49 protein-coding genes, 3 pseudogenes and 1 riboswitch (2 of these 53 running past the window's edge) are annotated in these 57,671 nt (G+C 39.5%); of the genes and pseudogenes, 35 read left to right on the top strand and 17 right to left on the bottom strand.

All coding sequences use genetic code 11. The features are described from left to right. The 9 genes and pseudogenes from ACIQ0C_RS07815 to ACIQ0C_RS07775 form a co-directional block, all read left to right on the top strand. Positions 1 to 885, top strand: the 3' portion of a protein-coding gene (locus ACIQ0C_RS07815) for a ring-cleaving dioxygenase (RefSeq protein WP_403058772.1). Its footprint begins 63 nt before the window's first position; the window shows 885 of its 948 coding nt (coding positions 64-948); its start codon lies off the left edge, out of view; it ends in the stop codon at positions 883 to 885. Then, positions 882 to 1,492, top strand: a pseudogene (locus ACIQ0C_RS07810) (alpha/beta hydrolase). Before ACIQ0C_RS07815 ends, ACIQ0C_RS07810 begins: the two are co-directional and overlap by 4 nt. Before the next feature lie 297 nt (positions 1,493 to 1,789). Then, positions 1,790 to 2,626, top strand: coding sequence for an alpha/beta fold hydrolase (locus tag ACIQ0C_RS07805; protein ID WP_403058770.1), 837 nt, complete (start codon positions 1,790 to 1,792; stop codon positions 2,624 to 2,626). Positions 2,627 to 3,072: 446 nt separating this feature from the next. Further along, positions 3,073 to 3,540, top strand: a complete 468-nt coding sequence (locus ACIQ0C_RS07800) for an NUDIX domain-containing protein (protein ID WP_403058768.1) — start codon at positions 3,073 to 3,075, stop codon at positions 3,538 to 3,540. A 295-nt stretch (positions 3,541 to 3,835) separates the two neighbouring features. Next, positions 3,836 to 4,537, top strand: coding sequence for a response regulator transcription factor (locus tag ACIQ0C_RS07795; protein WP_403058766.1), 702 nt, complete (start codon positions 3,836 to 3,838; stop codon positions 4,535 to 4,537). Beyond that, positions 4,534 to 5,877, top strand: a complete 1,344-nt coding sequence (locus ACIQ0C_RS07790) for a sensor histidine kinase (protein ID WP_403058764.1) — start codon at positions 4,534 to 4,536, stop codon at positions 5,875 to 5,877. The genes ACIQ0C_RS07795 and ACIQ0C_RS07790 overlap by 4 nt, the downstream gene beginning before the upstream one ends. Before the next feature lie 28 nt (positions 5,878 to 5,905). Further along, complete coding sequence (locus ACIQ0C_RS07785; protein ID WP_403058762.1) at positions 5,906 to 6,640, top strand: PepSY domain-containing protein; 735 nt, start codon at positions 5,906 to 5,908, stop codon at positions 6,638 to 6,640. 301 nt (positions 6,641 to 6,941) lie between these two features. Then, positions 6,942 to 7,556, top strand: a complete 615-nt coding sequence (locus ACIQ0C_RS07780; RefSeq protein WP_403058760.1) for a beta-class carbonic anhydrase — start codon at positions 6,942 to 6,944, stop codon at positions 7,554 to 7,556. Further along, on the top strand, positions 7,553 to 9,310 hold the full coding sequence (locus tag ACIQ0C_RS07775; RefSeq protein WP_403058758.1) for a SulP family inorganic anion transporter: 1,758 nt from the start codon (positions 7,553 to 7,555) through the stop codon (positions 9,308 to 9,310). The genes ACIQ0C_RS07780 and ACIQ0C_RS07775 overlap by 4 nt, the downstream gene beginning before the upstream one ends. Before the next feature lie 422 nt (positions 9,311 to 9,732). Here ACIQ0C_RS07775 and ACIQ0C_RS07770 read toward each other — a convergent pair whose 3' ends face one another. The 6 genes from ACIQ0C_RS07770 to blaOXA form a co-directional block, all read right to left on the bottom strand. Further along, a complete protein-coding gene (locus tag ACIQ0C_RS07770; RefSeq protein ID WP_403059019.1) occupies positions 9,733 to 11,277 on the bottom strand; it encodes a glycoside hydrolase family 32 protein in 1,545 nt (514 codons plus the stop codon). A gap of 138 nt (positions 11,278 to 11,415) precedes the next feature. After that, positions 11,416 to 12,882, bottom strand: a complete 1,467-nt coding sequence (locus tag ACIQ0C_RS07765) for a glycoside hydrolase family 68 protein (protein ID WP_403058756.1) — start codon at positions 12,880 to 12,882, stop codon at positions 11,416 to 11,418. 233 nt (positions 12,883 to 13,115) lie between these two features. After that, the gene (locus ACIQ0C_RS07760) at positions 13,116 to 14,396 is read right to left on the bottom strand and encodes an ABC transporter substrate-binding protein (RefSeq protein ID WP_403058754.1); all 1,281 of its coding nucleotides are present in this window, start codon (positions 14,394 to 14,396) and stop codon (positions 13,116 to 13,118) included. Positions 14,397 to 14,434: 38 nt separating this feature from the next. Then, the gene (locus ACIQ0C_RS07755) at positions 14,435 to 15,607 is read right to left on the bottom strand and encodes a response regulator transcription factor (protein WP_403058752.1); all 1,173 of its coding nucleotides are present in this window, start codon (positions 15,605 to 15,607) and stop codon (positions 14,435 to 14,437) included. Positions 15,608 to 15,656: 49 nt separating this feature from the next. Next, the gene (locus ACIQ0C_RS07750) at positions 15,657 to 17,417 is read right to left on the bottom strand and encodes a cache domain-containing sensor histidine kinase (RefSeq protein WP_403058750.1); all 1,761 of its coding nucleotides are present in this window, start codon (positions 17,415 to 17,417) and stop codon (positions 15,657 to 15,659) included. A gap of 551 nt (positions 17,418 to 17,968) precedes the next feature. After that, positions 17,969 to 18,760, bottom strand: coding sequence for a class D beta-lactamase (gene blaOXA / locus ACIQ0C_RS07745; protein WP_403058748.1), 792 nt, complete (start codon positions 18,758 to 18,760; stop codon positions 17,969 to 17,971). Positions 18,761 to 18,960: 200 nt separating this feature from the next. Here blaOXA and ACIQ0C_RS07740 point away from each other — a divergent pair, with 200 nt between their 5' ends. From ACIQ0C_RS07740 to ACIQ0C_RS07725, 4 genes are all read left to right on the top strand, one after another. Further along, on the top strand, positions 18,961 to 19,605 hold the full coding sequence (locus ACIQ0C_RS07740; RefSeq protein ID WP_403058746.1) for an alpha/beta hydrolase: 645 nt from the start codon (positions 18,961 to 18,963) through the stop codon (positions 19,603 to 19,605). Positions 19,606 to 19,716: 111 nt separating this feature from the next. After that, positions 19,717 to 20,076: an iron chaperone gene (locus tag ACIQ0C_RS07735; protein ID WP_403059017.1), complete on the top strand. Its 360-nt coding sequence runs from the start codon at positions 19,717 to 19,719 to the stop codon at positions 20,074 to 20,076. Between the two features lie 90 nt (positions 20,077 to 20,166). Then, a complete protein-coding gene (locus ACIQ0C_RS07730) occupies positions 20,167 to 20,658 on the top strand; it encodes a PTS sugar transporter subunit IIA (RefSeq protein ID WP_403058744.1) in 492 nt (163 codons plus the stop codon). A gap of 106 nt (positions 20,659 to 20,764) precedes the next feature. Then, the gene (locus ACIQ0C_RS07725; protein WP_402838267.1) at positions 20,765 to 21,181 is read left to right on the top strand and encodes a VOC family protein; all 417 of its coding nucleotides are present in this window, start codon (positions 20,765 to 20,767) and stop codon (positions 21,179 to 21,181) included. Positions 21,182 to 21,258: 77 nt separating this feature from the next. Here the strand turns inward: ACIQ0C_RS07725 and ACIQ0C_RS07720 are convergent, their stop codons facing one another. After that, the gene (locus ACIQ0C_RS07720) at positions 21,259 to 21,774 is read right to left on the bottom strand and encodes a GNAT family N-acetyltransferase (protein ID WP_403058742.1); all 516 of its coding nucleotides are present in this window, start codon (positions 21,772 to 21,774) and stop codon (positions 21,259 to 21,261) included. Positions 21,775 to 21,924: 150 nt separating this feature from the next. Here ACIQ0C_RS07720 and ACIQ0C_RS07715 point away from each other — a divergent pair, with 150 nt between their 5' ends. Beyond that, positions 21,925 to 22,350, top strand: a complete 426-nt coding sequence (locus tag ACIQ0C_RS07715; RefSeq protein WP_403058740.1) for an ATP-dependent metallopeptidase FtsH/Yme1/Tma family protein — start codon at positions 21,925 to 21,927, stop codon at positions 22,348 to 22,350. 189 nt (positions 22,351 to 22,539) lie between these two features. After that, a riboswitch (ZMP/ZTP riboswitch) is annotated at positions 22,540 to 22,618 on the top strand. A gap of 137 nt (positions 22,619 to 22,755) precedes the next feature. After that, on the top strand, positions 22,756 to 23,955 hold the full coding sequence (locus ACIQ0C_RS07710) for a phosphoglycerate dehydrogenase (RefSeq protein ID WP_403058738.1): 1,200 nt from the start codon (positions 22,756 to 22,758) through the stop codon (positions 23,953 to 23,955). A 259-nt stretch (positions 23,956 to 24,214) separates the two neighbouring features. On the opposite strand, the gene ACIQ0C_RS07705 is transcribed toward ACIQ0C_RS07710, so the two are convergent. From ACIQ0C_RS07705 to ACIQ0C_RS07690, 4 genes are all read right to left on the bottom strand, one after another. Continuing rightward, positions 24,215 to 24,382, bottom strand: a complete 168-nt coding sequence (locus ACIQ0C_RS07705; RefSeq protein WP_402838259.1) for a hypothetical protein — start codon at positions 24,380 to 24,382, stop codon at positions 24,215 to 24,217. Between the two features lie 733 nt (positions 24,383 to 25,115). Continuing rightward, positions 25,116 to 25,259, bottom strand: coding sequence for a hypothetical protein (locus ACIQ0C_RS07700; protein WP_403058736.1), 144 nt, complete (start codon positions 25,257 to 25,259; stop codon positions 25,116 to 25,118). A gap of 187 nt (positions 25,260 to 25,446) precedes the next feature. Continuing rightward, a complete protein-coding gene (locus ACIQ0C_RS07695) occupies positions 25,447 to 25,917 on the bottom strand; it encodes a FixH family protein (RefSeq protein ID WP_403058734.1) in 471 nt (156 codons plus the stop codon). Between the two features lie 27 nt (positions 25,918 to 25,944). Further along, positions 25,945 to 27,288, bottom strand: a complete 1,344-nt coding sequence (locus ACIQ0C_RS07690; RefSeq protein ID WP_403058732.1) for a PepSY-associated TM helix domain-containing protein — start codon at positions 27,286 to 27,288, stop codon at positions 25,945 to 25,947. 387 nt (positions 27,289 to 27,675) lie between these two features. Between ACIQ0C_RS07690 and ACIQ0C_RS07685 the strand changes: the two genes are divergently transcribed. From ACIQ0C_RS07685 to ACIQ0C_RS07660, 6 genes are all read left to right on the top strand, one after another. After that, on the top strand, positions 27,676 to 28,737 hold the full coding sequence (locus tag ACIQ0C_RS07685; RefSeq protein ID WP_402838253.1) for a M4 family metallopeptidase: 1,062 nt from the start codon (positions 27,676 to 27,678) through the stop codon (positions 28,735 to 28,737). 32 nt (positions 28,738 to 28,769) lie between these two features. Further along, positions 28,770 to 29,081: a protealysin inhibitor emfourin gene (locus tag ACIQ0C_RS07680; protein WP_403058730.1), complete on the top strand. Its 312-nt coding sequence runs from the start codon at positions 28,770 to 28,772 to the stop codon at positions 29,079 to 29,081. A gap of 325 nt (positions 29,082 to 29,406) precedes the next feature. After that, positions 29,407 to 30,513 (top strand): DNA sulfur modification protein DndB, encoded by a 1,107-nt coding sequence (locus ACIQ0C_RS07675; protein ID WP_402838249.1) that lies wholly within the window; start codon positions 29,407 to 29,409, stop codon positions 30,511 to 30,513. Further along, the gene (locus ACIQ0C_RS07670) at positions 30,500 to 31,531 is read left to right on the top strand and encodes a DNA sulfur modification protein DndB (protein WP_403058728.1); all 1,032 of its coding nucleotides are present in this window, start codon (positions 30,500 to 30,502) and stop codon (positions 31,529 to 31,531) included. The genes ACIQ0C_RS07675 and ACIQ0C_RS07670 overlap by 14 nt, the downstream gene beginning before the upstream one ends. Before the next feature lie 155 nt (positions 31,532 to 31,686). Continuing rightward, entirely contained in the window at positions 31,687 to 32,247 is a 561-nt protein-coding gene (locus tag ACIQ0C_RS07665) for a competence protein ComK (RefSeq protein WP_403058726.1), read from the top strand. 151 nt (positions 32,248 to 32,398) lie between these two features. After that, positions 32,399 to 32,668, top strand: coding sequence for an excalibur calcium-binding domain-containing protein (locus ACIQ0C_RS07660; RefSeq protein ID WP_034304099.1), 270 nt, complete (start codon positions 32,399 to 32,401; stop codon positions 32,666 to 32,668). Between the two features lie 207 nt (positions 32,669 to 32,875). On the opposite strand, the gene ACIQ0C_RS07655 is transcribed toward ACIQ0C_RS07660, so the two are convergent. Then, on the bottom strand, positions 32,876 to 33,139 hold the full coding sequence (locus ACIQ0C_RS07655) for a hypothetical protein (protein WP_403058724.1): 264 nt from the start codon (positions 33,137 to 33,139) through the stop codon (positions 32,876 to 32,878). A gap of 409 nt (positions 33,140 to 33,548) precedes the next feature. On the opposite strand from ACIQ0C_RS07655, the gene ACIQ0C_RS07650 reads away from it, so the two are divergent. After that, positions 33,549 to 34,862 carry an Nramp family divalent metal transporter gene (locus ACIQ0C_RS07650; RefSeq protein ID WP_403058722.1) on the top strand — a complete coding sequence of 438 codons (1,314 nt, stop codon included), beginning with the start codon at positions 33,549 to 33,551 and terminating at the stop codon, positions 34,860 to 34,862. A gap of 324 nt (positions 34,863 to 35,186) precedes the next feature. Beyond that, positions 35,187 to 36,164: a 2-hydroxyacid dehydrogenase gene (locus tag ACIQ0C_RS07645; protein WP_403059015.1), complete on the top strand. Its 978-nt coding sequence runs from the start codon at positions 35,187 to 35,189 to the stop codon at positions 36,162 to 36,164. Positions 36,165 to 36,531: 367 nt separating this feature from the next. Here the strand turns inward: ACIQ0C_RS07645 and aspA are convergent, their stop codons facing one another. Continuing rightward, on the bottom strand, positions 36,532 to 37,968 hold the full coding sequence (gene aspA, locus ACIQ0C_RS07640) for an aspartate ammonia-lyase (protein ID WP_403058720.1): 1,437 nt from the start codon (positions 37,966 to 37,968) through the stop codon (positions 36,532 to 36,534). A gap of 21 nt (positions 37,969 to 37,989) precedes the next feature. After that, positions 37,990 to 39,261, bottom strand: a pseudogene (locus ACIQ0C_RS07635) (cation:dicarboxylate symporter family transporter). Positions 39,262 to 39,468: 207 nt separating this feature from the next. Between ACIQ0C_RS07635 and ACIQ0C_RS07630 the strand changes: the two are divergent. From ACIQ0C_RS07630 to ACIQ0C_RS07605, 6 genes are all read left to right on the top strand, one after another. Next, positions 39,469 to 40,743: an ATP-binding protein gene (locus ACIQ0C_RS07630; protein ID WP_403058718.1), complete on the top strand. Its 1,275-nt coding sequence runs from the start codon at positions 39,469 to 39,471 to the stop codon at positions 40,741 to 40,743. Next, complete coding sequence (locus tag ACIQ0C_RS07625; RefSeq protein ID WP_403058716.1) at positions 40,740 to 41,654, top strand: response regulator; 915 nt, start codon at positions 40,740 to 40,742, stop codon at positions 41,652 to 41,654. Before ACIQ0C_RS07630 ends, ACIQ0C_RS07625 begins: the two co-directional genes overlap by 4 nt. A 442-nt stretch (positions 41,655 to 42,096) precedes the next feature. After that, positions 42,097 to 44,436, top strand: a complete 2,340-nt coding sequence (gene helD / locus ACIQ0C_RS07620) for an RNA polymerase recycling motor HelD (protein WP_403058714.1) — start codon at positions 42,097 to 42,099, stop codon at positions 44,434 to 44,436. Positions 44,437 to 44,539: 103 nt separating this feature from the next. Then, positions 44,540 to 44,755 (top strand): hypothetical protein, encoded by a 216-nt coding sequence (locus ACIQ0C_RS07615; protein WP_403058712.1) that lies wholly within the window; start codon positions 44,540 to 44,542, stop codon positions 44,753 to 44,755. Between the two features lie 35 nt (positions 44,756 to 44,790). Then, on the top strand, positions 44,791 to 44,922 hold the full coding sequence (gene sspL, locus ACIQ0C_RS07610) for a small, acid-soluble spore protein L (protein ID WP_034304091.1): 132 nt from the start codon (positions 44,791 to 44,793) through the stop codon (positions 44,920 to 44,922). Between the two features lie 274 nt (positions 44,923 to 45,196). Next, a complete protein-coding gene (locus ACIQ0C_RS07605; protein WP_403058710.1) occupies positions 45,197 to 48,367 on the top strand; it encodes an ATP-binding cassette domain-containing protein in 3,171 nt (1,056 codons plus the stop codon). A gap of 394 nt (positions 48,368 to 48,761) precedes the next feature. Here ACIQ0C_RS07605 and ACIQ0C_RS07600 read toward each other — a convergent pair whose 3' ends face one another. Beyond that, positions 48,762 to 50,021: an ATP-binding protein gene (locus ACIQ0C_RS07600; protein WP_403058708.1), complete on the bottom strand. Its 1,260-nt coding sequence runs from the start codon at positions 50,019 to 50,021 to the stop codon at positions 48,762 to 48,764. A 216-nt stretch (positions 50,022 to 50,237) separates the two neighbouring features. On the opposite strand from ACIQ0C_RS07600, the gene ACIQ0C_RS07595 reads away from it, so the two are divergent. After that, complete coding sequence (locus tag ACIQ0C_RS07595; protein ID WP_403058706.1) at positions 50,238 to 50,693, top strand: SRPBCC family protein; 456 nt, start codon at positions 50,238 to 50,240, stop codon at positions 50,691 to 50,693. 148 nt (positions 50,694 to 50,841) lie between these two features. On the opposite strand, the gene ACIQ0C_RS07590 is transcribed toward ACIQ0C_RS07595, so the two are convergent. Then, positions 50,842 to 51,825 (bottom strand): ornithine cyclodeaminase family protein, encoded by a 984-nt coding sequence (locus ACIQ0C_RS07590; protein ID WP_403058704.1) that lies wholly within the window; start codon positions 51,823 to 51,825, stop codon positions 50,842 to 50,844. 34 nt (positions 51,826 to 51,859) lie between these two features. Further along, a pseudogene (locus tag ACIQ0C_RS07585) lies at positions 51,860 to 53,157 on the bottom strand (MFS transporter). Positions 53,158 to 53,319: 162 nt separating this feature from the next. On the opposite strand from ACIQ0C_RS07585, the gene ACIQ0C_RS07580 reads away from it, so the two are divergent. The 5 genes from ACIQ0C_RS07580 to ACIQ0C_RS07560 form a co-directional block, all read left to right on the top strand. Continuing rightward, on the top strand, positions 53,320 to 53,832 hold the full coding sequence (locus tag ACIQ0C_RS07580) for a helix-turn-helix domain-containing protein (protein WP_096340110.1): 513 nt from the start codon (positions 53,320 to 53,322) through the stop codon (positions 53,830 to 53,832). A 230-nt stretch (positions 53,833 to 54,062) separates the two neighbouring features. Continuing rightward, positions 54,063 to 54,812, top strand: a complete 750-nt coding sequence (locus ACIQ0C_RS07575) for a methionine ABC transporter ATP-binding protein (RefSeq protein ID WP_403058701.1) — start codon at positions 54,063 to 54,065, stop codon at positions 54,810 to 54,812. Then, the gene (locus ACIQ0C_RS07570; protein ID WP_403058699.1) at positions 54,805 to 55,467 is read left to right on the top strand and encodes a methionine ABC transporter permease; all 663 of its coding nucleotides are present in this window, start codon (positions 54,805 to 54,807) and stop codon (positions 55,465 to 55,467) included. Before ACIQ0C_RS07575 ends, ACIQ0C_RS07570 begins: the two co-directional genes overlap by 8 nt. An 18-nt stretch (positions 55,468 to 55,485) precedes the next feature. Further along, complete coding sequence (locus ACIQ0C_RS07565; RefSeq protein ID WP_403058697.1) at positions 55,486 to 56,313, top strand: MetQ/NlpA family ABC transporter substrate-binding protein; 828 nt, start codon at positions 55,486 to 55,488, stop codon at positions 56,311 to 56,313. A gap of 241 nt (positions 56,314 to 56,554) precedes the next feature. After that, on the top strand, positions 56,555 to 57,671 hold the 5' portion of the coding sequence (locus ACIQ0C_RS07560; RefSeq protein ID WP_403058695.1) for a ribonuclease YeeF family protein. It continues 758 nt past the right edge of the window; the window shows 1,117 of its 1,875 coding nt (coding positions 1-1,117); it begins with the start codon at positions 56,555 to 56,557; its stop codon lies off the right edge, out of view.

Below are 57,671 nucleotides of genomic sequence, written 5' to 3'. Positions count from 1 at the left end.
GATTTTTATGCTGGCATACTGGGGTTAAGACTTGTAAAAAAGACGATAAACTTTGATCGTCCAGAAGTCTATCATCTTTATTTTGGAAATGAAACTGGTCAACCTGGGTCTGTTATAACTTTTTTTCCGTGGCCAAAGCAGTTAAAAGGTCGAATTGGAACAGGACAGGTTGGAGTAACCAGTTTTATCATCCCGAATCAATCAATTAAATTTTGGGAAAATCGTTTGAAAAAATTTAGAATTAGGTTTATTCAATCAGTACGTTTTGGAGAAAAATATTTACAATTTCAAGATCCGGATGGTCTCGAAATTGAATTAGTGGAACGAAATGAAGGACCAAAAAATAATTGGAGTTTTGGAGAAGTCGATTCAGAGGTTGCAATTAAAGGGTTTGGTGGAGCTATTTTAATTTCAACTCAGCCTAATAAAACTGCGAATGTGCTTGAAAACGTATTAGGGCTCGAATGTCTTGGGCAAGAAGAGAGCTTCCTTAGGTTTAAATCGGATGGTCAGTTTGGAAATACAATTGATATTAAGCTAACTCCTTCGGTACGCGGGTTAAAAGGGGCTGGAACTGTTCACCATATCGCATGGAGGGCAAAGGATGACCAAGATCTTTTGAGATGGAGAACACTTCTTCAAGATAAGGAGTATTATCCGACTGAGATTCATGATCGAAACTACTTCAAAGCTGTGTATTTCCATGAACAAGGCGGTATCCTTTTTGAAATAGCGACCGATCCGCCAGGCTTTTCTGTTGATGAAGCTGTCGCTGAGCTTGGTAATAAACTGATGTTACCATCTTGGCTGGAGCCAAAACGTGAAGAATTAGAAGAAGCCTTACCTACTGTGGAAGTTCGCGTTCTGGAGGGAGATCAGACATGAAACATATATATAATAAGGGTAAAGATTCATCGAAACCAACGTTATTATTACTACATGGTACTGGCGGAAATGAATTAGATTTATTACCTATAGCGTGAAGAATTGATAACGAGGCTTCAGTGCTGAGTGTCCGCGGAAATGTATTGGAAAATGGAATGCCTCGATTCTTTCGGAGATTAGCTGAAGGTGTATTCGATGAGGAAGATCTGATTTTCCGTACAAAAGAATTAAATGAGTTTCTTGATGATTCTGCTGCAAAGTATAATTTTGATCGAGAAAACATGATTGCTATTGGTTACTCAAATGGAGCTAATATAGCTGCTAGTTTATTATTCCACTATCAAAATGCATTAAAGGGAGCAATTCTCCATCACCCGATGGTACCGAGAAAAGGAATTGTTCTTCCTGATTTGTCAGGAAAGTCAGTATTTATTGCTGCTGGTAAAAATGACCCATATGTTCGCCGATGGAATCTACTGAACTTCAATCCTTATTTGAAAAGGCTAATGTAAAAGTTGAAATTCATTGGGAAAATAGGGGGCATCAATTGACTGTTGATGAAGTTGAAGCTGCGGCTCACTGGTATCGTAGGGTTTTTAAACTTTAGGGATACAAATTGAATTTTTTGTAATAACTTAAAATTTGCAGAATGAATTGACAAATAAGCCTTGATGTTTTAGGCAGGGGTGTGATTCCTGATTCCAACTATTTGGAGTTGCTTTGAAATCTAATATATTAATTGATTTAATATACTTACATTATTTCACAATTTTAATAGTGGGGAATATAATAACCCTATAAACATTTTGGCAAAAAATATTTTAAATGTTTTGGAGTAAAAAGTTTTTTTGATCAGAAAAGCAAGAATATAGGTTTAATAATGAAAATATGGGAGGAAATTTATATGGCAAAATTTACTGTAGGTAATGAAAATCATGCTCCAATTGAACTTTATTATGAGGACCATGGTTCAGGGAAACCAGTTGTCTTAATACATGGTTGGCCTTTAAGTGGGCGATCTTGGGAATATCAGGTGCCAGCTCTTATTGAAGCAGGTTACAGAGTCATAACATATGATCGTCGAGGCTTTGGAAAATCATCTCAGCCGTGGGAAGGATATGAATATGATACATTTACTTCTGACTTACATAAACTGTTAGAACATTTAGATCTTCAAAATGTCACACTTGTTGGTTTTTCTATGGGTGGGGGTGAGGTTGCTCGATACATTAGTACGTATGGAACAGATCGTATTGAAAAGGCTGTTTTTGCTGGAGCAGTTCCTCCTTATTTATACAAATCAGAGGATCATCCTGAAGGAGCATTAGATGATGCAACAATTGAAGAATTCAAAAGTGGTGTGATAACTGACCGCCTTGCATTTCTTGACAAATTTACGAAGGGATTTTTCGCGGCTGGTAATCAAACAGATTTAGTTAGTGAGCCATTCCGTTTATATAATTGGGATATTGCAGCTAGTGCCTCACCTAAGGGAACGCTCGATTGTATAACGGCCTTTAGTAAGACAGATTTTAGAAAGGACTTGGAAAAGTTCAATATTCCTACTCTTATTATTCACGGTGACTCTGATGCAACTGTACCATTTGAGTTAAGTGGAAAACGTACATATGATTCCATTCCTGGTAGTAAGCTCGCTCTAATAAAGGGTGGTCCGCATGGATTACACGCAACTCATCCAAAAGAATTTAATGAAGCGTTACTAACATTTTTAAAAGACTAATAAGTAATGACAGTTTTAATTAAATGAGAAAGAGCTTCCTTTGTTAATAATATCGTATGAATCCGGTGTGGAAGAACTCTTTATCCGTATGCATTTAGTTGAAAAAACAGCACAAAAGGATCTTCGTTTAGGGCTGTTGACAAATACCCCTTTAAACAAAAAAAGATGAACATCTACTGAATGTAGTGTTTATCTTCTTTTTTGTTTACTATATTTTGTGTCCGGTTTTGAGATTCTTTAGTTTATCAACAGTCCCGTTTGAAGATCCTTTTTCAGTACCGATAATAATACTACTTCAATAAGGGAGTTGCTTCGGCAGCTCCTTTTCTAATGGATGTAATGCCAGGGTAGTTCAACAGTGCTGTTTGATCTTTGGTCAACGAATGGGCTAGATAATTGAATAGGATTTAGGTGAAATGAAGGAGATGTTTTGGAGGGGGATGCTCATGAGATTTAGGAACTCAGCAAAAGCTATTATAATTAGTGGAGATAAGATTTTATTAACAAAAAATCAAGATCAAGATGATGAGGGGTATTTTTACCTTTTCCCTGGCGGTGGTCAAGAACACGGCGAAACCATTCATAACGCATTATTAAGAGAGTGTATTGAAGAGGTTGGAAAAGAAATGGAAATTGGAGAGCTGCTTCATATTCGTGAGTATATAGGAAAAAACCACGAGCATTCTTCATTCAATTTTAATGTTCACCAAGTTGAATACTATTTTGTTTGCAACCTGGTAATTGAGAAGAATTATAAATCGCCTACCAATCCAGATAGTCACCAAGTAGGGGTAGAATGGATACATATTAATGATTTACTTCAGTATAGGATATATCCTAAAGAACTAAGGAAATATATCATACAGCATGTTAATAATCTAAAGTCTCCAGTTTATTTAGGGGATATTAATTGAAATCTTCTTCAACAAACCGGCGCGATGCTTTAATAAGATCATTGCTTAATCAACCTACATATTGAATAAATAAAGCCATATTCTTTCGTAAAAGAATATGGCTATTTAAATTGATTCCGTAGTTTAGAAAGATCGCTTTGCAGGATTACCTTTAGCGAGACTCATCGCCGTAAGCAAATCATTCACCTATTAAACTCGTCATAATACACTATTTTCATCGTATTCCATCTGTAGTATCTTTGTTTGACAGAATACATAAATGGGGACAGTCCCACACAAAAGGAGGTCTTCCAAAATGAATAAAGAATCAGTACTGATCGTGGAAGACGAAGAAAAGATCTTAAGACTGCTTGAATTGGAGCTTGAAATCGAAGGCTACCAAGTCGGAAAGGCAATGGACGGCAAGGAAGCCCTTGAAGCGTATCGATCAAAAAAGTGGGATTTGATCTTATTGGATGTGATGCTTCCGGGCATAAGCGGGATCGAGCTGCTTCGGAAAATTCGAACGAAAAATAGTTTCACTCCTGTCATCCTGTTAACGGCAAAAGGCTCGGTTGAAGATAAAGTTTCCGGTCTTGATCTCGGCGCGAATGACTATATAACTAAACCTTTCCAAATTGAGGAATTGCTTGCCCGAATTCGCGCGGTTTTAAGAATGCGGCCTGCTGCACCTTCGATGGAAACTAAAATCGATGGATGGCTAAATACTGCTGATTTAAAAGTGAATGTCAAAACACGCGAAGTCATCAGGGGTGAAAGTCAAATTGAACTGACGCCAAAGGAGTATGATCTACTTCTTTATTTGCTGAAGAATAAGCGTCAAGTGCTAAGCCGTGATCAAATTCTGGAAGCGGTTTGGGGGTATGATTTCCATGGAGAAACAAACGTGGTGGATGTATATATCCGATATGTTCGCAAAAAGCTCGAACATGGATTTGAAACGCCGCTTATTCATACTGTAAGGGGCGTTGGCTACGTCATGAAGGATGCAAAATGAGACTTCGCAAGAAAATAAATTTATATACAGCGGTGTTATTCATTTTCCTGCTCCTATTGATGAATGTTTCCATTTATTTTGTTTTCAGTAACCTGATGATGGTGAATGAACTTAATCGTGCGAAAGCGGAGACAGGGAAAATTGCCTTTGATGTTAGTAAAAATGTTAATAATATATCTCCAAATGGTTTACTTCGAGCCTATCGGCCTATAGATGGCATGATTGGTATTGTAAATGAAGGTCAACGAAAAGGAACAGCTGTTACATCCAATTCTGAAAAACAATTAAGCGATCGAAATAGCAGCTTTTACCCCGGTGAGAAGAGCGAGATCATCACTTATCATCAGAAAAAATATGTATTCGTTTCAAACCCGATCGTTTGGGGGGATGGAAGTGTAGTTAATCTCCAAATCACCAAAAGCATTTCAGCAACCGAAGAAATGCTCGCTGTTCTGCGCATCGTATTAATCGCTGTAACCATCATTGCCATGATACCTGTTCTGGTATCAAGCACTATTCTTAGTAACTTCATCGCCCGTCCGATTCGATCGATGATTGATACGATGAAGGAGATTCAAACAAGCGGCCAATTTAAGCGACTTAGCCTAGAAGAAAAATCAAAAGATGAACTTGTGGAAATGGGAAAAACCTTTAATCACATGATCGATTTGCTGCAAGCCAACTTCGAAAAACAGGAGCAATTCGTATCGAATGCTTCACATGAATTAAAAACACCGCTAACTGTCATCGAAAGCTATGCAAGCCTTTTGAAAAGAAAAGGGATGGAGCGACCTGATTTGTTTGATGAATCAATAGAGGCCATTCATTCTGAAGCCATTAGAATGAGAGAGATGACAGAGCAAATGCTCCTGCTTGCAAAGCATCAGGAAAAATGGAATATAGAGAAGGAAAACGTCAATCTGACCGATATCATGGCAGAGTTAGCGAAAGTATATAAAAATGCGTACAATCGGACAGTCGAGATTTATAGTGGAGATGCAATTGAAGCAGTGACGGACGTTCAAAAGTTAAAACAGCTTTTGTTTATTTTTTTAGACAATGCAAGAAAGTATAGTGATGAGCTAATCTCCGTCTACATAGGACAAACAAGTAATGAAGCATATATCCGCATCGAAGACAGAGGGGATGGAATTCCAAAGGCTGAATTGCCAAAAGTGTTCGATCGCTTTTATCGTGTAGATGAAGCAAGAAACAGAAAGCAAGGCGGATCAGGATTGGGGCTTTCCATGGCAAAGGAAATTGCTGATGCAATAGATGTACGGATTGAAATGGATAGTCTCGAAGGCAGGGGAACAATCGTTACTCTTTTATTTAATTAAGCCAGAATGACGTTGGATGGGGGATACGATGAAGATTAGAAAAGTGCTGATAACTGCCGGATCGACTCTCGTTTTTGGTCTGCTATCATTCGTCGGATTTCAATGGTGGGCTCCATCATTATCCGCGGAAAGTTTGACGAAAGAAGAAGTGAACCAGACAGCAAAGGATAAATTTCCTGGAACCATTATAAAGACAACGAAAAGTGAAGGCGAAGAATATCAGATTGAAATGCAGCTTGAAACCGGGGTATATCAAATTAGGATGGATGCGAAAAGCGGGGAAGTTCGTTCTATAAAAAAAGAAACCATAGGTCATGCTGCTGAAGAAACGGCGGAAAAAATAGCCCAAAAGCAACTGACCCAAAATGAAATAAAGGAACGTATTTCCTCACAAGGTGACCTGGAACAAATCGATTTTGTGCAGGAGAAAGACAACTCCTTTTATAAAGCAGTGGTAAATAAGAATAACGAAAAAATCACCTTAATACTCGACCCATATACAGGAGCTATAATTGACTCGACAATGGTGGCAGATAGTATCATTACAGAAAAAGAAGCAATTGCGATTGCCGAAAAACATGTAAAAGGAACAGGTGACGATACAGAATTTTATCAACCTTCAGATCAGACACCTTATTATTTGGTCGAAGTTGAATTAGAGAACGATCGAGACGCAGTCGTTCAAGTGGACGGTTACACAAAAGAAGTAAAAACAATCACATGGGAAGATGATGAAGAGAACGATAATGATGGGCCTGAATAAAATAGTGGCTCAATTAAATATATCCAAAAAAGGGTGATGCATACTAGCTGTCTAATATGCATCACCCTTTTTGGCTTCAGTGGGTAAGAAAAATGCAAAAGAAAAGAGAAGGAACTGTAATAATTCTCACCAATTTCTAATCCTTCTATCATTTAACTCTAATTTAATATCTCTAACATGGAATAAAGCACCAATGATAAAACAGGGCCAAATAAGTTGGGTGGATGAAAGGCATCTGGATTATTGTACATACATATTTCAACACCTTAATAAAGATTTGCAAGAGAAAGGGGAATAAGTAATGTCAGTTATTTCTAGCATTCTGGATTACAACAAGACGTTTGTCGATCAAAACAAATATGAAAGGTTTCAAACGACAAAGTATCCAGATAAAAAGCTCGTCATCATAACGTGCATGGATACCCGTCTGTTGGAATTGCTTCCAAAGGCGATGGGGTTAAGAAATGGAGATGCGAAAATCATTAAAAACGCTGGAGCTATTGTTTCCCATCCCTTTGGCAGCATTATGCGCAGTATCCTTGTCGCCATTTATGAGCTAAAAGTGGAGGAAGTGTGTGTGATCGGACATCACGGTTGCGGTATGGTGGGGCTTCAATCCTCTTCACTGCTTGATGCCGCAAAGCAGAAGAAAGTCAGTCAGGAGCAAATTGATATTCTTACAAACTCTGGTATTGATTTATCAAAGTGGCTGACAGGTTTTCAATGCGTTGAGGAGAGTGTAAGGAATAGTGTCAGTTTGATCAAAAACCACCCATTATTACCGGATTCCATTGCCGTTCACGGTATGGTCATCCATCCCGAAACGGGTAAACTGGATCGAATCATAGATGGATATAGCAACATTGTCAGCAAGGACGAAATGCATACTTCAATAAAAGAAGGAGCGATAAAATGATGAGTTCTAACAGGCTTGAAGGATATAACTTAGGCCATTTTCAGAAAGACCTGGTTGCCGGGGTGGTAGTTGGGATAGTGGCAATACCTTTAGCAATGGCTTTTGCCATTGCATCTGGAGTAAGACCGGAATACGGACTGTACACATCGATCATTGCAGGAATCATGGTCTCCCTTTTTGGCGGTTCGAAATATCAAATTGCAGGCCCGACTGGAGCCTTTGTCCCGGTCTTGTTAGGGGTGGTCATGCAGTACGGGTATGAAAAACTGTTAATCGCCGGTTTCCTGGCAGGTATCATGATTTTTCTTTTAGGCGTCTTCAAACTGGGAAGATTCATCAAGTTTATTCCGCGTCCAGTTACCATCGGCTTTACAGCTGGAATTGCTGTGATTATCTTCTCTGGGCAGATTGCCAATTTCTTTGGACTCAGTAACTTAAAAAAAGAAGAAACCTTTCTATTAAATATGAAAGAAATCTTATTGAACTTCAATACAGTGAATATCTATAGTGTACTGGTAGCTATCATAAGTTTAACTCTCGTCATATTAACTCCAAAATATTTACCGAAAATCCCTGGAGCATTGCTGGGATTGATTGTATCAACTCTAGTCGCCAGCTTATTCTTTCCAGGTCAGGTAGCGACAATAGGATCGGCTTATGGCGCCATTCCTAATGCATTGCCCCATTTTCAGTTTCCCCATATCACTGGCGGTCTGGTGATTGAACTCCTTCCGGCTGCTTTGGTCATTGCCATGCTTGGAGGAATTGAATCACTCTTATCCGCTGTAGTGGCAGACGGCATGACCAACAGTAAACATAACAGCAATAAAGAGCTGATGGGACAAGGATTGACCAATATGATTACGCCTTTATTTGGAGGCATTCCGGCTACAGGTGCCATCGCCCGTACCGCAACGAATATTAAAAACGGTGCAGTCTCCCCGATATCAGGCGTGATTCATGGGTTGGTGGTATTGCTGGTGTTAGTCAGTTTGGCTCCTTATGCTTCGGCGATTCCTTTGGCCAGCATGGCACCCATTCTTATGTTCGTTGCATGGAACATGAGCGAACGAAAAGAATTTTCGCATATCTTAAAAGCCAAAACCATGGACTCGGCCGTATTGATCGTTACCTTCGTGTTAACCGTATTGATTGACCTGACAACAGGCGTCGGGATCGGATTACTATTAGCCATTCTATCGTTCGTTAAACTGATGAGCGGTACATTGAAATTATCAAAGGTATTACCAGATCCAGCTGATAAACTAGTTAAACCAGAAATGGTGCAACAAGGTTCAAGCTGCCCGCAGATTAACATTTATACGATAGAAGGACCTTTATTCTTTGGCACAATCGAAAGGCTGCAAGAAGAAATCGAGGAAATAATGCGATCAAAACCAAAAGTCCTCTTATTAAGAATGAGCAATGTGTCATTTATCGATACATCGGGAGAAGCACTGCTAACCGACATCGTGAAGCAATTCAAGGTTCATAACTTACAAGTGTTGATTTCCGGAATTCAACAGGAACCTAAAGAAATGCTGAGAAAAACCGGATTTATTAAACTGGTTGGTGAGGAACAGTTCTTTACCAATACGGGTGATGCCATCAATAAAGCTTTATCCAAACTGGATGAGAATCGTTGTAAAGGGTGTAAACAGTTTTCATTTGCTGAATGTACCGCACTCTCACAGCAAGTTCAAAAGCCTGCGTTATTAAAACAGAAACGAAAACGGGAGATAGGGTTAACATGACTCCTAAAGAAGAGAAAGGCATCCGCTTTTGACAGATGCCCTAATTCTTAATCAACTACCTTCTTAATTCGCCATGCTATAAATGAATATGTAGTAGTCAGGAAGGTTACAAGTTGAATTAACTCAAATACAAATAGATTCATAAAGACACAATGGAGAGGGAGGGACAGCTTCCATTTACATATTGTGGTCAGTAGCTTCTACAAGTACCTTTGTATTTCACGGGTTAATTTACTGAATTTAACTATCGTTAAACATCATAAACCCATACTATTGACCAACAAACCGGTGGGATAGTAATTGATTCAACAGCTTTCTCCTTGTAAGAAGCCTCTCAGCCATAGCGAAAAGCCGGATTTCAATACTTGTTGAATCCGGCTTTTCGTTATTACTCCTATTTGAAGAGTTTTCATAAATGATATTCAATTAATAGAACCGATGTGTTTGATCTTAATATTATTAAAGACCGCTTTGCCTCCCTCTGAGAAGAGGGATATTCCTTTATCATCAAATTCAGGGAATATTAAATTTGAATGTGCAATCTTTCCATCATCCACAAATACCTCAATACTTGTTTTATCAATGAGGATCTTTAAGTGAACATGTTTCTTGCTAGAATCATATGGAGCAATACTTTTAATATATTGATTACTTTCGTCAGGGTGTTCGGTAAAAGTTCGATTGACATAAGAGTAGTTTTCTTCTACAAAAATTCCTACGTCAATGTGGCGTGTTTGATCTGCTGATTCCCGAAGCCTTAAGCCTACATTGTTTATGTCTGACCAATTGATATCGGTCTCCAATTGATATACATCACCTTTTACATCTAGTGTTTTGGAACCATTCACTTCAATTTTTTCATAAGAATCCGTTGCACTCGTCAATTCTTTCAATGCTTCGATAGGTTGTGAAGATAAATAATATAGGTTGTTGCCTGCATGTTTTAGCCCGATTTGGCGAACGATGGAATCCATTCCATTAAAGCCTTCTTTTAGGGTCGGAGTATTATCGGCATAGGCCCAATTATTCATCCAAGCTAGAGCATACCGTTTGTTATATTTATCGCTTTCTGTCCCATCTTCAAATGTAACTCCACCATACCAATCGAAGCCATAATCTAACCATTGCGGTTCATTATAATCTGGGAAGAATTCCATTCCATCAAAGCTTCCAGTCCAATAGGCGTATGTGTTTGGTTTACCATTCGATTGCCCATTAGCACTGACACCAAGAACCCATTTTAAAGTCCCATCATCCGCCCGTAACAAATAAAGGTCCGGGCACTCGACAATACCTATGTTTTTCGTGACAAAACTGCTCATATACTGCCAATCTTTTAGATTGTGAGATTTATAAAAACCTATTTTTTTTCCTTCAGCCATGACCATTATCCATTTATGATCATTGTCATCCCAGATGATTTTTGGATCTCTAAAATCTTTCGTTCCTGGATTTGAAATGATAGGATCATCACTGTAGGAGGTAAATGTTTTACCGTTGTCCGTACTATACCATAGAAATTGTTCCTGTTTACCGCCATCCTTGGAGGGCTGCGTAACCATTGCCACAAGAGCATCTTTTCCAAAGCCTGCCGTATTTTCCTTGTCCACAACGACTGATCCCGACCAAGGATCTCCATTATCATTGGTATATTTCGGAATGGCTATTCCTTGATCACTCCAATGCACCAAGTCCTTTGAGGTTGAATGACGCCATTCTGTTCCATTTCCATCCGGATAATCCCCATTATAGAGGTAAAAGTAATGATACTCTCCATCAATAAAAATCGGCCTCTGAGGATCGTTTTTCCATTTGTCAGGTACAGTGAAATGGTAGTTAGCTCGATACGATTCCTCTTCATGCTTAACTGGTAAAGTTGATTTGACTAAATAGACTAATAATCCGGCAATAAACAATCCAAGTATGAATACAGCCAACGACTTAAAACCTTTCTTATTAAAAACCATTTTGACCAAGTAAATCACCACGCTTTTATTTTTCCTATTTTGTTCCTAAGATAATGTAAAACTTATTTAAATTAAAAAAAGAAAATGTCAATTTTACAGACATTTTCTTTTTTTTGTTAATTTTATAAAACTTCGGGGTTATTGGTTATTCGTTAGTTGACCCTGTTCCTGAATACTATCTTCTATCACAGCTGTATTTGGCCCTTCAATGTTAAGTGAAAAACTTGGGGCAAAGGTGGATTTATGGTCTTTAAAATAACCTCTATTTGTCATGTAACTTGTGATAACTACATTATCGCTTTCCGGTTGTGGGATAGCATAGTGAGCGTATGTCCAAGTAATATCATAAGGATTAAGATCTTGGTGTAAGACAATTCCTGTTTTATTTAATGGTTTGTATGGGCCAGTTAAAGAATTTGCCACGTAGCCTAACATGTAAATATCTTTATCATCAATTCCATCAATGGTCATTTTTGATCCTCTTGTACTTGTGAATAAATACCATTTGCCGTCTTTTTTAAATATGTTAGGACGTTCAATTTCATCTGTTACTGTATTCGAAACAATCAAGGGTTTCATTTCGTTTTTTAATGTATAATCATCGTTTATTTCAATGATGCCAATTGCACCATTTGCTAATTCAGCTAACCCTTTTTTAGAGCTTTGCAGAAGTTTATCCTTTTCAGCTTGGAAGAATTTATTGCTGTTGCCATAGTAAGCTCTGTTGTAAAGTGATTCTTCTCCTTGGTAACCATATTCAGTCCCAGTATTCGCTTCAAAAACAAGGTATTTACGACCCTTATCTTCAATATAGTGAGGATCTCTCAATGTATGATTATCACTAAAATTTCCATCACCGAAAGCTTTATCATGTGATTGATAAAACTTGCTGTCTCCACCTTCATAGATGGATTTGTAATCTTCTACGCCATCCACTTGCAATGTATTAGCACCTGACTCAGATAAGTTTACTTGAGCTGTTGTTAATGTTTGTTTACCGTATTGCTTAGAATCTGGTGAAAACTGTCCGCGGTTTGTATAGAATAAGCGAACTTCTCCATCAGATGTGAAGGTTGCAGAACCGGACCACTCTTCTGCTTGATTTTTTAAATAAGGATCATTTGGAACATTCTTATCATTATCATCAAATACTCTACCAGCATTTTTCCAAGCATCAATGGATGTTTCTCCAACTTTTTTGTAGAACAAGTAAATGAACGTGTCACTACCATTTTTAGGGTCTCCAGCTAATCCAAATACGATATGATAGCCCTTATATTCTGCCACTGTACCATCAGCGTTTTGTAATGGCCAAGTATCCCATACATCCATATCGATTAAATTACCTGATTTGTCATACTTTTTTGCAGAGGGAATGTTTTTTATTGTTGATTCGTCAAACTTGGGAACTGTAAACTTCTCATCGCCTTGCTGATTAATCATTTTTTGCATGTCGTAACGAGTGATTTGTGAAGTGCCATACTTTTCATTGTGATCTAATGGGTCCTTTGCTGCCGCGAAAGTCTCTGAGCGACTTCCTCCTAATAAGATAACTGTACTAAGTGTTAATACTGTTGCTTGTTTGGCAAGCCTGTTAAGGTTCATGTGCCTTCCTCCTAGAATGTTTATTAGTATATAAAAATAAAGACTAGTGGAACGATTACTTTTTGGGAGTAACAGTCCCGCCTGTTTGAAGTACTAATAAAATTATAGGTTAGTCTTAATTCTATGGATATGTCATATATTGATTAGAATTTAGTCTTATATTGATATCGTATTTTTCGACGTACAAAAAAAAGCCCCAACAAAGGAGGCAAGAAGTGTACAGAAGTCCGATTTTATTCGCTTGAAGCCCTATCCCATGACTTCTGAAACTCATGCAGTAATTGATCGCGATTAAGCTTGTTTCCTACATATAGTTGCATGGCAGCTGCAAACTCTTCTCTTATTCCGACAGGGAAATTAAACCAGTTGGGGTTTAACGTTTTTCCTTCTTTATAATACTGAATTGTTTCATCAGCAAGAGGTCCTAAATTGTCAGCTTCAATGTTAGTAAAAGCAGGAATGAATTTAAAGCGTTTTGTCAAAAACATTTTGCCTTGTTCAGAAGAAACCATCCAATTTAAAAATCTCTTCGCTTCTTTCTTCTTTTCTGGTGTGGTTTGTTTGTTTACAACCCAATAATTCGGTACGCCGACCATCAAGGCTTCCTTCTTAGGTTGATCATTTATTGGTATTGGCATAAATCCGATGTTCATATTCGGTGATTGTTGATCGATCATCGGCTGTATCCAGTTTCCTTGTTGAATAATCGCTGCATTTTTTGAAGTAAATAGATTCACTTCCATGTTGTAATCTGTTGATAGCGGGTTATTGTTTCCATACTTTAATGTTACATCCAACAAATTGATTAGATCATTGAATTTTTGATTATTATATATTTTTTCAGTTCCATCATTTAGGCCTTTTATAAAAGCCGGTGGATCTTCTTGCTCTGTAAAACCGACATTCATTAAGTGGTCACCCAATTTCCACTCTTCATAATATCCAGTTGCAAAAGGAGTAACCCCTGCTTTTTGCAATTTTTCAGCCACTGCTATTAATTCAGTCAGCGTTTTGGGTAATTCATCGATTCCTTCCTTATTAAATATATCCTTATTATAGATGAATCCGTACCCTTCCAGATTAACCGGCATCCCATGAATTTTCCCATCGAATTTCATAGGGGTTAACGCATCTTCATATGCATGTTCGACCCAGGGTTGGTCAGAAAGATCCTCCAAATATTTACTCCACTGTTTGGCACTTTCGTATCCGCTGTTTGTGAAAATATCAGGACCATTGCCAGTGGCCATTTTTGCTTTCAAATCAGCAAGGTCATCCATAGCCCCGCCTACCGTGTGAACCTTTATATCTACATTTGGATTTTCTTTTTCATAAGCAATCACCATTTGTTCGAACTGCGTAGAAATTTCTACTTTCGGATTCCTTACACTCAAAGTGATTTTTCGCTCCGAAATTTCGGGTTTTTTTGTTCCGCTCTCGGTCTTTGTTTGACATGCACAAAGTGATAGGCTTAATATTCCGATTAAAAATATGTTTAGTATCTCTTTTTTCATCATGTCACCCCTGTAATTTTCTAATTAAGGTGAATTATTTACTTCTGATCTGCATTCTTTTCACCGTTTCGGTATTCGAATGGTGTCATGCCAACCACTTTTTTGAATAGTTTTGAAAAGTATTTCTCATCCTGATAGCCGAGCATTAAAGAGATGGAGTAAATACTTTTTTCGGTTTCTCTTAACCAACGTTTTGCTTGGTCAGTTCTTAGTTTAGTGATGTATTTGGACAGGAGCATTCCGGTTTTTTGTTTGAACTTTCTTGAGATATGTTCGCGACTTAAGAAGAATACATTCGATAGCTTTTCTAAACTCAATTCTTCCATGTAATATTTTTCAACATATGAAACTATGTCCTCTATGCGACGTGCAACATCCAAGTCATCCAAACGGTGGATGGATCTGAAATTTTGATTTTTCATTGCTTTTTGTAATGACTTAAAGGAATTGTGGATATCCCCTAATGATTCCAAGGGCTCGCCACAAACAAGGCGAACAGGAATATCAAATTGTTGACTGATCCATTCTTCAACGGATAACCAATGGTCAGGTATGGTGATCACTAGACAAAGATTAGGATCATTCTGAAGCGCAAATACATTTCCGATTTTCCGCTCGACAAGTTCGTCAGCAAGTAACTGAATGTAGGGGGCAGGATGGTGCATTTGATAAAAGGAAATTAGTGTAAGATTATATCCATCTGCTTTTGGAACATATGACTCAATATCGTTTTTGTCGAAGTGTTCCCCCATACAAGCGGCAGTAACTAATTGATTGCCCCGAAACCTTTTAACATCTTCATATACACCGGTATCTTTATTAGCTCGAACTTCCTCTTCATTCGCCCATGATTTAACGGCTTCTTCCAGTGTTTTGTTAAATGCATCAGCTTCAATCGGTTTCAACAAATAATCGAAGCTGCTAAACTGAATTGCTTTACGCATAAATGAATAGTCGTCAAAACCCGAAATTAAAATCACTTTACCAGGATAAGAAATGGAATCTAGCCACTCGATTAGTTCCAAACCGCTCATTCCAGGCATTTTCACGTCTGTAAAGATGATTTCCGGAGTTTCCTTCTCTATCATTCTTTTTGCATCATCGCCATTACTTGCTTCTAATAGATGGGTGATACCGTATTTTTCCCACTGCCCCAAATGGCGTATTACGTCACGTACATTGAACTCATCATCGACAATTAAAGTTTTCACAGATTTCATCTCCTTATATGAATGAGTTTTTGAATAGCTACGAAGCAATCTATTCATTAGCAAGCGGGAATTCTAGTGGAATCAATATTTTAACGGAAAATCCTTGTCCTTGATACGTATCCACTTCTAGGCCTGCTTTTGGTCCATAATTTAGAACTAAACGGTCATGAATATTTTTCAGACCGATATGATTATGTGAATATGTGTTTTCATGGGGGGACGCATATATATTTTCTCTTAATGTTTGAAGCTCCGCCTGAGTCAAACTAGGACCGGTATTTTCAACGATGAGGTGTAAAAATTCTCCTTGTATTTCTCCATAAATAGTTAAATGAGCATGATAGAAACCTTCTTCATAACTGTGTTTAAAAAAGTTTTCAACGAGAGGCTGAAGAATCATACTTGGAATCGTCATATCAAGAATCGTCTCGCTTATTTTAATAGAATAGTTCACATTGTTTCCAAAACGCTCCATTTGAAGATTTAGGTATGCTTCTATATAACTCACTTCATCTCGAACCAACACCCATTGATTCGCCTTGATGGAGTAGCGCATCATTTTAGATAGCGATGTCAATAATTGGTAGACTTTTGGAGAATTAGATCTTAGGGCAACTGCACCAATAGATTGTAACGAATTAAATAAGAAATGCGGATTAACCTGAGATTTTAATGCTTTGAATTGGTTTTTTCTATTTTCTATTTCGAGTTTATATTCTCTTTCAATGTGTAGATTGATTCGGTTCATCATATCCTTCATATGTTTTTCAAGCTCACCAATTTCGTCTTTTCTTCCATCATCAAAGGGAACATCCATATTTCCACCTTTTATTGTCCTGACTTTCTTGCTAAGAAGTTTAATGGGACGAGTAATTCTGTATGAAATAATACCAATCATTAGCAGCCCTAACAAGCCAACTATCAGTCCAACAATTATATTTGTATAGGCAGTCTTCCGGACATCGTCGAATAATACATGATTAGGGGTTATCTTAACTAATTTCCAATGATTTAATTTTCCTGATAATGTTTTGGTTAAGATGATATCTTCACCCTTAATCTGCTTTTTAAAATCAGGAGTGACGGATTTTCCTATAAGGGACCGATTATCCGCATACATGACAATGTTATGCGAATCCATAAGTATTACAGATTCTTCATCCTTTTGAATAAGGCTGTTACATATACGGGCATAGGCATCTAAATCTATATCAACTGTAATTATTCCGAGATATTCGTTTGAAGGCACATCGACTATTTTATGGTGAAAAGTCATCACCATTGTTTCGTCCGACTGGGGAATGATCGCTGTGTCATTGTAATTTCGGATTTGATGTGGCGGCTCAATCATGTAATTAGAGTTAGAGCTATAAAATTGTTTTATCGGATCCTCATTTAATAAATCGGGTTGAGGTTTCCGGGCACTGACCGTCGCATTATAAACTGTAAACGATTCTTTATCCTTATCAATATAAAACCGAACTTGACGGATTTCGTTTCGCATCAGATAAAAGGTTTCTATACTTTTTTCCATCGCAACCGGGTTAAAGTATATCGAGTCTTCAAAACCATTTTTAAAAATCCGGAATAAATCGGGGTTTCGATATAATATATATGGAAGATTAATCATGTCATCAAAGTATTGCTCCAGTTCTTCAGCGTTTTTCTGAAGTTGTTCTTGGCTATTTTCAAGCTCATGTCTCTCCACACTATTTTTTGTATAGCTGTAAATCAGAAACACTGATAGAAAATACGGTAAGATGATAAAAAGAAGTAACATTAACAATAAGCGACTTTGAATGGTTTTCACAGAAGGTGCCCCTTTCGCTAAAGGCCCATTTTTGCAGAGTTTATATAACGATACAAACAAATAATCCTTAGCTCCATTATTATGATGCAGTATTTTGCTTTATTTAGTCTTAAGAGTTTATGAAGGGATTGCCCTAGATGGAATCACTACAATGACGGCGACCCACATAAATTAATTCAGAGATTTAGTCAGTCTTGAATTACTATTTTAAAACTATATCAAATAAACACGTATCGTCAAACATACATGTGATGCACATTGAGGACATGCATCAAATAACTATTGATATTAAAAAACGAAAAACTCATAATTTATCATTTTTCAAAGCTAGAAGAAAGGAAGAGTATAAATGATTACGAATATAGGAGCTTGTCTAGAAGAGTTTTGAATGGGTGTGCCGACAAATCAGGTGAATTACAGTTAAAATCGATTACTTTGCACTTTCATTTTTTAGTTAGGGTCAACTTTTCTTCTACAGGCTAAAAGGTTTTTCAGATACCTTTAAGATAAAGCAAAACGCATGCCCAAGAATTAAGAGCATGCGTGAACTTTTATTCTTCTATGATATCCAACTCTTTCAGGGCTTCAAGCGTAATCGTTTTGGCTTTGCTTCCGCTGCCGTCGATGTTCGTTGCGAAGGCCCATTTTTCTTTGTCCGTATCGATGTAACCTACATACCAGCCCAATCCCATATCAGAAAGGCGTGTACCGGTTTTTCCATGGAGGACATATGAATCTGCTTCTTCATTGATCATGATTCTCTTTACGGTTCTCATATGCTGCTTATCGATAGGCAGTTTTTCCTCTACAAGGTTTTCGATGAATTGGACTTGTTCCCGGGCAGATATCTTTATGCTGCTGTCGAGCCAGAACTGATCGATCCCGCCGGAGATATCACGGTTGCCGTAATCAAGCAGGTTCACATATTGCTGCATGTTTCCCGCCCCGATATCGCGGGCCATTGCTTGATAATACCAGATCACGGAATGCCTCATGGCTGAAGCAAGTGTATGATCTCTGTTCCAATCTTCAAATTCCCTGATTACCCCATCCCAGCGCTTCACTTCATATTCATCGCTCACCGCTATTGTCTGTAAGCCAATTAATGCATTCGCCACTTTAAATGTCGATTCTGGAGTGTAGCGTACGTTACTTCTCTGTTTATTATAGATATATACTTTATCATTTTTTAAGTTTTGGAGTACCAATGTGCCTTCCGCACCATCGAAAGACTCCCCGATATCCAGTTCTTTCACTTTTTGATCGGTTGCACTTGCATGAATCGTGCTCAAGGACCCAGTGACTAGCAGGACAAGAATGAAACATAACGTTTTGATTTTCATTACACACTCTCCTTTAAGGCATGGATTGATCAATCATCAAAGAAATTTCCATAAAATAGGTTGATAGCTAAAGTATACCTATTCCTGATAAAAAACAAAACCTTATTCTTGGATTCTATCTAGATAGTATCAATCAAGGAGGAATGCAGCGGGTAGCTAATGAATATATAAAGCAAACGAAAGAATGGGAGGAATCTATCATGGAGGTTAACCAAAGAAAAATAAATAATAATGAAAAAGAAATTACATACACACATATTGAAAACGGAAGTCCGGCCGTTTGTTTTATGTTTTCAGGTGCGGGGTATACGTATGATAAGCCGTTATTCTATTATTCGACGATGATCATGCTTCAAAATCAGTATGATGTCGTGCATATTCATTACGCTTACGACCAGGATATATTCAAGCATCCATTGGTAGATATCACAAAAGTGATTGTAAATGATATCAATCCCGTCATTACGGAAGTACTTCAAACTCATGAATATCAAGGAACAGTGTTTCTAGGCAAATCACTTGGCACCATACCCATCATCAACGGAATTATGAAAAGTGAGCGGTTTATGAATGCCAAAATGATTTTGCTTACGCCGCTATTGAAGTTCGAATCGATTTTTGATGGGCTATTGAGCAGCAATCATTCAGCACACATAGTTATCGGAGATAAAGACCATCATTATATTCCAGATAAAATTCAAGCAATTGAAAATAAAACGAACATAAGCATGAATAAAATTCCGAATGCAAATCATTTCTTGGATATTGAACCTTTGAATGCCTCAAGGTCGATTACCATGCTGGAAGGTGTAATGAATAGAATGGAAGAGTTTTTAAAAATATAGGTTAGCGAAATACAAAAGGGATTCCATCCACGGGTTAGTAGGTGGATAATGTTATAATAAGAGTATTGTAGTTTGGATGTATAAAGGAGAAATGATGGAGGGAACCAATACATTTCATTCTCTGATGAATACATAATACAATTTCCCGAAGAAGTTCAGGAGATTGTAAAAACGTTAAGAAAAGTCATAAAGGATGAAGAAGAGAAGATAAGCTATCAAATGCCTACCTTTGGTTTATATGGAAATCTAGTACGTTTCGCTGCCTATAAAAAGCATATAGGATTCTATCCAACTCCTAACGCAATCTCTGCTTTTGAATCTGCTTTATCTGAATATAAATGTTCAAAAGGGGCCGTTCAGTTTCCAATAAACAAGCCAATTCCTTATGAATTAATAACCGAGATGGTTATATTTAGAGTGGAAGCGAACAAAAAGAAAACAGCAGAAGGCAAATCCCAAAAGAAAAAATAACATCGGTTATTATCAGAATTTACAAAATGTTTAACATATGAGGGGATGAGCTGCAAGGATTCAAGACCGAAAGAGAAAGGTGGAAATATTATGTTCAAAAAATTATTCAGTAAAAAAGAAAGTGTGGAACAACTGCTTGCTCCTATAAATGGACAAGTAATAAATATTGAAGATGTTCCGGATCCGGTGTTCTCCGGTAAAATGATGGGGGACGGAATAGCGATTCTTCCTGAAGAGGGGTTGGTCGTATCTCCAACCGATGGAGAAGTGATCCAGGTTTTTCATACTAAACATGCACTAGGCTTCCGCACGAAGCATGGCATAGAATTGTTGATTCATATTGGATTGGAAACAGTTACCCTTGAAGGTGAGGGATTTGAAGTCCATGTCGCAGAAGGGCAAAGGGTAAAAGCAGGGGACAAGCTTGTGACATTTGATATCGATTTTCTAAAATCCAAAGCTCCAAGCATCGTAACTCCGATCGTTGTCACGAATGGCGAGCTGGTTGAAAAACTGGAAAAAACAAATAGTACCCAAGCAACTATTAACGATACAGAGATTATGAGTGTTTATTTGAAGTGAAAGGAAGCTTCCATGATGATCTCTCCTTTTAGGCTGCAAGCAGGAAAATCGAAAAATGCAGCGAATAGTAGGTGAGTGAACAAATAAATCAAGTGAGGGTGATTGGATGGGAATTCAAGCAGAAAAGATCTTTGTAAACTTGCCTGTTAAAGATTTGGATGCCTCAGTAGAATTTTTCACAAAGGTCGGCTTTGAGTTTAACGAGCAAATGACCAATGAAAATGCGACATGCATGGTTATCAGCGAGTCCATATATGTCATGTTATTGGTGGAAGAGTACTTTAAAACGTTTACCAAGAAGGAAATCCCTGATTCTGCAGCGAGTACGGAAGCCATCATCGCCCTGTCCGTTAAAAGTAAGGAAGAAGTCGATGAAATCGTGAATAGGGCACTGGATGTTGGCGGAAAGCCTTTCAATGAAGCCATTGATCATGGTTTCATGTACGGTTGGAGTTTTCTGGATATCGACGGCCATTCTTGGGAAGTATTTTACATGGACGAAAGCGGATTTAATCAAGATTAAATCAAATGCAAGGCACAATCCTTCACGAAGGACTGTGCCTTTTTTAGTTTTAGTAAGCGATCTTAGCTGAAGTTCATTCATAATAATACTCGGCTAATATCTCTCCACTCATAAACCAATAGATTCAATTCAGCATCAGCCATTTTGATTTTTTCGGTTTTAAGCAATTCAGCACCAAATGCCTCATAGAAGTATCGGGATTTATTATCTTCAAGCACCTCAACGAAAATTGTCTTGTATCCCAGTTCTTCGAATTTAAAGAATAATTCTTTGATGAGTTTCTTACCTATCCCCATTCTTTGTGAATTTTCGAGGATATATATCGCAGTTAAATCACCCGAATCCTCAACCTTATTTTTTTCCCTTTTCCCCCCACTTATAAATCCCACTATTTTTCCCTCGTTATTTTCTGCGACATAAACATGGTTTTCATCACTAGTTATATTCTTTATCCATATGTCTTTCCTTTTCTCATAAGAAATTTTATCTAAAAAATCACTCGGCATTATATCTTTATAAGTGGTTCGCCAGCTATCCACATGGACGATTGCTATCCCTTCAGCATCTGCAAGCGTTGCCTCTCTTATTAGCATAGTGGTTCCTCCTTGCTATATTTCTTGTTTTTTACTAATATTATCCATTTTACAAGTGACTGGCTATTAAAAACAATAGCCTGATTGTTAATAATTAACTTTACATGATACTATTGCCTGTAGTTTGTTTAATGTGGGAGAAGGTATGAGATGAAGCAGATTTTCCGTAGTAAAATATTTTATTTAATTATCTTCCTAGTTATCTTGGGGATTGTGCTAGTTTGTAATGATGACAATGAACCGACTGAGAAACTAACTGAAGATGAATTTTTTACAACTTTAGAGGGTGGAAAAGTGACATCTATAAAGTTGGAGCCGCAAAAAAGTGTTATTGAAATAAGCGGTCGGCTAACAGGGTATGAAAAGGATCAATACTTTATTTCGTCTGTTCCAAATAGTGAAATTTCGCTAGATAGAATCAATAATGCTGCAGAGGATATAGAAAAAATTGAGGTTACGCCAGAAGATAAAGAGACAAGCGGATGGGTCACTCTTCTTACAACGACCATTCCGTTCATGATCATTTTCATTTTGTTTTTAGTCATATTATTATTTAGAGTTATAATAAAAAGATAGTCTTCAACGATATATTTCTATTTTCGGAGATAAATCTATAGTTTTCGTCGATATATTCCTATTTTCGCAGATAAAACTGTAAGTTTCGTCGATATTTCTAGTGAGTTGTGGCTTCTGCAAAAAAAGAGATAAACCTTTAAAATGATATTGAAGATTGCTGAATAGTTTGATAGAATAAAATAAATGAAAAAGACTATGTGCAACTGGCGAAACACGGATAACCGTGAGGGAACACATAGTGTCGTAGCCGTTCGCCTGGGCAGAGGTAAGGGATATTATCCCTTGCCTCTTTCTGTATATTAACAGATAGTGAAGGTTTAAAGGATGCAGATTTTCATGGGCTTAAAAATCTTGTAAGTATTTTGAAATTTCAAAACTATCATATTCAAAAGAGGAGCAAACAAAATGAGCACAGTACTTTTAGAAAAAGTCAAAACGATCAAAGCGTTAAATAATATTGCCGAAAGCGGGCTGAATGTATTCAATAAAGGCGATTTTAAAGTCGACAATGACAGTGAAAACCCTGATGCGATCGTTCTTCGCAGCTTTAACATGCATACTATGGAATTCGGCGATCAGTTAAAAGCAATCGCAAGGGCAGGGGCCGGAGTCAATAATATTCCGGTCGACAAATGCACTGAGCAAGGAATTGTCGTTTTCAATACACCTGGTGCTAACGCAAACGCTGTAAAAGAAATGGTGCTGACGTCACTAATGGCTTCATCTCGTAACCTTTTTGCCGGTGTGGCTTGGACAAAGACGCTTGAAGGCGAAGGAGAACAAATTCCGAAGCTTGTCGAAGCAGGAAAGAAACAATTCGTCGGTAAAGAAATCAAGGGAAAAACACTTGGCGTAATCGGTTTAGGAGCAATCGGTGCACTTGTAGCGAATGATGCGCTTGATTTGGACATGGATGTCATTGGCTTTGACCCGTTCATCTCTGTTGATACAGCTTGGAACTTGTCCCGCAATGTACAGCGCGCCATGACAATTGAAGAATTGTTTGCAGAATCTGATTATATTACGGTACACGTTCCATTAACTGACGACACAAAAGGAATGTTTAACCAAGAAACATTCAGCATCATGAAGCCGGGCGTACATATCTTGAATTTCTCACGCGGCGAGCTAGTGAATGAAAATGATATGCAAGCTGCGCTTGAAAGCGGAAAAGTAGGCAAGTTCATTACTGACTTCCCGAATGAAAACGTGTTGAAAATGAAAAATGTCGTTCCAATTCCGCATCTTGGTGCATCTACGCTAGAATCAGAGGAAAACTGTGCCATCATGGCAGCTCGTCAGTTGAAGAACTTTTTAGAAACAGGGAATATCAAGAACTCTGTGAATTTCCCGAATACTTCCCTTCCTTATACAGGAAACCGTCGTGTGGCAACTTTCCACGAAAACGTTCCGAACATGGTTGGGCAAATCACGCTGGCTGTATCAGGCTTTAATCTGAACATCGCTGACATGGTTAACAGAAGCCGTGGGGGATATGCATATACGATCATCGACATTGATGGTGAAGTAAACGGCGATATCATTCCTGCCTTGGAAGAACAAATCAAACAAATCGAAGGCATCGTTACAACTCGTATTATCTAATTGGAACCAATAAATAGTGAGAGCCTCAATTCCTTTAAGGAGTTGAGGCTTTTTAGGCTTTATTAATGTTTTTTTGAACAAAAAAAGCCACTTATTGGGGTGATCATATTAAACTAGCTCACGTGTTAAGAACATAGGGATCACAACGAACTCTGTCTGGTACGGGTCGTGCCGGTAAGCTCGATACATTCAGTTGAAGTCAAACCGACTTTCCATCACGTATTACTTAGCATCGAAATTCTCCAAGATTAAAAATCTGTCATTGTTTCACCTCTGTGTTATCTTCATAATGTACAAACAACATCAAGTAGATTGCGAATAGAAGATGCACATAAAGTGGAATGTTCTTATCGTTTTGAATGACAACAAATATGTAAATTCCATATAGCAAAATTGGAATGGTTAAAAGGATTCTGTGCTTAGTCACATGTCATCCCCCCATTTACCCTCAAATATTAATACATCAAGCATTTCAGCCACTTGAAAATCCTTAATATCTGCTAATTTCATCGTTTCATCCTCCTAATTAACCAAATATTCAGACACTTCTATTAATACAATAGTATGAAGTACAGAGAAAACGCTGTCAATCTATATTCCATCTGTACTCATTTTAAGTTAGTGGATTCATAAGTTATCTGCCAAAATAACTATCTCATATATATCTACTTAGTGAGTTAGGCAAAACGGTGTCCAGCGGGGAAGCATTGCGACCAGCGACATGTCAGTCCAATATGACTTTTGTTAATTTCCTCTAAGTAAAATGAATCGCCCCATGAAATACAGAGACGATTCCCCATGTTTCTACATAGAATGGATTACCCTATATTGTTCTTCCCCAAAAATTCTGATGCTGATGAAGGATATTCGATGTTAAAAAAGCTCCAACAGGAGGCAATTGCCCGGTATACACATTACCGCTCATAGGAAATTGATTCAGGGGTATATCAGTAGTGGCAATCCACGATCCAGACTCACCTGCTTGCAGAGAGGGGGGCTTCATAAGAAAACGTTCTTGAAGAATGAAATGTCGAATTCTACTCTGTTGATCATCAATTATGTTTAAGTTGCCGGAGAAAGTGGCATAAGGTGAATCAAATGCAATTTGTTTGGTGTTTTCATTCCAAAATCCATTAATCGGAATGGGTCTGCCACGAAAATTAACCGTACCCCACCCTATTATCTGTAATGGAGTTAACGGTAAGTGTGCCCCAAATAATCGTTCTGCCAGCTATTGAAGAGTGGATACCCCAAACAGATGGGAATGGAAAGCTAACTGAAGCAGTGCCCTGTGAAGTTACCAATGCTATGCCCTCCCTTAAAGGTTGTTTATGTTCTGAGGAAGATTCCCTGTTTAAAGCAGTATATGCAGCAAGAGCAGAATAATTTAATAAACAAAGGTGAAGTACTGTAAATGCATTCTCTCAGATTCATAAAAATATCGAGAAAAAATCCGATCTTCAATTGAAGACCGGATTTCAGATGAATTTTTTAATGATGATGTTCAGGACTTTCTTCTTGTTTTCGGATTCCTTTTTGCAAGAATTTCAATTCACTTTCAGACAGTTTTCCTACGATGAATTGTTTTTGAGGCATAATGATTGAGCCATCGTTACTAGCATGTACTTTTATATAATATAGGCCATCACTATCAAAGTTTTTACTTAAAGCATAAGTACCGTTTCCCTCTTCCTCAGCTTGTTCCATACTATATTTGAGCGAGCCATCTTGTTTCCATATCTCAAAATGAACAAAATCTGCGTTTTCAACGATTTTACCACCTTGAGTAAGTTCAGCCTTCATGGTCTCCTGTGTATTAGCTGAAAAGGATGCTGGTATAATTATTTCAGCTTCAAGCGGTGTTTCTTCTTTGTATAGATCAGTGACATCCTTTTCAAGTGAACATGCACTTAGCAATATGCTGGAAATAAAGATTAAAGAAATACATATAGTTTTTTTCACGGCAAAATCCACCCTTTACATTTCTAATTATGCATTCAAAAAGTTTTTGATTACAGATATCCTTTTAATAATTAACCAGTCAATTAGCCAAACGACAATAAGAGACAAACCGACCAAAGGAAACAAAATTCCAAGACCTATTAACAGAAATAGAAAGAGTTTCATGTTCTTTATTTGAGGAGCTTTTGGTGCACCTAATCCTTTTTTCGGCTTTCGCTTCCACCATAAATAAAAACCACTAAATGCAACAAGCATGATTCCTAAACAAATAAGAAGGCTGATTATCTGATTAACCAAACCAAATTGAGTCCCTTTGTGCAAGGTAATTCCCCAAGCAACTATTTTCCCTATTAAACCGTAATGGTCATAACGATAATCAGCTAGAACTGCACCGGAATATTGGTCAATATGAATGGTCGCTTCATCTTGCGCTTTCGGTGGAAAAGCTGACAATGTATAAACGCCATCTGTTTCTTGTGGAATATTAATGCTATAACTTGGATGCATACCTTCACGATTCGCTATCGTAACTACATCATCAATGGAAATTGGGATAAAACCTTGAATATCTGAGAGAGGTACATCTAAATTTTCTGCTGCCCAAGGAACATCTGCAATGTCTTTTGTTTTGATTGAGGAAGTTGGAGCACTTCCTGTCCATACAGAAGGAGGGTACCCAGATCCAGAATTGGTGGCTAACGACTGAAAATTACTTCCCCAAAAACCTGACCAAGGCAATCCTGTCATGATTAAAAATAACATGCCTGCAGTTATCCAAAAGGCAGGTACTGCATGTAAATCTCTTCTGAAAATATGTTTCCCTTTATTTAGCCTTGGAAGAAGAACACCAGAAAGACTTTGCTTCTTTTGGGGATACCATAAATAAAGACCAGAGACAATTAACACAACTGCCCAACACGCAGCCAACTCTACAATTCTATCTCCCAAGGTGCCAGCCATCAGTTCACCATGAATTTGTTCGATTTTATCCATGATTCTGTCATCATCATTTAACTCTCCAATAGATTTACCTGTATATGGGTCTATGAAAATCGTAAGAGACTCATTATTAGAAGTGATGCTTACTTCGCTCGAACGAGATGCATTGTCTCCGGGATGATACTTTGTCACCACCGCCTCAGGGTAAAGTTCTTTCACATTCTCAATCTGCTGGGATGCCGGTAATTTATCTCCTAGCGGTGTAACCTCTTGGTAGTCTTGATAAAGAACTTGTTCAATCTGAGGCTTAAATAAATAGATTGAGCCGGTAACTGCCAGAATAATAAGTAAGGGTGCAAAAATGATTCCAGCGTAAAAATGCCATCTCCATACTGTTCTATACAGAGAGGTGTTTGGTTGTTTAGTTTCCATTCACAGAACCTCCGAGTCGTACTATTAAATTCACTATATAGATGATAAAAGAAAATTGTGAGAAAAATATGAAATTTATTTTAAAAAAGGCAGTTTGTATTTGTTAAAGATTAAATAAGTCATATCGACTAAGAAGAACAACTGGCAACTAAGGGAGCGAACTTCCTGAGAAAGAGTTAGCAAGCAGTAGGGCAGGAAGGGATGGAGGGAAATGGGGTAGTTGCGGCGAAAGTAGTCTATAGAAATGTGTTGAAGATAGGAAGAGCAGCAAGATCACAATATGAACGGATTAGATAAACGGCTAATGAACATGAAGACCGTGTTAAGGGAAGCAGCTTGAAAAAAGAAATTGTAATAGATCGTAAAAAACATGAAGGAGTGACGAAAATGCATAAAGAAGGTTGTTCCAAATTCAAGTGTCAGTGTTTCATCGTACCTAACTATATTCTTGAGAATTTGGCACAAAATGAAGTGGAAGAAGCACGGATCAGTTTAGCGAAAAGCCGTCAAATGCGCAGGCGCAGAATTTTGAAAGAGTACGATATTGACGGTGTTGTCGCTTTAACCGATGCAGGATCTGGACGTCGTGGTGAATCTGCCCGCCATGTTTACGATTGCAAGGGAGGAACGAAACTCCGGGAGAATGAGGCTAGGAAAGAAGGAGACCGATCAAGTGCAGATCCTATTGTTAACGCTGCATATGATTATAGCGGAGTTGTGCGCGATTATTTCAAGGATGTCCTGCACCGAAATTCAATTGATAACCAAGGCCTTGATCTCATTCTAAACGTTCATTATGGCAATAAATTCACGAATGCTTATTGGGACGGAGATGAAATGGTATTTGGTGACGGCGATGGGGTCATCTTTAGCAATTTTGCCAATTCACTCGATGTAATTGGACATGAATTGACACATGGGGTTACGCAGTTCACAAGTGGATTGGAGTATGAAGGTCAGTCAGGGGCTTTGAACGAACATCTTTCAGATGTATTTGGAGTTGCCATAAAACAATTCCATTTAAAGCAAACTGCAGGAGATGCCGATTGGCTAATCGGTGCTGATATAATGGGACCGACACTGAAAGGGCAGGCCCTCCGTTCGATGAAAGCGCCAGGTACGGCATTTGACAATAAGTTAATGGGTAAAGATATTCAGCCTGATCATATGAAGAACTTCTATAAAGGAGAACGCGATAACCATGGGGTCCATATCAATAGCGGCATACCAAACAAAGCCTTTTATCTAGTATCGATGGAAATCGGAACGGACAAAGCGGCCTTGATCTGGTTCAATGCGATGCAGAATTTATTTGCGACGGCGAATTTCAATCAATTCGTTCAAATCGTCATCAAAGCAGCGCAAAAACTTGTTGATAGCGGAGATGTTACGAAAACGGCCATCAAGACAATTGAAAATGCTTTTAAAGCGGTTGGACTGCCTGAGTAGTCATATTCCATGAATAGGAGGCTTCATCTACCATGCATATCAAATTTAGCTGCATAGGGGGATTTGCCAACCTCGACTTGAATTTCGAGATAGATACAGATGAATTGTCGAAAGAGAAGAATGAGGAATTACAGAACTTAATGAAAACAGCTGACCTTCCTAATACTGCCCAAAGTAAAATGGTAAAAACGCAAGGGTTCGACTCATTTGCATACCAGCTGGTTATAGCAGATGAAAAGAAGAAGAAATCTTTCTCATTTACTGACATAACGGCTCCAGAGGAAGTTCGGCCCTTATTGGATTATTTACGGAATTTAGCAATTGAAATAAAGATGGCAGAATAACCACGGCAAAAAAGTCTATCATTCAGATAGACTTTTTTTGACGTGTCGTAAAACTTCACAAAAATGTCATTTCATTTCACTTTTATATGGATTTTGGCTGTTTGTTCTCTAAATGGACACAAAATAACAAGAAAATAGCGATCTAGAGTAGCAAATTTAAAACGGAAATTAGAGAGTATAGCCCTTTGATGAGATTTTGTAAAGAGTTAGCCAACCAAACAGGTAAAACAGTCACAAAAGGGAACGAATTTTGAAAGAGGCAAAACTAGAGCGGTTTTACAAAAAAAGCATAAAATAGGATAATGGTCGCAGAGAGGTGAAGTGAATGACATATCAAGAAATGAAAGTGACGATAGCCGGAAACAGCCTTACCCAATTCGGGAAAAGAATATTAATCTCGCAGATTCAATTCTCGACATTGGAGGCGATATTCGAAGTAGATGAGGCGGTTCAAAGAAAGCTCGATCTCAATCGAAGGACTGAAATCAGGGAGTTCATCATCGATTCTGTATCGGAAGGTGACTTTTACTTTTCCCCATTCATCTTCTCGAGCAGGGGAGCGATCAAAGAAGTGCCCGTGGGCGGGGAACTGCCACCAGGAAGTAAAATATACATACTTGACGGTCAGCACAGGACCTACGCCCTCATTTCAGCCATCAGTCACTTAAGGGCACGGAAGGAAACGGAAGAGGAGATCGGTAACTTTTCCGAAGCGGCAAAGCTCCAAAATCAAATTGATAAGTTAAAGACCTATCCAGTCACGATTCAAATCTATTTAAACCTGGAAACGCATGAAGAAAGACAGCTATTCAATGATATTAATACGAAGAGAAAAGAGCCGCATAACGGTTTGGTGATGAAGTATGATCAGCGCGATGAATATGCAGAACTAACACGTAACATTGCCAGGAAATTAGAAAGTAAGATGGAGATGGAAGCCACACTATCGAGGATTACCGTAAGCTGTACGGCGCTGACTACGCTGACGATCATGAGGCGCTGCCTCATCGCTTTATTTGAAGGAAACGTCACCGCGAAAACTGGAAAAGCCAATTATGGTGATATGACTAAAGCCGAAATCATCAACACCGCGACCGCGTTTTTCGAGTCATGGCTGGAAATCTTTCCGAAGAAGATGACAGACAGGGCCACATTCACATCCGGCTATTCCGGCATTCAAATAGCCCTTGCCCAAACGATCCACCAACTCCACAAACATCATGAAATCCCCTATGAAAAAGCAATAGATCATATGCTGCATTTGAAGAAAGCCTGTACTTGGAAGCATGATGATGCCCTTTATTCACACATCTACGATCCCTTGAAAAAAAGAGTCAAAAACCATTCGACTACAAACGCCATCCAGAAAACCGCTCTCGCGTTCAAACGAAAAATAGAGCAAGAAGGAGGATGGCTGCATGATTCTAAGTGAATTGGACCGGAAAAGAAGGACGATGGTTACCTGCTCAATCATCGAACTGGTCGATATGTATCGCAATGGTCAGATCGCCACGAGGGAAATCAACCAGCTGCGGGTCCGGTCGATCAAAAACTATCTTTTGGACAATGCATTAACAAAAAATATCTACCTGCCGCCGCTTGTTGCCAACAGCAGGGAAGGAACCGCCCCTAATGGAGATCCTGCCAAATTATCGATCATCGACGGAACACAACGAATAGCGGCCTTCGCCCAATTGGAGGACAGTATCCTTAAAGCGTTAAAGAAGGATGAAGAAAAAGTGAAACAAGCATACGAACTGGATTCACTCATGAAGGACAGCTCGATTGCGATCCAAGTATTTGATGGGCTAACAAGAGCTGAAGAATCCCAGCTCTACCTGGATCTCAATCTAAAAGGCAAGAAAGTGGCCCTTTCCAAACGGATTTCATTCGACTCGAGAAACAATCTTAACGTCATTACCAATCAGGTGCTCCATACCCATCAATCGCTAAAAACAGCCGGTGTCGAACTTGAAAAGCGTTCCATCAATCGTCCAGCCAATAAAAACCTGCTATCGCTATCGCAATTGAGGCAGGTCATCGGCATCTTCATGACTGGGAAGGCACACGTAAACATCGAAGAGAAAGTATCACAAAGTCCGCTTTCGAACAGTGAATACATCACACTCATTCATTTATATCTTAATGAACTATTCGACATATACCCGGCAGAACGAATGGGGGATTACACAAAATGCATGCTTGCCAGTTACCCTCTTTTCATTGCCGTGGCCCTTTATGTCAATGACAAAATGGAAAACCAGCATATCGAACAAAGGCAACAGCTGATTGCCAAGAGAATGTCAAAATTGAAAGAGGTGGACTGGAGCCCTGATAATCCCGTTTGGAAAGAGTTTAAAGGAACATACAAAGGGCGGCCGCCATTATTTCATCTAAGCAAAGATAAAAACAATATCGAAGAGCTAGTACGCTGGCTGTATAGCTGTTGAGGAGGTGAGGGGAAATGTGATATTGAAAAAGAGAAAAACCCCTAGGTGAGGACGTCCTGGAAGACAATCACCTAAGGGCTTGCGAGCAGGAGTATACCTGCCACTATGTCCAGTATACTCCATAAAAAGGAATAGTGAAATGGGGAGTGAATGGAATGATGATACGAAAAAACTATTTATTGAATATGGAAACGGTAGGAATGATGGAGCGTTACGATACCAATGGTGTCGAGATGACTACGGTTGTGGAGGGAGAAAACACATTCCATGTTATGCAGCCGCGCCAGGAAATCCTGAATAACACGTTAAACCACTTTGGATTGGATCTGGATGGCGGACTTGCAGCAGCCAAATCCGTGCTGGGCGGTAAATACAGACTGCCCGTCTGCATAAACGCCCAACTGGGGATGGTCTGGTTCTCCTCCCGCTCATTCCGGAAAAGAGGAGGCGTCTGGTTTTCCTACATCCACATTCGTGACTTAGAGGAAATGAACGAAAAGGAAACGCTGGTCCATACAAACTACGGACATTGCCTTCCAGTATCATTAAGCAAAAATCAGCTCGCCTTCAAAAGGGACCAAGCATCCTATCTGCATACAACATTCCATGAACGCTCATTGGGTAAAAAGACCTTTTATTACGAACCGGGAAGCGGAATCACCTTTTGCAAAGAACCTGGGGAGGCCCATTACAGGGTGAAAGGGAATGAAATATGAGAGGAAGACCGCTGAATTGGCGGTCTTTTCTAATGAGTAGATAAAGTGAGAGCGGGTTTTATTTAAAATATAGAAAAATAGTTATTGTAAAAAATGGAATGATACATTATGATTAGTAAAAAGTTAATATTTGGGAAAGGGAGTACATATTTTGAAACGAATATTTGCTATTTTACTATCTTTTGGACTAGTTTTAGGTCTCTCGTTTGGCGCAAATGACGTTGCCAGTGCCAAAACAAAGGTGAAGACTTATAAAAACTGTACAGCATTGAATAAAGACTACAAAGGAGGCGTAGCTCGAACATCTTCCGTTAAAAATAAAGGAGGAAAAACGAAATACAAGCCTCACGTTTCAAAGGCGCTTTATGATGCCAATAAAAAAAGCGATCGCGACAAAGACTTTATCGCTTGTGAAAAATAAGGATTATTCAAAGAGACCTTTTATAGGAAGGTCTCTTTAATTTGTAGATAAAAGGTGTTCCATCTGAATTATTAATCAAAGTTGATTGGAGCGGGTGTGAGAGACTCCTGCGGAAAGCGAGTGCCTGGAGAGGAAAGTTCATTTTTGTACAAAACTAAAAAAACGGAAGCTAAAGCCTAAACAGGTCTTTAGCTTTTTTCTCGTGGTTTATCTTTCAAACCGTCCAAAATGTGTATTTTCCCGATTTATAAGTGCATCACCAAGATTGATTCTGCTCATAAGTCTTTCATGGTCCGAAGGAAAACGTTCTTTAATGTTTGCAACACCCTCTGTTGTTGGGATATTACCATTAGGCATAGGACGTTCTTCTCTTTGAAACCCGGGGTTCAAACTATCATTATTTGTAGGGTCTCTACGTGCATCAAGGTTACCGGCATTGTTATTTGGATCATTGTTATTATCTTGTGGCATATCTTTCACTCCTTCGCTTTTATTATCCGCTGATGGCAGTAATCTATTCGCACGCTGTACTTATCCTTTATTTATCCTGTTTTCCCTAATTTGCAGCAACGCCAATTTCTCTTGAATCGTCAAAATTAAAAAAACTTCAAAATATTATGATTGACTTACATTTTAATTTGTCTTACAATTTCAATGTAAATAGTCGAAACATTCAATTAAATGGGAGGAGAACTTTTTTTAGAGCTGATTCACCTCAACATGAAGCATGACAACATACTGCGCGTTAACTTTATGTCAATTCCAGAAATGACATAAAGCTCTTCATAATTTCAATATCTGTTTGTCCAGAGTTATCAAAGTATTAATGCTTTAGAAAAAATGAAAGCGAATACATACTCTTTGGAATGGAGTGAATAACTTGAAAAATCAATCAAATCTTGCTGAATCCACTGTGATTGCTCCGGAGGTCGTAAGTAAGAAACCAAATTTCTTCACGAAGTTTAAAACATCCTATGGTCCGGGAATCCTTGCCGTGTTAACGTGGCTTGGCGCCGGGGATCTGGTGACGTCTTCTGTTGCCGGGGCGGATTATGGATATAGTTTAATGTGGATTTTAGCTCTGTCATTAATTCTTCGTTTTCTTATCGTTAATGTTATCGCTCGGTTCCAGCTTTGTAACACAGAGGGGTTAACCATACTTGAAGGGTATGGACGGATTCACCCATTTTTCGGTTACTTCATGTTTGGTTATGCGTTAATCATGGGTCATCTTTTTAATGCGTATATGATTAAGGGAGCGGGAGAGGTTTTATCGACGCTATTCCAAGTTAATCAGCCATTCTTAGCTTCAATGGTAGTTGTGGGATTAGTTTTTATGCTTATTGGCAGGAACATTTATAATAGAATTGAAAGTGTAATGAAAGTGCTTTTGGCATTATTGACCATTGCTTTCTTGTTCCTGGCCATTCAAGCTTCACCGGATGTGGGGCAAATCATTAAAGGAACAGTTGGTTTTAGCATTCCAAGTGATACTGGCGTCCATGGAGCATTATTGGTAGCGATTTCAATTATCGGTGCAGTGGCAGGCTCGATTTCGAACTTTGTTCATCCATATTTCATGAAGGAAAAGGGCTGGACTAAACCGAGTCATCTAAAGATTCAAAGAAATGATTTGCTGTTTGCCATCGGAGTTTGCATCGTGATAAATCTGGCCATTTGGGTGGTTGGGGCAGAAATTTTAAAACCGAATGGAATTCATGTTGAAACGATTGATGACTTGGCAATGGCATTACAAATGTCGTTAGGACAATTTGGCTGGTACATTTTCTATCTTGGTGTTTTTGGCGTATTATTCGCGAGTGTAGTAGGCAAGTCAACTGGTTTCCCAAGATTGATTGTTGATGCCTTTTACGTAATAAATAAGGATCGCCGCGAAAAGTACAATGGTAAATATGAAAAAGATCCAATGTATAAATGGGTTATGATTTTTGTATTGGTCACGCCAATCATTTGGTCCATTCCCGGCATGCCTGGTTTCATTGCATTGACAATTGGCGTTAATGCAATAAATATAATCGGTTTTCCGGTAATCGCCATTGGCATGCTGGTACTATCAAATAAAAAAAGCTTGATGGGAAAATATAGAAACAATTGGTTCGAAAATATTATTCTAACTTTAGCTTCCGTTTTAGCGGTTTGGTCCGCCGTTCAATTAGCTACTACCTTTTTTTAAAATAATGGTAGATTATAGATAGAGGCTTAAAACATAAGGCTGTTTTCACATACTTTGTTGCTATTTACCAAGTAGTGCGGTGTGGTTGATTTCCTCTCCAGATGCTCGCTTTCCGCGGGGCGGGCGGTGAGCCTCCTCGGCGTAAACGCCTGTGGGGTCTCACCTGTCCCGCTGCTCCCGCAGGAGTCTCACACTTCCGCTCCAATCAACCTTAAATAGTTTCGTTTTAAAAACAACAATCTTTACGAAAAGAGCCAAACATAAAGATTATGTCGACATTCGATCCCTATGGGGTCCTACTTTATTGGAAGTGAGGTATCAATGATGAAACCGAAAGTAATTGTCTATAAGAAAGTGGATCAAAAAGTGTTGGATCATATTCAAGAGACTTGTGATGTCGTTTATTTTGAGGGTCTTGATTCACAAAACTATCCTGAATTTCTTCAAGAGCTGAAGAACGCACAAGGTATATTAGGTTCAGGATTAAAAGTGGATAAAACTTTACTGGATCAAGCACCGCAATTAAAAATCGTCTGTAATTCATCGGTTGGTTACGACAATTTGGATGTAACGGAGCTGGCCAATCGAGGAATCATGGCTACGAACACTCCCGAGGTATTGAATGAGACAGTCGCTGATACGATTATGGGCTTGATGCTGTCCACAGCGAGAAGAATGCCCGAGTTGGATCAAATGGTAAAGTCAGGGCAATGGACATCGAATATCGGTGAAAAATCGTTTGGGTTGGACGTCCATCATAAAGTATTAGGCATTATCGGCATGGGCGGAATCGGATCTGCCGTTTCAAAAAGGGCCCGTTTTGGGTTCGATATGAACATCTTATATCACAACAGATCCAGAAACGAAGAAGCAGAACAAAAGTATGGAGCCACATACTGTTCTCTGGAAGATCTGTTAAAGCAATCTGATTTTGTCTGCTTGATGACACCGCTGACTCCCCAAACTGAAAAGATGATGGGGAAAAAGGAATTCAAGCTCATGAAAGAGTCTGCCATCTTCATCAATTGTTCAAGAGGGAGAACAGTGGATGAGGAAGCCTTGATCGATGCGCTAAAAACCGGGGAAATTCACGCTGCAGGACTGGATGTCTTTGTACAGGAGCCCATCCAGGAAGACAACTCGCTGCTTTCCATGAAGAATGTCGTCACTTTGCCTCATATCGGTTCCGCAACATATGAAACCCGCCTGAAAATGGCGATGCTGGCCGCAACCAACCTTGTCGCCGGATTACAGGGTGAAACTCCGCCTACCTTGATCAAAGCCGGGGTTAAGGTAAAGTGATCTTTAATGAATTACGCTGGATAGCCTTTTTTGGGGCTATCCATTTTTTTAGTTAAGGATTATTATTTTTACTCATCCTGCAAAACAAACAAGCCCTCCCTATAAAGGAGGGCTTTCAGGCGGTAGACAAACTTGTTAATATTGATTTCCACTCCAGGCACTCGCTTTCCGCGGGTGGTCCGGGAGCCTCCTCGGCGTGCCTGCGGGTCTCCCTTGGACGCACTATTCCCGCAGGAGTCTCGCACCTTCCGTTTCATCACCTTTGTTTTAAAATTAGAAGCCCTCTCTATAAAGGAGGGCTTTTATATTACTTCCCCAGACTTTTGTTATTCATCAACCACATTTGCCATTCCAGCAAAATCGGAAATTACGATCTATCAAAAAGTTCAGCCCCGGAAATGCCTGGGTTTGTCATCTCGTAAGGATTTAAAATGAGATCAAGCTCTTCCTCTGTTAACACATCATACTGCAGGCATAGTTCGCGTACCGATTTTCCTTTTAAAATGGCTTCCCGTGCGATACGCGCTGCCACTTCATATCCAATATGCGGATTAACGGCAGTTATAATCCCTACGCTTTTTTCCACATTCTCTTTTAGACGGTCTTCGTTTGCTTCAATATCTGCCAGACAGTAGTCTGTAAAGGCACGGAATGCATTGTTCATAATGCTGATGGATTGAAGCAAATTGAACACAAGCACAGGTTCCATCACGTTCAGTTCAAGCTGACCCGCTTCAGATGCCAGGCAAATGGTATGGTCATTGCCAATAACCTGGAACGCTACTTGATTGATCATTTCAGGCATGACCGGATTGACTTTTCCCGGCATGATGGATGAACCTGGCTGACGCGCCGGCAAGTTAATTTCCGCAAGGCCCGCACGGGGGCCTGAAGCCATTAAACGTAGGTCGTTCGCGATTTTGGACATATTCATCATGCATATTTTCAATGCAGCAGAGACTTCTGTATAAGCATCTGTATTTTGTGTCGCATCAACAAGATGCTCTGCCCCAACAAGCGGAAGCCCGCTAATATCCGCCAAATGTTCAACCACACTTTCGATGTAGCGAGGGTCTGCATTTAATCCTGTTCCCACAGCTGTTGCACCTATATTTATCTCATATAAATGCTGGCGTGATTGTTGAATGCGTTTAATATCACGCTCTAGTACACGGCTATATGCTTTAAACTCTTGACCAAGACGGATGGGCACTGCATCTTGAAGATGTGTCCGTCCCATTTTAATCACATGGTCAAATTGTTGGGCCTTTTTCCTAAAGATAGTAAGCATATATTCCATCGTATTTAATAACTTTTCGAGTGAAAGAAGAGTGGCGATATGAATCGAACTCGGGAACACATCGTTTGTTGATTGTGACATGTTCACATGGCTATTTGGACTTAATTGAACATAGTCCCCTTTCTCTTTTCCAAGCAATTCGAGGGCACGGTTAGCAATGACTTCGTTTGCGTTCATATTCATTGATGTACCTGCACCGCCCTGGATGGGATCCACGATAAAATGATCATGCCATTTGCCTTCGATTACTTCGTCTGCTGCCTGAATGATCATTTTACCAAGACCATCGTACAAACGTTTAGTATCCATATTGGCTAAAGCCGCCGCTTTTTTCACGATAGCCATCGCTTTAATCAATTCTTCATGAATGCGATAGCCTGTAATCGGAAAGTTTTCGACTGCACGCAATGTTTGGATACCATAGTATGCATGCACTGGTACTTGTTTTGATCCCAAGAAGTCTTTCTCAATACGTTCGTCATGATTTATTTGGATTGTTGACATTGTGTTTCCTCCTTTATAAGTTTATGCCACGTCTGATTGTTTAATTGAATCAACGTAATGGTTTGCTTTTTCCTGGTCAAATTCCCCTTCCCACTTCGACATGACAATCGCCGCCAATGAGTTCCCCATGACATTTACCGCTGATCTTCCCATATCCAAAATTCGGTCGATACCGGCAATGAACGCAACACCTTCCACCGGCAGTCCCATAGAACCAAGTGTTGTTAAAACAACAACAAATGACGCACCCGGAACGCCAGCCATTCCTTTTGACGTTAACATCAATACTAGTAACAAAGTAATCTGTTGTGTAATGGATAGATCAATACCATACATTTGTGCCACGAAAAGTGAAGCAAGTGCTTGGTAAATCGATGAGCCGTCCAGATTAAACGTATAGCCTGTTGGAATAACAAAAGAAGTAATGGACTTCGGGCAGCCAAACTTCTCCATTTTGTCCATAAGCCTTGGTAATACCGACTCTGAACTTGCTGTTGTAAATGCCAAAATCAACTCATCCTTTAACACTTTCAGGATTACAAAAATGCTTGTCCCAGACATTTTCGCTATGATTCCAAGAATGACGAACACAAAGAATACCATCGTCACATAAACAGCAATTACTAAGTTCCCTAAAGGAATTAACGTTGCAACGCCAAATTTTGCAACGGTTACACCAATGAGTGCAAACACACCAAAGGGGGCAAATTTCATGACTACATTCGTCACCCAAAACATTACTTCCAACACACCTTCAAAGAATCCAAGAATAGGCTTTCCCTTTTCGCCTATCGCAGCCACACCTAAGCCGAATAAAACAGAAAAGAAGATAATCGGTAATCAATCCGCTTGAGCCATTGATTCAAATACATTTTGAGGAACGATATGAGAAATCGTTTCTCCAAAGCCACTGCTTCCAGCCGTCTTCGTTGTTTCTTCATATTTTGAAATATCACTTTTTTCAAGATCGCTTGTATCTAAACCAGACCCTGGGTGGAACAAGTTTGCCGAAAGCAATCCAATAACAATGGCAATTGTGGTGACAATCTCAAAATAAAGAAGAGTCTTCCCGCCTAATTTTCCTAGTTTTTTAAGATCGCCGACTCCCGCTATGGAGACTACTAATGCAGCCATGACGATCGGGAGGACAATCATTTTAATTAAATGAATGAAAATATCGCCGATAGGTACCAAAATGGCCATGACTGTTTCATTACCATGGAATAAAGCACCGACAACGATACCTAGTACAAGTGCAACAAAAATTTGAGTAGCTAAGCCAAACTTTTTCATTTAAACTCCTCCTAGGATGGTCACTTGATTGTTAGCGCTTTCAATTTTTAGATTATTTCAAGTTTATGATCATCCTACTGGAACCTACTGAATCCTACTGATACTTACAAGGGCCAGAAAAAATAATAATTTCAGTCAAAACCCTTCTCACTTTTTTACCTTTTCATGTGTTATGTTTTTACTATAGTGACTGGGGAGGGACCGTATTTGAAAAAGAGTATAAGGATATTACTATTGATTATGATTGCGGTGCCTCTTGCGGGCGAATTCAAGTTTTATCCGTTCGATGATACATTCAGAGTCAGTTTGGGAACCCCTGTCTTCTTCTTGTTTTTACTATGGGGGAGGGGGATCCACCCGATTATTGCAGGTATAGTGACGGGGATGAGTGTGTTTTTTTTACGTTTTTCAATGTCTGTCGGGATACGGGACATATCCGTTGAGGATGCGATGTGCCTTCATGTTCCCGCCTTTTTCTATTACTTCATTTACGCGTTGGCATTTCATAAAACGAAATTGAACGAACGGCACGATCAGCCGTTTATGATCGGGCTTTTAGGGGTATTGATCGAGCTTTTTGCAAGTGTATCGGAGATGACGATCCGATCCATCCTAGCGAATCAGGATACACCCTTGATAGCCATTGACCAACTTGTATTAATCGCCTTTATTCGAAGCTTTTTCGTTCTCGGCTTTTTTAATATATTAAAGTTGAGAGAAGCAAAATCCGCAGAAGCGGAGCAGCGCATGCAAAAGGAACAAATGCTGCTTTTCATTTCAAGTTTGTATGAGGAATCGGTTCAACTGAAGAAAACGATGCAAGATGCGGAAGAAATCACCCGCACTTCTTATGACTTTTACCGTCGGTTAAAATCGGAGGGGACTAATGGAAGCGATGCACAAACTGCGTTGCAGATTGCCGGTCTCGTGCATGAGATCAAAAAAGATAACCAGCGAATTTATGCGGGGCTGTCGAAACTCATGTCATCCGAAAACCTGCAGGAATATATGAAGATCGAAGACCTTGGTAACATCATGATCGTGTCCAATAGACGATATGCAGAGTCCCTTCGCAAAGTTATTACATTTTCCTTGCATATAGATGGTGACCATCCCCCCTATCATGTATATATGGTATTATCATTAATAAATAATTTATTGGCTAATGCAGTGGAAGCCATTGAAGAAGAAGGATACGTATCACTGCATGTGCAAAGGAAAGATCAATTCGTGGAGTTTTACATCTGTGATAATGGTCCGGGCATTGCACCGAAGCAGAAGGAAATCATTTTTACCGCAGGATATACAAAGAAATTCGATGCGGCGGGAAACCCTTCGACGGGAATTGGTTTATCGTATGTGAAACAAACTGTTGAAAAATTTGGAGGACATATCAGGCTAATGGATAACTACCATAAAGAAACCGTATTCATCGTAGAACTTCCGATTGATGCTATTATGGGGAAAGGGTTAACGAGATGAATTATTTCATTATAGATGACGATCCTGCCATTCGAGGAATGCTGACAGAGATAATTGAAGACGAAGATTTAGGTAAAGTGGTGGGAGAAGCAGAAGACGGAGCTTTAGTGAATAATGGCTTGCTGTTTTTAAAAAAAGCAGACGTTGTCTTAATCGATTTGCTCATGCCAATAAGGGACGGAATTGAAACGATCAGGTCTCTTGCTGATGGATTTCAAGGAAAGTTTGTGATGATTTCGCAAGTGGAATCGAAAGAACTGATTGGGGAGGCGTATAGATTAGGGGCGGAATACTACATTACAAAACCGCTGAACCAAGTTGAAATTTCATGCATATTAAACAATGTGAACGAGCGAATACTGGTGGATCAATCGATCCAGGGCATTCAAAAGTCGTTGAACGTGTTTACGGGCCGCCCGAAGTCTTCGAAACCCTTTCATACAAAAAATATCATGGAAGCTGGACGTTCCTTAATTTCTGATTTAGGTATGATTGGCGAAGGGGGAAGCGAGGATTTACTGAACATTTTAGGATTCCTCCAAAATGAAAAGCAAAGACTCGGTCCTGCCTACACGTTTCCATATTTAAAGGAGATTTTTGCTGGGATTGCAGCTGAAAAGCTGGGAGATCAAGCGAAAGAAGCCGAAATCCAGAAAGAAATGAAAGCTTCTGAGCAGCGTGTCCGCCGAGCTCTTAACCAGGCACTTATCCATATCGCTTCATTAGGATTGACGGATTATATGAATCCAAAATTCGAAGCCTATTCATCCACATTTTTTGATTTCTCGGAAGTCCGCAAAAAAATGCTGGAGCTAGAAGACAAAAGCAAAAAAGTAAGCAGCCAGAGCCGCAATAATATGAAAAAGTTTATCCAAGTGCTGTTTATGGAAGCAAGGCAGATGATGAAATGATAAACCCCACGAACACAAGTTGAATAGATTGAAGATTCACAAAAAACTTTTTATATTTTTCAATGGAAGAAACATAAAGACAAATCCGTTCATATGGGATTTGTCTTTATCGCTATTTTCTCAGTATTTTTTATGACTTTGTTTCAAATCTACAGAAAAAAAGAACCGAACACTGGGGCTTTCAAATATGTAGTCATAAAAATAACCAGTCAAGCTATTGCTTAACTGGTTACTGACTTTACATGTTAAATCAGAATATAAAATGACGATCCATTATGGCAACTGTTGTGCAATATACATTGATATCATTCGGAAATTATGATAAATTAGTATAGAAACACATTTTATAATAATCAAAACAGTTTACCCCTTACTATAAGTATAAGGTAAAACTCACCTCTAGTCAACCCCCATTTTCTCATTTTTTAAAGGAGTGTCTGATATGAACAATGAAATTCGGCAGGAGCAAGAACGTTTGGATGAGGTGATAGATACAATTGCGAAACAAATCAGCAAAATAGAAGGAGAAACTTCAAAGCGTAAAAAAGAAGTTGTTAATATCCGTAAACACTTTTGGGATGACCTTAAGGTTAATATGGATACTTTCGATGATTACCTCGAGACGATCATTGGCTTAAGGCAGCAAGCTCAAGACTTGTCGGTAAGCGAAGGCGCACATAGATATGCCTTCAAGAGATTGTCGACACTGCGCCGCATGCAGGAAGTGCCCTATTTTGGCCGGATTGATATCACTGAAGAAGGGTCTTCCCTTACGGAACAAATTTATATTGGGACCTCCACCCTTACTGATGCAACAGGAGAAAACTTCATTATCTACGATTGGAGGGCCCCGATTTCGAGTGTTTATTATGACTATCCTCCCGGTCCTGTAGAATACTCCACTCCCGGAGGCGTAATTCGAGGGATGCTGGAGAACAAGTGGCAATACACCATCAAGGGAGGCGTTATCGAATCAATGTTTGATACGAGTCTCACCATTGGGGATGAGATACTGCAGCAGGTACTGGGCAAGGGAACGGATAAGCATATGCACAGTATAGTGTCCACCATTCAACGGGAGCAAAATAAGATCATCCGGAATGATCGCGGACGTCTGCTCATTGTTCAAGGTGCCGCTGGCAGCGGCAAGACATCAGCTGCCCTCCAACGGATCGCTTACTTGCTCTACAAGAATCGCGAAAGGCTAAACGCCGATCAAATCATTCTATTTTCTCCTAACTCCATGTTTAATAACTACGTATCCAATGTTTTACCCGAACTTGGCGAAGAGAATATGCAGCAGGTAACATTCCAGGAATACCTGGATCATCGTCTGACTGACTCGTTTCAAGTTGAGGATCCTTATGAGCAATTAGAATTTTTGCTGACTGCAGCGGATGATCCTTCCTATAGCACCAGGACAGCGAGTATCCAATTTAAGGCATCCATTCGCTTCTTTGAGATCATCAAGACATACAGACAATCACTGGAGCAATCTGGAATGATCTTTAGAGGGTTAAAGTTCCGAGGGGAAACGCTCGTCTCCGCCAAACAAATCTCGGAAAGATTTTATAACACGGACACCACCTTAAAATTTCACAATAGGATTGAAAAGTTGAAAGAGTGGTTATGTGAGTTACTTGATGAAAGGGAAAAGTTTGAGTTGAAACAACCTTGGGTCCAGGAGGAGATCGAGTATCTTAGCAAAGAAGACTACCAAAAGGTATACACTTACTTAGAGAAAAAACGGGGCCATAATGAAGATTCCTTTGACGATTATGAGCTAGAGAATAAAATGCTTGCGCGTATGATTGTTCGAAAGAAATTAAAGACATTACGCAAACGGATAAAAGCACTTTATTTTATCAATATTAAGGGAATATACAAGCAACTTTTTGACGAACAAACACGGATCGAACTGTGGAATGAAGGTGAAACACCTGCCGAAAGGGAAATTTGCTTATCAACGCAAAAAATGCTGGACGAAGGTAAACTGTATTACGAAGACGCGACTCCTTTTTTGCTGCTGAAGGAGTTAATTCAAGGGTTTCAGACGAATACTTCAATAAAATACGTGCTTGTTGACGAAGCACAAGATTATTCTCCATTTCAATTCGAGTTTTTGAAACGATTATTTCCTTCTGCAAGGATGACCGTGCTCGGTGACTTTAACCAGGCAATATTCGCTCATGCCAGCGAACGGGTGGATTTCCAGACTCTCACCAGTTTATACGGAATAGGTGAAACCGAGAGCATAACCTTGGATCAAAGCTACAGATCCACAAAGCAGATTATAGAATTCACACGTGAACTAGTTCCTGAAGGCCATCGAATTAAGGCATTCAATCGTGAAGGCGATAAGCCTGTACTCACTCAAGTGTCCAGCCGTGATGAACTGCACGACAGAATCATGTCTAAAGTCAAAGACTTTCAAAGGCGTGAGTACAATACAATCGCAATAATCTGTAAATCTGCTGCCGAAAGTGCCGCCGCATACGATGCCCTAAGTGTCCACGGTGAAATTAAACTCGTACAGAAAGGCACAAATGAATATGAACAGGGTGTAGTTGTCATTCCCGCTTATTTGGCCAAAGGCATCGAATTCGATGCTGTCATCATTTATGATGCATCCATGCAAACATACGGCGATGAGAGCCTGCGCAGATTGTTCTATACGGCATGTACCAGGGCTATGCATGACTTGCAGATTTATACGGTTGGCGAACCCAGCCCCTTCTTGCAAAACGATGCAACGGAGAATTTACTTCTGACCTCCAAATAACAAAGAATGGAGTCATTATTAGTGCTTCCTTTTTTCTCCTTTCATTTTATTGCTCTTTTATCAAATACTATAAAAGAAAATCTTTAGAAAAGGAGGAGATGAATTGGCTAACGAGAAAGAACAGGTGGAAACGGGAGCAAGTCAAGCAACTGGTGAATCAACAACTCAATCAGTTAATGATGGTCATTATCATTATCCAGGACCCATGGAAGAAGGCTATAGTGGAAATACCGGAAGAGCAGTACAGCCTGCCGGGAAAAAAGATCCTGATGTTCCTCAGAACAAAGACACATTTAATTACACCCGTAATTTAAAGTAGATCCGTCCAGCATCATATACTTGGAGGTGAAGGAAATGAGCAAAAAGACAGGAAGAGGCCGCATCGCACCAAGTGTTAACCCGCAGGGACATGGAAAAGATGTGGAATTCTCCACAGAGCCAAAAAGCGATCTTGAAAACAAAGCAAAAAAGTCCAATACAAAATAAGCGTATTGGATAAAAATGTGGTCATACTTTATAAGGAATGCCCTTCTCTTATCGAGAGGGGCTTTTATAATCTATAAGAAGGCTCTAATCATCTAATTGGTTATGGAAAAAATCCAATCCTCACTCCACGATTTTTGTCGATGAATCATACGTTTTGAAGCAGCGGAATGTGAAAGAATGGAAGGGTGGGGTTACCGTTTAAAAAAATACCAAATACATATATCGCTGTGCTAATATGAAAGACTGAGCTTAATAAAATGGAGAGGAGTTACAAATGAAAATAAACCGATTAATAGCGAACAATATAAACCATTTAGATTCATCACTGCCTGACGACCAATCATTAGGAATTGCTGGTTTATCAGGTTCCGGGAAGACGACTTTTTGTCAAACCATTGGTGAAGAATCCAAGAAGCGTCTCGTTTCCTTATTGCCTAAGTCTGAATATCAGTATTTATTTCCCAATATTATGGAAACCAATTTCAGCGCCATCAAGATGGAGGAAATGCCGCTGGTCCTTTTTCTCGGTAAATCATCCATTTCAGCCAATCCCCGTTCGACCATTGGCACACATACTGGTGTGTTTAAAGAGATTCGTGTTTGTCTTGCAGAAAAATTCAATCTTTCTCCGGAAGTTTTTTCATTTAATAATGCCTTAGGCTGGTGCCCCGCTTGTAAAGGACGCGGTACGACGAAAAATGTCGAATGTCCAAAGTGTGAGGGGAAGCGCTACAATCCAGAAGTCGAGCAATATACCATTGAATTATTAGACCGCCCGCATACTATATCCGATATCAACAACTTAAGCATCGAAACGATCCTTTCACTCGCAGAGACCTTACATATTAGTGAAGCAAAACAGCATATCCTCCAAAATATAATCAATATGAATATTGGTTATTTAGGCTTGAACCGTATTATGGGGACAGTGTCAGGGGGAGAATTAACCCGGCTTTATTTGGCCGAATTCATGGCAACAAGTGAAAATACCGTGATCATCATTGATGAAATCTCCGTCGGTCTTGATCATCAAACCCTTTTGAAAATTTTGGAACAGATTAAGCAATTAGGTTATAAAAATCAAATTTGGCTCATTGATCACTCAGACACGGTGCTGGATAGCACAGATGACCAATTGTTCTTTGGACCTGGCAGCGGGAAATATGGCGGGAAAATCGTTGAGGAATCACCGCGTCCCAAACCAATCAGTTGGAAACGAAATGAAGCAGTTCCATCGGAATACTATCAATTCCAGGATCTTTACTGCCGTAATATTCAAATGGAAGAAATCCGGATTCCCAAGAATAGACTCGTTACCTTTACGGGTGAGTCAGGCTGCGGTAAATCTACACTAGTCAATGAATGCATCTCCAAAGATTTTCAGAAGCGGTATCCAAAGGATAAACTGGTCATGGTCGGGCAGGACCGAAACAAATCGATCACCAGCCGGTCAACCGTTGCGACGTTTCTTGATATTAAAAAGAAACTAACCAAATACAGTGATGAAATTGATGATATTTTTCTGCGTTCGATCGAAGATATCATTGAAGAATTGCCAAAAGAAGACATCGCACATAAACGCTTGAGCTTATTGATCAAACTTGGGCTTGGTTATTTGACGTTAGAAAGAAAAACACAAACACTATCGACGGGTGAATTTCAATGTGTCCACTTAGTTTCCGAGCTGTTTGCGAAGACAAGGAACCCGCACACGCTGTTCATTTTTGACGAGCCTTCAAAAGGGTTATCGCAAAATATTTTAAACCAATTCATTGACAGTGTCAGGGTCATTCTGGAGGATGAATCCGTCTCCATCATCATGATTGAACATAATGCCTATATGCTGGAAAGCTCGGATTATATCGTGGATTTTGGTAAAAGGCAGCTAACACCTGTCCAGCATCTTGAAGTTGTCAGTCATGATGATTATTACCGTCACAAAGACAGTGACGATCGAGCGGAGCCATTGCATATCTCTTCGACGCTCCGGTCAAAAACTGGTATCAATTATTTACAGGAAAATCATCTGGACTATTTCAAAAAGGCAGAGAACGTCTATAAGGGCGGCATTTTAAAAAGCTTATCACCAATCGCTCGTGTGATTTATGGGGAGTACGAGTCAGACACGATCGCACCTGTCATCGCCATCGATCTTGAACGGCACTTGTACAGTCAATATACGTTTCTTTATGAACTGGGCGGAATGATCAACCATATAGTGGCTGCACATCCGACCAATAAAGATGCAAGAAGCTTCGATTTCTATTCTGCGGAAAATCATTGTCCAAGCTGTTCGGGACGCCGGGTCATTGAAAAATTTGACTTTGATGTAGTCATTCAAGACAAAAACGTGCCATTCTGGGATGGTTTATTACATCCAGACGTGATGGAAGTATTAAAATATTATCAACATTCAAAACTGCAATTCCTGTTTGATGAGATCAAGAATAAACTAGGTCACGACATGAGTAAAAGCTATAATGAGATGACAGATGCCGAAAAGCATACATTCTTATATGGGTATTGGGAAAAGTCCTTTTACGATAAAGCAGGCAAGGCATCGCGAATTTGGGAAGGATTCAATTTCATCATTGGGCGTTATATCTTCGTATCGAAATCAATCATTAAAGAGCAGATGAAAGAAACAAAAGAAATGATCGCCTGTCCAGTCTGTCAAGGAACGATCCTGAACCATCATAAAAAACTGACATTTGGTGATACGGATATTCGTGAGATCATCCAACAGCCAATAGATCAAGTCATCAATATTGTAGGGAAGCTGCCGGAACTGGAAAAACTCAAAGCGATTGTAGGCGGCGATATCGCACTTACTGATGATGTTTCATTCCTTCCTCGGGAAACACAAGCAGCGTTGAAAATGCTCGAACTCGAACTGGCAAGCTTCATCGGCTATGAAGTGGTTTTACAAAATACCCAACCGTTCTGGGGCAGCATTAAAGGAAATATCGAAGCAATCAACAGCAAAAATCAGATCACCATCTGTGACTTTGCCAATATTAACGAAACAAGAGAAACCATTATTGATAAATATTTCACCAATGGCAAATACAAAAAACTAACCTATGTCTATGAAGCATTCGGCTACAAAAAAATCGTTACCCAAATCAATAAAATTAAAGCAAGTCATAAATGCCCATTCTGCAATGGCAAGAAAGTCATTTCAGAAGACAACATCCATGACGGTGTGTATAAATTAACGATCCCTTGTGTGAGCTGTCATGCCAGTGGCATCGATGATGAAGGCCGTAAAGAAATCGTCGAAAACATCGACGTCCAGACATGGCTGACAGGGAAAGTAAAAGATGTCGTCCCTGAAAGTGAACGTACCGAGGCCGTTGCCGATATCCCCATTTTCGCCCGGATTCGTGAATTGAACAAACGAGACATGATGGCGGTTTATCAATGCCTTGACCAGAAAAAATAAAGTAAAAAGTCCGCCGATAATGGCAAATAACTGGATTAATACTTGGTGTCCCACCTCTTAAAAAACATATCTTTCAACAAATCAGAAATGAAAGAGATCAATGGATGCTTTCATTTTCCGAATTAAAAAGTTAAAACAAAGTTGATTGGAACGGAAGGTGCGAGACTCCTGCGGGAAAACGTGTCCAAGGGAGACCCCGCAGGCGCATAGGCGCCGAGGAGGCTCCCGGACCGCCCGCGGAAAGCGAGTGCCTGGAGTGGAAAGCAACGACTACAAAAGAAAGGGAGCGGATTTCTGAAATCAACTGAACATATTAAATAAAAAACTGCAGGCAAACCGAGTTTTCATCAAGTTTGTCTACAGTCTGAAGCCCGCCGATAATGGCGGGCTTTTTTTAATAACCTTCTTGATAAACGGGAAGTGTTATTGAAATCGTTGTTCCCTTATTCAAAGCGCTAGTTATATGAAGTGTACCATTCATCGTTTGGATGGTCTTGACAGCTACCATTGATCCCAACCCTGTCCCTTTTTCTTTGGAACTGTAATAAGGCTCGCCAAAACGATTAATTTGTTCTTTGTTCATTCCCACTCCATTGTCACTGATTTCGATAATGATGTCTAAATTATTAACATAAGAAACAATACTAAGTTCCCCACCGTTTGGCATCGCCTCTATACCATTTTTAATGAGGTTTAGGAAGCATTGCTTGAAATGTTGAATATTCCCCCGGGTAAGGGCTGGTGCCAACTGTTCAGATATCGTAACTAAATTCATGCTGGCCAATGGTTTGATCATTTCAATTACATAACCTATTTCACGGTTAATTGAAATACTATCCACTTTCTCAAGTGCAGGTTTTGCAAATGCTAAGTATTCACTAATAATGGATTCTGCACTATTAAGCTCCCTAACAACGTGTTCTATATATTGTTCTTTTACTTCCTGAGTCAGATCAGGAGTCTTTAGCAGTTGAACAAATCCTTTCACAACCGTTAAAGGGTTTCTAACTTCATGTGAAATGCTGGCTGCAAGCTGGCTGACTACCTCCATTTTTTCAAGCCTTATCATTTGTGTCCGAATTAAAATGGCATCCTTTAAAATTTCTATGATATAAACAGCTAAACCAATAATGAAAGGAGGGAGGATGATAAAGTAAAATACATACGCCTCCGTTATTTGAAAATAATCAGACATAACGAGTGAAATGAAGCTCGTTAGTATTCCAAGAAATAAAATTAATAGTATCGAGCTATTAAGCTTATTTTTTCGATTGAAATTTTTGAATTTTGAAGAAAATAGAGCCGTTATAATAAATATTACGATATATACAATTACCGTAAGTAAATTGAAACCATAAAAAGCAAACCTAAAAGTTAATATGATGACTAACAGGGCAGCCCCTACAGGCCAACCACCATAAAGTGTTCCGATTATAAAAGGGATTTGCCGGAGATCGTGGACACAATATTCATCTATATAAATAGGAAACTTCATACATAATATAATAGGAATGCTCATGCATGCAGTGATAAGGGTCCTGACATACTGACTCAATCTTTTGCCATGATCTAATAAAATGTAATAAATCAAAATACTTACTAAGATATAAAAAAGATTATCTAATATGTGTTGATTGATATAATTAAAATTCATAGGATTCTCCTGAAAAAGTAACCGTTTGGTTTATTATACAAGAATAACACCAAAAAAGAGAATCATAATAAAGTAATTTTTTTACAGAAAGACATTTGAATTCAAAAGAGTTGGTTAATGCGTATCTAATGTAACTTGTATTATTTACCGATTCATCAGTTGGAAATTTGGTTTTACATAATAAAGGAAATATAATGTAGGTAGAGGTGATTTTCATTGAAAAAATGGACAAGAGACATAGAAATAAACGCCCCAATTGAACAGGTATGGAAGTTTCTTGATGGTTCAGTAGAAAATATGCAAAAAATCATGCCTCAAGTAGTTGAACAAAAGCCGATTAAAATAACGGAAGAAGTGGTTGGAAGCGTATATCGCCAAAAATATAGAGAAGGAAAACGAACAGAAGAGTATGATATAGAAACATTGGAATATTTGAATGAAACTAATGAGAAAAAGCTTAAAGTAGGATTTATACTTGCAAAAATGTTTGAAATTACAGCTTTTTACGAACTAAATAAAATCAATGACAATAGAACTTCCTTTACATATACAGTCACCAGTCGCCCGTTAAAGTGGTTTTTGAAATTATTTTTATTATTTGCCACCGATAAAGTGGTCGTTGAATTTTTAGACCGTGTCAAAAAGGTAGCTGAAGCAGAAACGGGTAGGTAATACTTTACTAAAGACTTGATCGCTTGTGAAAGGTAAGGAATTCAAAAGACCCTTCCGAAAAAAGGGTCTTTTATTTTAAAGATGAAATGTTACTGCAAGCTTGAACGTATCTTGTTTCGGCAATGATAGCAAAATTTATGGACTTTTGTTATACCTCAATCTCCATCCCGATGTTCCGTTCTTTCGATTGGCGGTAAACACCTTTTGCCACAGCGAGGTCAAAGTAAGCAGCACCGACCGATTTAAAGAAGGTAATTTCCTCTTCATGTTCCCTGCCTGTTTTGGTCAGCATTACAAGTTCATAAAGCTCCCCGTGAATATCATTAAATGACCAATTTCCCTGATTGGCAGCATGAATGAGCTCTCCTGCTTCATCCTTCACGCCCGCCAAATCGTCGACGATAATTTTAGCAGCGCGTGAAACCGTGGTATTATCCACTTCTTTCATATCCGGCAAGTAAGACCCGACCCCGTTAATGTGTGTGCCCGGCTTTAAATCCTGCCCATTAAATACAGGCTCGTTCGAGCGGGTTGCGCAGCAAATGATATCTGCTTGACGAACAGCTGCTGAAACATCTTCGAAAACTTCAAAAGGAACGGTTACACCGAATGCCCGCAGCTTTTCACCGAATTTCTCCGCTTTCTCTGGTGTGCGATTTACTAATAAAATACGCTCAATGTCCCTTACGGCTAACACACCAATTGCTTGTTCAAATCCCATAGCCCCTGTGCCGATGATCGTGAGAACCCGGGCGTCTTTACGAGCAAGAAAGTCAGTGGCAATGCCGCTCAATGCCCCCGTTCTGAGACGTGTTAAATAGGAGGCAGTCAACAATGCTAAATGTTCGCCATTTTCTGCATCTGACAGCAAGATGACTCCTTGTGTTGTTGCCATCCCCCTTGAAGGATTCTTTGGAAAAATGGTAACAACCTTGACCGCCGAAACTTCTTCAGATAAATCAGCGCTTGGCATGTAAAGTGCCGATGCCTCGTGTTGAGGGAAAGCAAGAACCGTGCGATGAGGGTTATCTATTCTTTGAGCACCATGTGCACGTAATACGGCCTTTACATCCGATATTGCGTCTTTCATTCCATATGATTGCTGAATTTCCTTCTCACTTATAACCAACATTCAATTGTCCTCCTTGAAGTAAAAGAACCATAGATTACATGGCACTAGTATTATGCGTTTCGTCTAATTTCTGATTGCTGCGATCCTTAACTGCCCAAATCGCTGCTAGTGACAGGACAGAGGCAAAAATAATGTAAAGGGCGACAGGAACATAGGAGTTATTAAACCGATTAAGTAAAGCCGTTGCAACTAGCGGCGCTGTTCCTCTGCCAGAGCTGCTCCGATTTGATATCCAAGCGTGATGCCGGTATAACGGATCTTTGCATCGAAAATTTCCGAGAACATCGTTCCAAGAACAGCTGTGATGGGAGCCCAAATAACCCCTAAACCTATCACTGTTGCAACGATCAATAGCAGTACCGATTTTTGCTGCAGCAACCAGAAGTATGGGAATGCAAACAGTGCCATCCCAACCGTTCCGCCTATAAACAGCTTTTTGCGGCCAATCGTATCAGATAAATTCCCCATGATAGGTATTAAAATCGTCGTTATAATTGTCGCAATCATGACTGCAGTTAATGTAGCTGTCCGGGAGAAACCGAGATTTGCAGTAGCATATGATACGACAAACGTGCTAAAAATATAAAATGGAGCTGTTTCTACCACTTTAGCTCCCACGGCGATAAGGACTTCACGCCAATAATTCTTAAGAGTTTCCACAATCGGCAGCTTTGGAACTTCTCCTGATTCTTTCAATTTTTTGAAAGACGGTGTTTCATCGATTCCTTTACGAATCCATAGGCCAAAAAAAACAAGGAAAGCACTAAAAATGAATGGTAAACGCCATCCCCAAGTCATGAATGCGTTTTCAGGAAGCAGTGTCATAATGGATAAGGCAACGGTTCCAAGCAGCATTCCTATCGTAACACCCATCTGAGGAATGGCTCCGAACAAGCCCCGTTTCTCAGCGGGAGCATATTCAACGGCCAATAATAGCGCGCCACCCCATTCACCGCCAATTCCCAGACCTTGTACTAATCGCAACGTGATCAATAAAATAGGCGCCCAAATCCCAACGGCTTGATACGTGGGAAGAAGCCCCATCCCAAATGTTGCGACCCCCATTAAACTAAGTGTTATAACAAGTGTTTTCTTTCTCCCGATACGATCGCCAATATGGCTGAAGATCACCCCGCCAAAAGGGCGGATGAAGAATGCTAACGCAAAGGATGCATAGGAAAGCAACAGCCCTATTGTCGGATCCTCATTCACGAAGAATAGCTGATTAAACACGAGAGCTGCAACGGTCCCATATAAAAAATAGTCAAACCACTCAATTGAACTTCCGACTAAACTCGCAATTAAAATTCGCCGCATTTGTTTCTTCTCCATCTTGAGTCACCCCGTTAAAATTGAAGTGTCACTTCAATTTATTATTTTCTTTATTGTAAATAATTTTAAATTTTCTGTCAATTATTTTATTAATGACGGAACATTCATCAAAGTTTGTACTGTATAATGTAGCTAGATACTATGTAAAAAGGGGGCATCTCTATGCCTTTTGATTCAATCGGGGAAAAAATGAAATCATTGAGGAAAGAGCGAAAACTAACATTAAAGAGCCTTGCTGAACAAACAGGCGTTTCGATCAGCTTTTTATCACAAGTGGAACGGGGTAAATCAAGCGTCACATTAGAGTCATTAAAAAAAATCGCTGATACATTGGATGTCAGCCCAAGTTTCTTTTTTTCAGAGGACCGCTCCCAAGAAAATTCAGATTATAATCATGAACAATTTCACTATCAGAATTTATCCAGCGGCATTCGTGATGCTGTTTTTTCGCCTATTCTCGTCACCTTAAAGCCAGGTGAAAATAAAGGAAGCGCCTTTTCTCATAGCGGACATGAATTCTTATTCATTATCGAAGGGAAGTTAACAGTGGAAATTGAGGGAGAAAGAATGGAACTCCATGAACAGCAGTCGTTCATGTTCGATGCCAGAAAAGCCCATTACTGGTTTAACTTCTCGGATCAAAATGTCCGGTTTTTGGTGGTGTCGTCGAAATAACGTCACGGTGTTCTGGAATGAAAGTATATCCAGTTAACGAAAAATCTCGTACAAAAGGATGGATGTAAACAGGTATTCCTCACTGTTCATCTATCCTTTCTAACTGTTAATTTGTGTCTTTGCATTAGGTCCTCATTAGTTGATAAAATGGTTTATCAGCTGTGTTTCTTTGATGAAACGATAATGAGGAGCGGTATACTTACCTTTCAACAAATAGAAAGTGGGATTTTATGATTAACCTGCATCAAGTGAGTAAAAAATTTTCACAATTTCAGGCTATTAAGTCTGTTACTTTAAGAATACCTAAAGGTGAAATTCATGGAATAATCGGAGCAAGCGGAGCAGGGAAATCAACGCTGCTGCGGCTAATGAATTTGTTGGAGACCCCAGATGCGGGCGACGTGGAGGTAAACGGCCAAAGATTGACCACATTGAACAATAAAGCACTTCGTGGGGCACGGAAGTCGATTGGCATGATCTTTCAGCATTTTAATCTTGTGGCAAATAAAACGGTTCATGACAATGTGGCAGCCTCTTTAGAGCTGGCAAATTATCCAAAGAAGGAACGTCGGAGCCGTGTTGTAGAGTGTCTTCAATTTGTCGGGTTGGAGGGTGAGATGGAGAGATATCCTGCACAATTAAGCGGGGGACAGAAGCAACGTGTTGCCATTGCAAGGGCATTGGCGAATAACCCGCAAGTGTTGTTATGCGATGAACCGACCTCTTCCCTTGATCCAAATACAACGGCTGAAATATTAGACGTGCTAGAGAACATCAACAAACGCTTCGGTGTGACGATTGTCATTGTTAGTCATGAGCTGGATGTCATTAAGAGTATATGCAATCGTGTATCGATCATGGCAGATGGAGAGATTTATGACACGGTCTTAATCGAACCAACCGGGATTCAAAAAAAAGATAATCGTCCAGAATACTTTATCGAACAATTAGCAGAGAATGGTGGGCTAGGCCATGCCTGAGATTTTAGTTCAATATGAGGCAGAAATTTGGCAGTCAATTGGCGAAACCATTACCATGGTTGGTGTGTCCATTTTAGCTGCGATTTTGATTGGATTGCCTGTGGGGACCTTGCTATTTCTTTGTAGGAAGGGTCATTTGCTTGAAAATCCGTGGGCGTTCTCGATTTTAAATTTACTTGTCAATATGATCCGTTCCTTCCCATTTTTGTTATTGGTTGTTTTTTTAATCCCCTTTACAAGGCTCATAATCGGCACAGCCATTGGTACAGCAGCTGCTTGCGTTCCATTAGCGATCATTGCCATTGCCCATTATTCGAGATTGGTCGAGCAATCTTTATTGGATGTGCCAAAGGGTGTGATCGAGGCAGCCATTTCCATGGGGGCTTCCGTTAAGGATGTCATATTTAAATTTCTTTACGTGGAGGCTCGTTCAGGGCTAGTCCTCGGACTAACAACATCGATTATCAGCTTTATTTCCTATTCAACGATCATGGGAGTGGTCGGGGGCGGCGGTATCGGCGACTTTGCCATCAGGTATGGCTACCAGCAGTTTAAAACAGAGCTAATGATTTATATGATTATCATTATAATTATTCTAGTACAGCTTATCCAATTCATTGGCACGGCAATAGCCAGAATGATTGATAAAAGATAAATAATGGAGGGAAACATCATGAAAAAAATACTCTTTCTCATGGCAGCAATCATGTTGCTTTTAGTAGGATGCGGAAAGGCGAATGAAGTAAAAGAGAAAGAAAATGCGCAGAATCAGGAGAAGGAAGAGGTAACATTGAAGGTTGCCTCACTCATTCCCCCAATGACGGAAATCCTTGAGCTTGTTAAACCAAAGCTGGCAGAGGAGGGCATTAACCTAGAAATGGTTGTATTAAGTGATAATGTGCAGCCTAACACCGCACTAGCAGCAAAAGAAGTGGATGTGAACTTCTTCCAACACGTTCCGTATATGGAGGAATTCAATCGAAACAAAAATGCCGAGCTAGTACCAGTGAAACCCATTTATTTTGCCAATTATGGGGTGTATTCCAAAGAATACGACTCAATGGATCAATTGCCAGAGGGTGCCGTTATTGCCATTGCAAATGATGTGTCGAATATCGATCGTTCATTGGCATTGCTAGCACAGCATAAAGTGATTACTTTAAAGGAAAAAAAGGGTCCATATTATACAATGTCTGATATCACTGAGAACCCTAAAAACTATAAGTTTAAAGAAGTGGATTTATTAATGCTAGCGAGAACGTATGATGAAGCAGATGCGATCGTGATAACACCTGCTTACGCCGCACCGCTTGGTTTGACACCAAAAAATGACGCCCTTCTCACAGAAGGTGTTGAAAATGACTTTGCGATTACATTAGTGGCACGCAAGGATAACGTGGATTCTGATCCAGTCCAAAAGTTGGCCAAGGCCATGACAAGCCCTGAGGTACGCAAATTTTTAGAAGAGAAATATAGTGAAACGGCCATACCGGCATTTTAATTTTGATACGAAGAAAGGGCTATTCCTTCAAACAGGAATAGCCCTTATTTACGTGTCTGTTTAACTTTGTGATCGTCCATCGTCCAGCTACTATTAAAAATACTGTCCAATTCCCCTTCTATTCTTGAATAAATATAGAAACTCTTCTAAAATATATTTAGTCCATAATTTTACAGTGAATAAAATATTACATACAAATGAAATCTAGTTATAAGAAAAGAAGTTGAAAGGACTTTCCATTATGTCGATGATTTACGAATCTCAAACACTAGTTTCTGCCATGCAAACGCGTGTCGGACAATATAAGGACCTGAAAGAACAGCTCACGGAATTGAAAAAAGGATTTGAGAGTATCGTTCATTTGGATGATGAGCTGCAGGGTCAAGGCGCAGAGGCCATTAAAGGGTTTTACAAAGCACAAATCGATGTCGTGGATTCTTGGCTGCGCCTGATCAATCGGCATATTGCCTTTTTAAGTGGAATTCAAGGAGATACAATCGAAGCTAACCTTAGTGAAACCGTGGTTACGGTCCCTTTTTTAGAGGAAGAGCTGACAAACGCCACTCGAAATTCCAAGGAAATGGTCACAGCCCAAAAAAATGATCTGAAAAAAATATTGGCTGGAATTGATGATATCATTCAGTTAGAGCCTTTTTCCGATGATGCGTTCTTTGAGAATATGGAGAAAGCTGAAAGGAAACGGACCGAAACGATAGACAAAGTAAACGAAATCGATCATAAGTGGACGGCTGAATATGCCAAATCCGAAGCGGACCAAGCGGCAGTGACGGCACTCATGGAGCAACTGAAAATATCCAGTACAAGGGGAGGAGAAGTATCCCCGCTCTATTTTAATGCAGTAGCTTACAAAAATAGTGAAGCCTATAAAAACCTAGAAGTAAGGAAAAAAGAAACCGCGCAATATCTCAAGGTTAAGAAAGAGGAAGCGGAGAATCGCCGGATCAAAGAATTGAAGGCACAACTCGATCATGTAACAGATCCAGACGAGTTCCTCAAAATCGCCAAGCAGATCGGATACGAAAACTTAGCGCCCACCCAGCAGCAATATGTCATGCAGCTAGAAGCGGCTAAGCAAACCGCAGACATTGCAAAAGGAATCGGTGTAGGCCTTTATGATGTAGGGAAAGACTTTGTGACAGGAGTTTGGGACTTTGTCACAGACCCTGGAGAAACGGTCGAAGGCGTAGCCAATTCGATTATGCACCCGATTCAAACCTATAAATATATTTCCAAATCCATCTCCGACTCCTATGAAAGAGATATGGTAAATGGCGATGCCTATTCGAGGTCTCATTGGGTAACCTATGCCCTTGGAACAGTCGTCACATCAGTAGTAG

Source organism: Peribacillus sp. NPDC096448, assembly GCF_044762675.1.
Taxonomy (GTDB): Bacteria; Bacillota; Bacilli; order Bacillales; family DSM-1321; genus Peribacillus; species Peribacillus frigoritolerans_B.
Note: the sequence above shows the minus strand (reverse complement) of the source record. Positions and strands in the feature narration are given on the sequence as shown.

Excerpts from the sequence above, each read along its gene's own strand:
- ACIQ0C_RS07805 (WP_403058770.1), top strand. The coding sequence starts at position 1,790 with ATGGCAAAATTTACTGTAGGTAATGAAAATCATGCTCCAATTGAACTT.
- ACIQ0C_RS07800 (WP_403058768.1), top strand. The coding sequence starts at position 3,073 with ATGAGATTTAGGAACTCAGCAAAAGCTATTATAATTAGTGGAGATAAG.
- ACIQ0C_RS07795 (WP_403058766.1), top strand. The coding sequence starts at position 3,836 with ATGAATAAAGAATCAGTACTGATCGTGGAAGACGAAGAAAAGATCTTA.
- ACIQ0C_RS07790 (WP_403058764.1), top strand. The coding sequence starts at position 4,534 with ATGAGACTTCGCAAGAAAATAAATTTATATACAGCGGTGTTATTCATT.
- ACIQ0C_RS07785 (WP_403058762.1), top strand. The coding sequence starts at position 5,906 with ATGAAGATTAGAAAAGTGCTGATAACTGCCGGATCGACTCTCGTTTTT.
- ACIQ0C_RS07780 (WP_403058760.1), top strand. The coding sequence starts at position 6,942 with ATGTCAGTTATTTCTAGCATTCTGGATTACAACAAGACGTTTGTCGAT.
- ACIQ0C_RS07775 (WP_403058758.1), top strand. The coding sequence starts at position 7,553 with ATGATGAGTTCTAACAGGCTTGAAGGATATAACTTAGGCCATTTTCAG.
- ACIQ0C_RS07770 (WP_403059019.1), bottom strand. The coding sequence starts at position 11,277 with ATGGTTTTTAATAAGAAAGGTTTTAAGTCGTTGGCTGTATTCATACTT.
- ACIQ0C_RS07765 (WP_403058756.1), bottom strand. The coding sequence starts at position 12,882 with ATGAACCTTAACAGGCTTGCCAAACAAGCAACAGTATTAACACTTAGT.
- ACIQ0C_RS07760 (WP_403058754.1), bottom strand. The coding sequence starts at position 14,396 with ATGAAAAAAGAGATACTAAACATATTTTTAATCGGAATATTAAGCCTA.
- blaOXA (WP_403058748.1), bottom strand. The coding sequence starts at position 18,760 with ATGAAAATCAAAACGTTATGTTTCATTCTTGTCCTGCTAGTCACTGGG.
- ACIQ0C_RS07740 (WP_403058746.1), top strand. The coding sequence starts at position 18,961 with ATGGAGGTTAACCAAAGAAAAATAAATAATAATGAAAAAGAAATTACA.
- ACIQ0C_RS07730 (WP_403058744.1), top strand. The coding sequence starts at position 20,167 with ATGTTCAAAAAATTATTCAGTAAAAAAGAAAGTGTGGAACAACTGCTT.
- ACIQ0C_RS07725 (WP_402838267.1), top strand. The coding sequence starts at position 20,765 with ATGGGAATTCAAGCAGAAAAGATCTTTGTAAACTTGCCTGTTAAAGAT.
- ACIQ0C_RS07720 (WP_403058742.1), bottom strand. The coding sequence starts at position 21,774 with ATGCTAATAAGAGAGGCAACGCTTGCAGATGCTGAAGGGATAGCAATC.
- ACIQ0C_RS07715 (WP_403058740.1), top strand. The coding sequence starts at position 21,925 with ATGAAGCAGATTTTCCGTAGTAAAATATTTTATTTAATTATCTTCCTA.
- ACIQ0C_RS07710 (WP_403058738.1), top strand. The coding sequence starts at position 22,756 with ATGAGCACAGTACTTTTAGAAAAAGTCAAAACGATCAAAGCGTTAAAT.
- ACIQ0C_RS07690 (WP_403058732.1), bottom strand. The coding sequence starts at position 27,288 with ATGGAAACTAAACAACCAAACACCTCTCTGTATAGAACAGTATGGAGA.
- ACIQ0C_RS07685 (WP_402838253.1), top strand. The coding sequence starts at position 27,676 with ATGCATAAAGAAGGTTGTTCCAAATTCAAGTGTCAGTGTTTCATCGTA.
- ACIQ0C_RS07680 (WP_403058730.1), top strand. The coding sequence starts at position 28,770 with ATGCATATCAAATTTAGCTGCATAGGGGGATTTGCCAACCTCGACTTG.
- ACIQ0C_RS07675 (WP_402838249.1), top strand. The coding sequence starts at position 29,407 with ATGACATATCAAGAAATGAAAGTGACGATAGCCGGAAACAGCCTTACC.
- ACIQ0C_RS07670 (WP_403058728.1), top strand. The coding sequence starts at position 30,500 with ATGATTCTAAGTGAATTGGACCGGAAAAGAAGGACGATGGTTACCTGC.
- ACIQ0C_RS07665 (WP_403058726.1), top strand. The coding sequence starts at position 31,687 with ATGATGATACGAAAAAACTATTTATTGAATATGGAAACGGTAGGAATG.
- ACIQ0C_RS07655 (WP_403058724.1), bottom strand. The coding sequence starts at position 33,139 with ATGCCACAAGATAATAACAATGATCCAAATAACAATGCCGGTAACCTT.
- ACIQ0C_RS07645 (WP_403059015.1), top strand. The coding sequence starts at position 35,187 with ATGAAACCGAAAGTAATTGTCTATAAGAAAGTGGATCAAAAAGTGTTG.
- aspA (WP_403058720.1), bottom strand. The coding sequence starts at position 37,968 with ATGTCAACAATCCAAATAAATCATGACGAACGTATTGAGAAAGACTTC.
- ACIQ0C_RS07625 (WP_403058716.1), top strand. The coding sequence starts at position 40,740 with ATGAATTATTTCATTATAGATGACGATCCTGCCATTCGAGGAATGCTG.
- helD (WP_403058714.1), top strand. The coding sequence starts at position 42,097 with ATGAACAATGAAATTCGGCAGGAGCAAGAACGTTTGGATGAGGTGATA.
- sspL (WP_034304091.1), top strand. The coding sequence starts at position 44,791 with ATGAGCAAAAAGACAGGAAGAGGCCGCATCGCACCAAGTGTTAACCCG.
- ACIQ0C_RS07605 (WP_403058710.1), top strand. The coding sequence starts at position 45,197 with ATGAAAATAAACCGATTAATAGCGAACAATATAAACCATTTAGATTCA.
- ACIQ0C_RS07600 (WP_403058708.1), bottom strand. The coding sequence starts at position 50,021 with ATGAATTTTAATTATATCAATCAACACATATTAGATAATCTTTTTTAT.
- ACIQ0C_RS07590 (WP_403058704.1), bottom strand. The coding sequence starts at position 51,825 with ATGTTGGTTATAAGTGAGAAGGAAATTCAGCAATCATATGGAATGAAA.
- ACIQ0C_RS07580 (WP_096340110.1), top strand. The coding sequence starts at position 53,320 with ATGCCTTTTGATTCAATCGGGGAAAAAATGAAATCATTGAGGAAAGAG.
- ACIQ0C_RS07575 (WP_403058701.1), top strand. The coding sequence starts at position 54,063 with ATGATTAACCTGCATCAAGTGAGTAAAAAATTTTCACAATTTCAGGCT.
- ACIQ0C_RS07570 (WP_403058699.1), top strand. The coding sequence starts at position 54,805 with ATGCCTGAGATTTTAGTTCAATATGAGGCAGAAATTTGGCAGTCAATT.
- ACIQ0C_RS07565 (WP_403058697.1), top strand. The coding sequence starts at position 55,486 with ATGAAAAAAATACTCTTTCTCATGGCAGCAATCATGTTGCTTTTAGTA.